Raw genomic sequence first — 47,567 nt, 5'->3', positions numbered from 1 at the left:
GACCATGGCCGCAAGGAAAAGCGCAGTGCGCTCGTGGTGCCCGTCAAGGACATGGCGACGAAACACAACTTTCCAGGCCTCAAAGCCGTCGCGCGGATCAAGAGCAAGCGCGGCAAGGACAAAACTGTCGAACGCTACTTTCTGATGAGCAAGAACTTCAGCCGCACGGAAGTTCTGCGCATCGTTCGCACCCATTGGAGCATCGAAAACGGCCTGCACTGGCCGCTCGATGTCGTTCTCGACGAGGATCTCGCCCGCAACCGCAAGGACAACGGTCCCGCCAACCTTGCCGTGCTCAGGCGCCTGGCCCTCAATGTCGCCAGAGCCCACCCCGACACATCCACCTCGTTGCGTCTCAAGCTCAAGCGCGCCGGTTGGAGCGATGACTTCTTTTTCGAACTCCTCAGTCACGTGCGATAGCCCTGCCCTTGCGGGGAGGGGTTGGGGGTGGGGGTCCGCACTGAAAGTCGTTCGGGGCTGATCGGCTCAAAGAGCATTTGGGCCCATCGAGAAACTACCCGTGGGGAACCCCCACCCCCGACCCCTCCCCGCAAGGGGGAGGGGAGCGCACCGTTCGCGGGGGGAGCGCTCGATTCCGACTGCTGAGCTGGGGTGCTCTTGATGCTACCGACACCTGAAGTGAGACGGCTGCAACGATGGTGGGCAGGCCATCGCAATGACGACTTTGTTGCTGCTGCCCAAGGCGATCACGGCCACTCCGCAATAAAGCCCCTCGCCTTGTAGCTCTCGATCTTGTCCCACTCGCTCAACACGCGGCGACGGAATTCCGGATGCGTGTGCCACAAATGGCGCGGCACGCCGAAACCATCGACCGTCAGCAGCATCTTCTCCACCTCCGGCCAGTGCCGCTGCAATGTCATTGCGTAGCGGCGCGCGGTCCAGCTGTTGCCGAGGCAGATGACGCTGCGGATGTTGGCGAGGCCGAGCACGGCCTCGATCACCGGCAGCGAAAAGACAACGTTCTCGCCGGTGTTCAGAGCCTGGTGCTCCTCCAGGATTCGCTTGGCCGGCACGCCGCGTCTGACCATGGCGGCCTTGATGAGCGTGCATTCGGAAGCATCGGCCCCCGGCGTGATGCCGCCGCTGACGATGGCGTGGCGAAAATAGCCCTACTGCCACAGCCGGCCTGCCGTCTCGGCGCGCAAGTCCTCCTCGATCCTTGTGCCGAACACGAACACCAGATCCGCCGGCCGAAGCGGCGTATCGGCAAAGTGCCGCGCAGTGATCGCAGCGATCTCGGCAGCGTCTGGCATGCGCAGCGCGCGATCCTGCATCATCCATCTCCAACGGCAGTTGCGGATGCTCGCATGACCGGCCGCTGTCGCGCAGTCACATTCGGTCTCCAACGATGTCGCTGCGTGATCAGGGCAGCAGCGCGGCTGGAATCTTCGCGAAGGTGTAGGTCTGCGGCCGGTTGCGCAGGACGAAGCCGCCGACCTGCCAGGCGAACAGCGCGGCGAAGCCGATCAGGAACAGCGCCCCGGACCATTCCGAGATGAGAAGCGCGCGCACCAGCAGCGCGGCCATGGCGACGGTCAGCACGCCCATCACCGCGACGGCAGCGGCATAGACCGTGCGGCCGAGGCCACCGGTCAGCCGCGCCGTGCTATCGGCGGCCGCAAGCCGCGCGTGCAAGGCGATGATGAAGGCCCTGTACATCTCGCTCTGCGGCACCATCAAGGTCACGGTCTGCCAGGTGGTCGAGATGACGTTCAGCTTCCGGCCGTCCCGGTGCGTGATCTCGGCGCGGAAGCGCTTGGCCTGCATCGATACCGGCCGGTACGACAGCCGTATGGACGCGATGTCGGCATAGGGCCACAGGCCGGCGTGGCCGGCGAACCGCCACGACAGGCCCTGCTCGGTCAGCTCGAACTCTTGCGCGGAGCCGATCAGCGACGCCTTGTAGGCGTAGCCGATGGGGGAAACGGATGCTGGTGCGGGCGTGGAAATGGCGCGGTCCTGTTGCGTGTGGAGCGCGCCTTATCCTACAAACCAGGCATGAGCGAAACGATCTATTTTCCCCGCCACCTGATCCTGGCCGGCGCGATGGCCGCAGGTATCCTGCTCGCACTCGCCGTGCACATGCTCGGCGCCCGCTACGGGCTCGATCTCGGCGGCCTGTGGCAGAGCGACGGAGCCTTCATGCCGGCGGGCTCGGCGATCGCCTGGTGGCTGATCGCGACCGTCGGCTTCTCCTCGGGCTATTTCATCGCCAACATCATGCACAGCGCGGTGTCCGGTGAGATCCCGCAGCGCGCGCGCAATTTCCTGGTCGTGGTCGGCGTGCTGATGCTCGCCGGCATCGGCCAGGCCATCTCTGGCCCGAGCCCGGTGCCCTCGGCAGCCGGCGTGCTGGCGGGCCTCGCGGCCCTCTGCCTCGGCGCGCTGATGGCGTTCTGTGGCGCCAACTTCGCTTTGAGGAAGAGCTGACCAGAACGCCGTCGCGAGAACGGCCGGACATGCAAACGCCGCGCGGGACAACCGCGCGGCGTTTTGTCTCACAGTCGACGGATCAGCTCGCAGCGCGCAGGTTGACGCTGGTCTCGGCGAGCTTGGTCAGCTTCATGTCGGTCGCCTTCTCCTCGTCGAGCGTCTTCTGCAGCACGGCGGCGCAGTCGCTGCGGCCGAGCTGCTTGGCCCAGGCGATCAGGCTGCCATAGCGGGTGATCTCGTAGTGCTCGGCGGCCTGGCCGGCATTGATCAGGGCGGCATCGAGCACGGTCTTGTCGGCGACCTCGCCGGCGACCTCCTCGGCCTCCTCGATGATGCCGTCGATGGCCGGGCAGTCGACCGCCTTGGGTGAGAGGCCCTGCATCTCGAACACCTGCTCGAGCCGCTTCACATGCGTCCGCGTTTCCTCCAGATGCGTCAGAAAGCCCTGCTTCAGCTGCTGGTCGGTCGCCTTGTCGGCCATCTTGGGCAGCGCTTTGACGAGCTGGTTTTCGGCGTAATAGATGTCCTGGAGCTGATGAACGAACAGATCGTTCATCGTCTTGATGTCCTTGGTGAAGAGTCCCATTTGCCACCTGTCCTTCGGTTCGGAACATGACGGGTCCCTCCCCGACCGCGTGTGCCATGTTCGCTTTGCGCGTGCGGCTAACCGGCGGAGGGACGCGTTGTTCCGGCATCGCAGCGGACGGCATCCGGAACCTCGCCCGACGGCGGCACGTTTGCGTGAGCTGACGGCGCGTGCCGTCGCAGGTAACCAATTGGACCGAACTGAGGCAGCCCAAGCTATGTGACTGGAGTGTGACAGACCCGCGAAGCCAAGCCGGAGCTGAGCTGAGTCAAGGACTGCACAAGGCGCGTATTTTAGCTTAAGGAACAGGCTGTCACGGATTGCCCGCCCAACATCGTTCTATGGTTTTGCCCTTCTTCAAAGATCTGATGCCGCCCCGCCGGGAGGATGAATGCAGCGCCTGCTGACCACGCTGTCGCGTGGCTTCAAGAAATGGATCGGCTGGAAGCGGCTGGGGATTGCAGCGAGCCTTGCGATCATCGCCTTCGCGATCACCACGCTCGTCCGCACGCTGAAGGGCGTCGACGGCGGCGTCATCCTGACCGCGCTGACCGAAATCCCGCCCGGTCACATTGCACTCGCGGCCTTGTGTGTGGTCGGCGCGTTCTGCACGCTGACCTTCTATGACTATTTTGCGCTGCGAACGATTGGCAAGAAACACGTGCCCTATCGCATCGCGGCGATGAGCGCCTTCACCAGCTATTCGATCGGCCACAATATCGGCGCCACCGTGTTCACGGGCGGCGCGATCCGCTTCCGGATCTATTCGGACTACGGCCTGTCGGCGATCGACGTCGCCAAGATCTGCTTCCTGTCGGGCCTGACCTTCTGGCTCGGCAATCTGTTCGTGCTCGGCATCGGCATGACCCTGCATCCGGCGGCTGCGACCGCCATGGACCAGTTGCCGCCGGCCGTGAACCAGCTGATCGCGATCGGCATCCTCGGCGCGATCTTCGCCTATCTCGGCTGGATCTATGCCGGCAAGAACCGCCGCCAGCTCGGCCAGAACGGCTGGAAGGTGGTGTTGCCGTCGGCGCCATTGACGGTTGTGCAGATCCTGATCGGCGTCGTCGATCTCGGCTTCTGTGCGCTGGCGATGTATCTGCTGGTCCCGGCGAACCCGCCGATCGACTTCCTGTCGCTCTCGGTCGTGTTCATCCTCGCCACCCTGCTCGGCTTCGCCAGCCATGCGCCCGGCAGCATCGGCGTGTTCGACGCCGCGATGCTGGTGGCGCTGCCGCAGTTCGGCCGCGAGCAGCTGCTGGCCACGCTGCTGGTGTTTCGCGTGCTCTATTTCGTGATCCCGTTCGCCACCGCGATCTCGATCATGGGCATCCGGGAACTCTGGCTGAACGTCGTCAAGCCCTGGCAGGAGCGGCGCCGGCTGCAGGCGGCCGTTTCGGACGAGGTTGGCGCCAAGCGCGCCGCCGCCACCGCGACGGCGGCCGTTCCCCAGCGCATCAAGCGCCACTCCCAGGGCTGAGCCGACCATTCCGCCGCGTCCGGCGCGCGCGTTCGACCGGCGACCGGTTGAACTCGCGCGTCCCCCTCTTATTTCCGCCGCATCGCTGACGTGAACCCTTGCGTATGACCCGAATGTCCCATCGCTCAATGCTCGCCGCCTGCATGCTGGCGGGCCTGCTTGCCCCTTTCGCCGCCAGCCCGGCCGCCGCGCAGTTCGGCGGGGCGGCGCCGCAGTTGCAGATCAGCTGGGAGGTCCGCAACCGCTTCCGGCTGTTCCGCGAGGAGCGCGACTTTCTGCTGCATGTCGAGAGCACGCGTGACCGCTCGATCCTGGCCGCCGAGCAGGCGCTGGGCATCCAGAGCGACGGCCGCGGCTGGGCGCGCAACGTCGTCAACCGGCTCTGCATCGATCTCGCCGGCCGCGTCAACGAGCCCTGCACCCGCGACAACGTCAAGGAAAGCTACCTGACCCCGATCGACCATCCGGTGACGGTGCGGCTGACCGGCCCGGTGCCGGTCGGCGCCACCTGCGCCTGGTCGTTCGACGATGGCGATGGACCGCAGACCTCGACCTTCGACTGCGCCGAGCCGGTCAATCTACGCGTCCGCTACGGCCGCCAGACCGTTGCGACCGTCGATGTCACCAGCCCCGAAGGCACACAGCGGGCTCAGACCGGCATCCAGGTACGCGACGTCCTGATCGCCGGCCTCGGCGACAGCATCGCCTCCGGCGAAGGCAATCCGGACCGGCCGATCGCGCTCGCCGACGACGGCTTCTGCTTCCGTTCCTATATGGGCGGTCCGACGGCGCAATATTACCGGCCGAGCCGCGCCGGCTTCAAGGGCGGCCGTGCCTGCGAGGCGCCGGACACGCTGCAGAACTGGCAGAAGCACAGCGCCATCTGGTTCAACGCCGCCTGCCATCGCTCGCTCTACAGCTACCAGACCCGCACGGCGCTGGCGCTCGCGGTGCGCTATCCGCATGTCGCGGTCACCTATCTGCCGCTCGCCTGCACCGGCGCCACCATCGCCGATGGCCTGTTCGGCAGCCAGCGCGCGCGGGAATGCACGCCCGGCCGTTCCGTGGCGACCTGCGCCGGCGGCGTCAACGGCCAGATCGGCGAGTTGCGCGAGGCCCTGACGGCCGCCCAGCGCCGCCAGCCCGACCGCCGGCTCGACCTGATCCTGTTGTCGATCGGCGCCAACGACATCAACTTCTCTGGCCTCGTTGCCGACGTTATCGTCGACACTCCGACGGAGCGCACGCTGTTCAAGCGCTCCGGCGTGATCGGCTCGGTGGACGAGTCACGGAGCGAACTCGCGCGCGACCTGCCGCGCGGCTTTGCGAAGCTGCGTGAGGCGCTCAAGCCGATGGTCGGCGATCTCTCCCGGGTGATCTACACCTCCTACGGCAACCCCGCGCTGAGCGGCGCTGGCACGCCCTGCCCCGGCGGTCCCGCCGGCTTCGAGGTGCATCCCTCCTTCAATGCCAATCCGCAGCGGCTCGCCAATGTCGCGGGCTTCGTCGAGAACGAATTTCTTCCCGCTTTGGCCGGCCTGGCCCAATGCACCGCTGGCGTGCTGTGCCGCGACCCGCGCACCGATCGCATGACCTTCGTCGATGCGCATCAGCCGGCCTTTGCGCAGCACGGCTTCTGCGCGCGCTCGCCGCAGGATCCGCCGTTCGACCGCGAATGCTTCGCCGCCAATGGCGAGAGCTTCGATTCCAACATCGTCTCCGCCGCCAACGAGCCGCTGCTGTGCGGCCGCGGCGCCAGCGAGTATCGCCCCTATCTGCCGCGCGCCCGCTGGATCCGCGACGCCAATGACAGCTACTTCTCGGCGATGACCTACCCGCAGGGCCTGCCGGCGGCGATGCAGCCGTCCGACATCCACGATGCGAGCTGGGGCGTGCTGTCGGCGGTCTATGGCGGCGCCGTGCATCCGACCGCCGAGGGCCACGCCGCGATGGCCGATGCCGCCTTCCCGGCCGCCGCGCAGGTGCTCAGCCTCGATGCCGTCGAGGCGAACGTCACGGTGCAGCCGCTGCCGCCGGCGGGGGTGGTCAGGCAGTAGTTGGCAGAACGACCAGTTCGCGAGCGTCTGCCGAGGAACTGATCGTTCGCACCCGATGTTGAGTCGCCCGTCGGGCGTCTCACGGCACGCGACGAGCCTTCGCGTAGCGCTGAATGGGCCGAAAAGCGCAGGCGTTACTGAACGAAATTCGCCTGCTGCCGCAGCACGATCGGCACTGCCGGTCCCGCCGGGAATCATTTCTTCGTTTCTTTTTTCCAGAATTCATGCTCTGATGTCGCATCCCGTGCTCATGAGAGGGGCGGTTCGCGGTCGTCACGAGCGTGGAGTGCGGGATGCGGTGGGCGCCTTTGGTCGCAGCGTGATCCGATCATGCCGACGAACGGTCGGAGGCGCACGGTGAAGTCGTATGGTCCTGGCATCCCGACGCTGGTGCCAAGCGGGCGGTCATGATGATCCACCCGTGACGGGGGCAAGACAGCCCGGTCCCCGGGGAGAGTACGTATAAGCCGTAAAGCCATCGCGCAGGGAATGCCGGGTTGATCCGGCTGCACCTGTGGTACCTGCCGCCTGCATTTTTTTACGCAGGCGGGCCATGGGTGAGGCCATCACCCGGCATTCCCTGCGCCCTCTCACGTCGAGAGGGTCACGGTTCATCACAGCTCGGACGCAATGCGCCGCGAGATCGCGACATCATGTCACTGCGAGATAGCACAGGACGCTCATCACCCGCGCCTCGGTCGTGCGACGGCGAACTACTTCGCCGGCGCCGGCTTCTTCATCATCGGCGGCGCCTGCTTCGCGCCTGGAGCGGTCGCGGTCGTCGCCTGCGCCGGCAAGTACTTGGCGATGATGGCGGGGTCGATCTGCGCCATGTTGGTATCAGGCAGGCGCGTCCAGGTCTCGTCCTTGCCGAGCAGCGAGAAGCCGAGATAGCCGCGCAAGGTCAGCGACTGGCCGTCCGGGCTAACCTTCATGTTGGCCTTCCAGATGTTGCCGTCGCGCGGATTGAGCACGTTGCCGCCTTCGTATTTCAAGCCTTCGCGCTTCATGTCGCGCACGAAGGAGATGCCGAGGATCGGCGCGTTCTTGCGGTCGTCGGCGCATTTGGAGCAGACCTCGTTCGGATTGTCGCCCGGACGCGGAAACGTCTTGGCGATGACGCCCTCGAACACGCCGTCATGATCGATGAACAGGAACCATCCGACCGGCCGGCCGTCCTCGACCTTCTGCCACAGCCCGGCCGCGGTCGGCTCTGCCGCCAGCGCCGGCCGCGTCAGCAGCGCACCGGCAACGACGAGCGCGCCGAGCGCAAACGTCGCAGCAGGAGACACGAGCCGAAGTCGGGGAAACGCATTGCGCATCATCATCTCACCTTGACCAAGTCAAAAAATGAATGGCCGCACAGTACGACCGTTTCATGCACCGTTCCAGCCCATAACAGGTCTGGCGTGCCGGTGAAACCGGCACGCGCAGGAAACATTTCTTCACATTTGAGTTGGTCCGGCGGCGCCGGGTTCCATCACAGCAGCAAATTAGTTCACACCGAGCTTCTTCTGCAGGCTCGACGACGACGTCGTGTACTGGAACACCAGCCGCTTCTCCGGATACACGTAGCGGTGCGCCTTCTGCGCCATCAGCGCCCCCTCGTGGAATCCGCACAGGATCAGCTTGATCTTCCCCGGATAGGTGTTGATGTCGCCGATCGCGAAGATACCGGGCACGCTGGTCTCGAACGCCGACGTCTCGACCGGGATCAGATTGTTTTCGAGCGCGATGCCCCAGTCGGCGACGGGACCGAGCTTCATCGTGAGCCCGAAGAACGGCAGCATCATCTCACAGGGTATGGTCTCGACCGCATTGTCGTTGCCCTTGATAGTCGCTGCGGACAACTGGCCGTTCGCGCCTTCGAGTGCGGTGACCTGACCGATGCGCAGATCCATCTTGCCGGAGGCGACGAGCGCGCGCATCTGCTCGACACTGTGAGGCGCCGCACGGAAGTCGTCACGGCGATGGATGAGCGTGATGCGCTTGGCGATCGGATGCAGATTGAGCGTCCAGTCGAGCGCGGAGTCGCCGCCGCCGACGATGACGACGTTCTTGTCGCGGAACTGCTCCATCTTGCGCACCGCATAAAACACCGATGTGCCTTCATAGGCCTCGATGCCCGGCACCGGCGGACGCTTCGGCTGGAACGAGCCGCCGCCCGCCGCGATCACAACGACCTTGCACTCGAACACCTTGCCGGCATCGGTGGTGACGCGGAAACCGGGATCGCCGATCTTCTCGACGCTCGACACCATCTCGCCGAGATGGAAGGTCGGGCTGAACGGCTTGATCTGCTCCATCAGCTGATCGGTCAGGCCCTGCCCCGTCACCATCGGCACGCCCGGAATGTCGTAGATCGGCTTCTCCGGATAGAGCTCGGCGCACTGCCCGCCGACCTTGTCGAGGATGTCGATCAGATGCGCCTTGATGTCGAGCAGCCCCAGTTCGAATACGGCGAACAGTCCGCAGGGACCCGCGCCAATGATCAGCACATCGGTCTTGATCGCTTCACTCATGTCGCTCTTCTCGTTGGAGGTGCCGCTCGGAACATGGCGGCAGATGGCGGTTCCGAATTTGTAGCCAACGGCCCGGGTTCAGGGAAGGCACAAAAGCCGGCCCGCTCCGCGCCAAGGGGGGCTTGCAGCGGGCGGCTTGCAGCGAGGAGCCTAGCGAGGTTTGAAGAAGAGACGGAATGATGGAGATCAATCGGTGACAGAGACGGCCCGCCACGACCAGACGCCTGTGCTCGAGGACTTCCCCTACCGCCTCACGGACAATGTCCGTTTCGGCGACCTCGACCCCAACCAGCACGTCAACAATGCGGTCTACGCGACCTATTTCGAGACCGGCCGGGTGACGCTGATGAAGGACCCGCGCCACGGCCTGCTGCAGGACGGGCTCGCCTGGATCATGGTGCGGCTCGACATGCATTTCCGCGCCGAGCTGCGCTGGCCGGGCACAATCGAGCTGGGTCTGGGGGTCGTGAAGCTGGGGCGGACATCCGTGACCTGCGAGCAGGTCGTGTTCTCGGACGGGCGCTGCGTGGCCTCGGCCACGGCGGTCATGGTGCTGATCGACGAGGTGACGCGCAAGCCGGCGCCGCTGACGCCGCGGGTCATCGCGGCGTTGAAGCCGTGGGCGCGCCGCGGCGTGACGATCGCAGCGCCGCCGGCCTAGGCCGGACGGCGCCAGTCGGGAGATGCCGTGAGCAGGGAGGCCGAAAGCGGGAGATCAGGCCTGACGCTCGGGCGTCGCGACGACGAGGCCGTCGAGCTCGTCGGACACCTTGATCTGGCAGGCGAGGCGCGAATTCGGCCGGACGTCGTAGCCGAAATCGAGCATGTCCTCTTCCATCGGGGTCGGCGGGCCGACCTTCTCGCGCCAGGCTTCGTCGACATAGACATGGCAGGTCGCGCAGGCGCAGGCGCCGCCACATTCGGCTTCGATGCCCGGAATGGCGTTGCGGATCGCCGCTTCCATCACGGTCGCGCCGTTCTCGATGTCAACGGTTCGGGATTCGCCGGTGTGGTCGACAAAGGTGATCTTGGCCATGTGTGCTCGTACTGCGCAGGGAATGAGGTCGGGCTGTCCTATAACGGACCGCCCTGCTCCGCGCTAGTGCCGCGGATGGCCGCTCAGGACGCCGCGAGCATGTCCGAAATGGCGGCGCGGGCCTGTGCGACGGCGGTGCCGAGCCAAGCCAGGGCCGACTCGGGATCCCCCTCCCGCAGGGCCGCTTCGAGGCCCTCGGCGGCGTCGGCGACGTCGAGGGCGCCGATGGCGCGGGCGGAGCCCTTGAGCGTGTGGGCGACGGTGGCCGCATCCTCCGGCATGACCTGCAGCCGCTCCAGCAGGCGGACGGCCTGGGTGGAGAACATTTCGAGCACTTCCCGCTCGAGCGCGGTGTCGCCCAGGGTCATCCGCCGCAGCAGGTCGAGGCTGATCGGCCCGTCATCGGGAACCAGCGGTGGCGAGGGCATCCATTCGATCCGTGACAGGTCGGGAGTCATGGCGGCTATTCCGGTCCGGCGGACGCATCCTGTGCGCCCCTGTGGTGAGCCAAGCACGACAATGGTTAATGTATCGTTACCGACCGATTGCCGCGGGTTTGCCGCGATTTGGGCCAGTGTCCGCCCCAATCGCGGCCGAAACGGGAATTCGCAGAACATCAAAGTGTTAACGGCGGCTGCTGTTAACGATGATTAAGAATCTCTTAACCACGACCATTTCTTTCAACAGGCACTGCCAATAGGATGATCCCCGGATGGAGTGGGTCACCCGGCGGAATTTGCCACCCCTGGTGCCTGCAGAGGGATGACGTCCGGTTCGAGCGCTTCGAGGGGGTACTCGTACGCGGCTCGCCGGAACGAAATTAAGACGAGGGCTCGGACTCAACATGGCGAACACCCCGAAAAAGGTCAAAGACCCGACTGAAGTTGCGCTGTCCGCCATTCAGGAGGCTTTGAACATCAGCGATTCGTCCGCGCCCCAGGACTCGCAGGGCCCGGCGCGCGCTGAGGGGGCGATGCCGGCCATGCCGAGCGGCGGGTTCGAGCAGTTCGACGCCCGCCCCGGCGCCGACCGCGGTCCCAGCCTCGACGAAATCGAGCCGCCGCCGATCGCCGCGCGCCGTCCCGCCAATGACGATCGCGAGACCATCGGACAACTGCTGCAGGCGATCCAGAAGGGCCGCCCGTCGCGCGGCGTCTACACGATGGCCACCGTGTTTGCCGGCATCTGGATCGTCGGCTGCGTCCTGCTGACCATCGGATTCCTGCCCGCGCTGCAGGCCCTGATCGGCCAGAGCGGCGGCGTGCTCGTGCTCGCCGGCCTTGCCGCCGTGTTCTTCGCCCCTGTCCTGCTGTTCTATTTCCTCGCGAGCCTCGCCTGGCGCGGCCAGGAGCTGCGCATCATCGCGCAGTCGATGGCCCAGGTCGCGATTCGCTTCTCCGAGCCGGAAGGCGCCGTCAGCGATTCGATCGTGACGGTCGGCCAGGCCATCCGGCGCGAGGTCGCGGCGATGGGCGACGGCGTCGAGCGCGCGATCGCGCGCGCGGGCGAGCTCGAAATGCTGGTCGCCAACGAGGTCGCCGCGCTCGAGCGCGCCTATAGCGACAACGAGGTCCGCATCCGCGCCCTGCTCCAGGACATCGCGCATCAGCGCGACAACCTGGTCGGCCAGGCCGAGCAGGTCCGCAGCGCCATCTCCGGCGTGCAGATCGATCTGCGCCACGACATCGCGCTGATCTCGGACGCGATCGCCTCGCGGGTCGACGAGGTCGCCAAGAGCATCACCGGCGCGCTGGAAGAGCGCGGCGCCCACATCACGTCAGCCCTCAGCAACGCCGGCGACAACATGATCCTCGCGCTCGGCGAGCGCGGCGGCGACCTGCTGGACCGCCTGGAGGAAGCCAGCGCCGAGACCACCCGCGCCGTGCTCGACGCCTCCGAGCGGCTGACGACCAGCCTCAACTTCAAGACCGGCCACGTCCACGACGAGTTCGCCGATTTGTCCGACCGCGTCCACGAGATGCTCAACGAGCGCATCGACCGCATCACCAGCGAGTTCGAGCAGCGCACGGCGGCGATCGTCGACGGCATCTCGGTGCGCACCGAGCAGGTCCATGATTCATTGAAGGCGTCGGGTGAGTCCCTCCTGCTCGAACTCGAGCTGCGCGGCGGCGATCTCGTCACCAAGATCGACGAGGCCAGCCAGCGCCTGTCCGGCCACATCGTCACCTCGGGCGAAAAGGCGAGCGAGTCGCTGGACGCGACCGTGAACTCGCTGGTTGCGAAGGTCGTAAGCCAGACCGAGAGCACCCACGACACGCTGTCGATGCAGATCAGCGCCTTCGACGAGCTGGTGAAGAACCAGGGCACGGAGCTCGCCGAGCGCTTTGCGCGCGACAGCTCCACCCTGGGCGCCCTGATCACGCGGCACATCACCGAATTCGACCGCACCGTGAAGACCTATGGCGGCGAGATCGTCGAGCGCATGGGCCAGCGCACCCAGGAGATCTCCGACAATCTCAAGACATACGTCGACACCTTCGACACAAGGCTGTCGACCAACAGCGGCGAGATCACCGCGACGCTGGACCAGCGGCTGACGCAGTTCGAAACCAACATGCAGGCGCGGATCAGCAGCTTCGATTCCACCTTCGACTCGAAGATCAAGAGCTTCGACGACAGCGTCGATGGCCGGCTGAAGGCGCTCGAGGAGAATTTCGACACCCGCGCGACCTCGGTCACCGCGACGATCGAAGGCCGCCTCGGCACCCTCTCCAACTCCCTGACCGACGGTGCCGCGCAGGTGCTGAGCGCGATCGACACGCGGCTGACCGTGCTGACGACGTCGCTGACCGACGGCTCGGCCCAGGCGATCCAGTCGATCGATTCCCGCCTCAACATCCTGACATCATCACTGACGGACGGCACCGACAAGGCGCTCGAAGCCATCGACGCGCGCATTGTCAGCCTGTCGAACATCATCGACGGCCGCAGCTTCGAGCTGACCGAAGCTGTCACCGCGCGCTTCCAGGACATCCACCAGGGCATCGAGACCCGGGTCGGCTCGATCGCCAGCGAGATCGATCAGCGCGTGTCGCAGTTCGAGGACCTGCTCGGCTCGCGCGTCGAGGCGGTCGCCGGCCGCATCGAGAGCAGCGGCCGCCAGGCCAGCGACGAGCTGATGACCCGCGCCGAGCTGCTGTCCGCCAGCATCAAGTCGCATGTCGAGGACGCCGAACGCGCCCTGACCAACCTCGTGGTCAACACCAGCGAGACCATCCAGACCGGCGCGCGCACCGCGCAGCAGTCGCTGCTCAGCGTCTCCACCGATGTCGGCTCGCAGCTCAAGAATACGTCCGCCGAGGTCGAGCGCGCCCTCTCCAGCGCCGGCAGCGGCGCCGCCGATGCGATCCTCAGCAGCGCCCGCGAGGCTCAGGCGACGCTGGTCACGGCCTCCGGCGAGACCGCCAACCAGATCAAGTCGCTGTCGTCGGACGTCGAGCGCACCCTCACGGCGGCGGGCTCGACCACCGCAGCGTCGATCCTGGCCGGCGCTCGCGAAGCGCAGAACACCCTGGTGTCGGCCTCCTCCGACGCCGCCAACCACGTCCGGTCGCTCGCGGTCGACGTCGAGCAGGCGCTCACGGCGGCGGGCTCCGCCACCGCGGCCTCGATTCTCGCCGGCGCGCGCGAGGTGCAGAACACGCTGGTGTCGGCGTCCTCGAATGCGGCCGAGCACGTCAAGTCGCTCGCGGCCGATGTGCAGCGCTCGCTCACCAGCGCGGGCAACGAGACCGCCGAGACCATCACGGCCGGCGCGCGCGAGGCCCAGCAGGCCCTGCTGTTGGCGTCGAGCGAAGCGGCCGACCAGGTCAAGGCGCTGACCGTCGACGTGCAGCGCTCGCTCTCGATCGCCGGCACCACCACCGCGGAAACGATCACCGGCGGCGCCCGCGAGGCGCAGACCACGCTGATCAACGCCTCCTCGGAAGCGGCCAACCACGTCAAGTCGCTGGCCTCCGACGTCGAGCGCACGCTCGCCGCGGTCGGCACCAGCACCGCCGCCGTGATCGTCGACAGCGCACGCGACGTCCAGACCAAGCTCGTGACCGCCTCGACCGAGGCTGCCGAGCACGTCAAGTCGCTGGCCGTCGATGTCGAGCGGACGCTGTCGTCCGTCGGCGCCGACACCGCCACCTCGATCCTCAACAGTGCCCGCCAGGCGCAGATGTCGCTGACCGCGACCTCGGCCGACACCGCCGCCACGCTTGTCGGCAGCGCGCGTGAAGCGCAGGCGGTGCTGACGACGACCACGACCGAGACGGTCGCGGTGATCGTCGCCGGCGCGCGCGAGGCGCAGACCGTGCTGACGGCGACCTCGACCGATACCGCGGGCCAGCTGAAGGCGATCTCGTCCGAGATCGAGAAGTCGATCAATGCGGTCGCGGCCAACACCACGGACGCGATCCAGAGCAGCGCGCTGAACGCGCAGAGCGCGCTGGTGGCCGCCTCCAACGAGGTCTCCACGCGCGTGAAGTCGACCTCGACCGAGATCGAGCGCTCCGTGCTCGCCGCAGGCAACTCGTTCGGCTCGGCCATGACCGGCAAGACCGACGAGATCGTCACCTATGTCCAGCAGCAGAGCGAGCGGCTGTCGCAGCTGCTCGACGGCAAGCGCGGCACGCTGGTCGAGACGCTGAACTCCAAGACCAACCAGCTCACGATCGAAATCGATCGCGTGACCACCGACGCGTTGAAGGCGATCGAGATCCGCGGCCAGGCCTTCGCGCAGACCGTGAACGGCAACGGCTCGGAGGTCGCCCGCACGATCACCTCGGCGAGCGAGGTTGCGACCACGGCCATCACCAAGTCGCTCAAGGAGCTTGAGCATGCCTCGCGTGCTGCGATCGAGCAGTCGCGCCAGGTGTCGGTCGCGGCGGTCACCGAGATGCAGGAGACCAGCAAGATCCTGCGCACCGACACGGTGGCGCTGTTCGAGCGGCTGCGTGAGGGCAACATCCTGCTGCAGGAGGTCCTGACCGGCGCCCATGACAACCTCAACTCGCTGGAGCGCGCGCTGGTCACCCGCGTCGCCGACTTCGTGACCGCGATGAACGACGTCACCTCGCGCAACGGCACCGCGACGCAGAATCTCGAGGATCAGCTCAGCGTCTTCAACGTCAAGACCACCAAGGCGCTCGAGGATCTCAACTCGCTGTCGAGCCAGTTCGACGCCCATGGCAAGGCCCTCATCGAGGCCGCCGCCATTGTCGAGCAGAGCAACCGCGACGCGACCGTCTCGATCTCGGACCGCAAGACGACGCTGGAATCGCTGGTCACCACCATCGACCTGCGCACGGCCGATCTCGACCAGCGCCTGACGCGCTTCACCACCCTGCTCGACGAGTCCTTGGCGGCCGCCGAGGAGCGGGCGCGCGACATCGCCCGGGTGGTGGCGGAAACGGCGGGAGCGGGTTCGACCGCGCTCAGCCGGCAGTTCGAGGCCATCCGCACCAATGCGGAGGAGGAACGCCGCCTCACGACGCAGCAGATGCAGGAGATCTACCAGCAGAGCACGCAGGAAGCCGATGCGATGTTCAAGCAGTCGGCCGAGAAGTTCGCGTCGCTGGTCTCGAGCATGAAGCAGATGACGGCCGAGATGCAGCGCGAGCTCGACGCCACCCGCAACGAGCTGCGCCGCGGCGTGCTGGAGATGCCGCAGGAGGCGGCCGAGAGCACCGCGCAGATGCGCAAGGTCATCGTCGACCAGATCGAGGCGCTGGCCGAGCTCAACCGCATCGTCGCCCATCACGGCCGTGGACTCGACGTGGTCAGCCCGTCGCGTCCCGCGGCGGTCGCTGCCCCCGCGGCGGTGATGCGCCAGGAAGAGCCGGTTCCGGTCGTCGCCGCTGCCGTTGGCGGCCGGCCCGACATGCGCCTGCGCGAGCCGGCCGCAACCAGCGTCGCCAACCTGCCGCCGCCGGATCTCGGCATGCAGCCCCCGGCTCCGCCGCCCCCGCCGCGCCGGGTCGAGGCGCCGCCGATGGGCCCGGTCGCCGATCAGCGCAGCGACAATTGGCTGTCCGACCTGTTGAGCCGCGCCGACAACAGCACGGCCGGCCAGACCCCGCCGCGCGGCCGTGGACCGGCGCAGCCGCAGCAGCCCGGCAATCCGCTGGAGTCGCTGTCGCTGGACATCGCCCGGCTGATGGACCGCAATCTCGCGGCCGAGATGTGGGATCGCTACCAGCGCGGCGAGACCAAGGCGTTCTCGAAGCGGCTGTACACCCCGGCCGGCCAGAAGGCGTTCGACGAGGTCGCCCGCAAGTACCGCGCCGACCGCACCTTCAAGCAGACGGTCGACCGCTACATCACCGAGTTCGAGCGGCTGCTCGACGAGGTCGCCCGCGACGACCGCAATCCGCAGGCGCTGCGCGCGCAGCTCACCTCGGAGACGGGCCTGGTCTACACCCTCCTTGCCCACGCCGCCGGACGGCTGGCCTGACGGGAGGGGAAAGAGCGAGTAGCGGATGGCGAGGAGCCGACCAGCAACAGACAAGGAACGGAGGCCGAAAGGCCTCCGTTCTGCTTTTGGGTATGCAATGAAGACTTTTCGGCTTCGGCCAAGCCAGCCCGTCGCCCGCGCCAAAGCGATTTGGCGGAAAGGCATCATGCTCCGGTTCATGATCGAGATGAGGTGGTGCGGCCGCTCCGCGCGATCGTCGCCAACCCTGATGATGACGACGGAACGCGCCGCGACCTCCGTGTCACCCTCCCCCCCTGCAGGCGGCGCACGATGCCGATACTGGGAGATGTCAGAGCAGACAAAACACCAGAAAGCCAACGCCAGCGGCGCACAGCGTCAGGGCTCGCTCGCCCTCCTCGCTACGCCGCATTCGCTACTCGCCAATCCCTCAGCGCCGCCCACTTGTCGTCGGCGCGGCGGGCGCGGGTTGAGAGGCCTGGGCATTGCTCGGGCTCGTAGTCGAGCTGCTGGCGCCGAACAGGACGCGGGTCGGGTTGCGATCGAAATTGTTCACGGCGCGGCTGATGTCGGAGAGCGTCCGCCGGCCGTCGGCCATCAGGGCGCCGGAGCGCTTGTCGAAATCCTCGGCGAGCTCACGGATCGACTTCACGGTCAGGAACAGCTCGCCGCCGTCCTTGCCGCCGGCGAGCGTGTTGAGGCCGAGCATCAACGTATCCGCCTTGCCCATGATGCCGTCGACGCGGCTCATCACACCGTCGATGCGCTCGGAGTTGCGCGCCAGCGACTGGGTGAAGACCTCGAGATTCTTGATCGAGTTCTTCACCGCCTCCTGGTTGTCGGCGACGACCTTGTTGATGTTCTGCAAGGTGGCGCGGATCGCCTCGGTGACATCCTGCAGCCGGGTCGGATCGGCGCGGAGCAGCGGGACGCCGTCTTCATCGAGCGGCACCGGCGGCGCGGCTTCCTCGCCGCCTTTCAGCGAAATGGCAGCGACGCCGGTGAGACCCTGGAACTCGAGACCGACGAGCGTGTCCTTGCGGATCGGAGCGTTGTTCTCGACCATTGCCAGCGCCACGACGCGGCGCGGATTGTCGAGCTTGACCGAGATCACCTCGCCGACGCGGATACCGTTGAAATTGACACTGCCGCCGTTGCGCAGGCCCGCGGCCGGCCCCTCGAACACGACGCGCAGCGGGCTGCGCTGCTTGGTGGTGTGCAGGCTCTGGAACCACAGGACGAAGCCGACCGCCGCGGCAAGCACGGCCAGCGTGAACGATCCGATCAGGACGTAATTCGCCCGCGTTTCCATTACCAACTCCGGTACAAGCACGTCTCAGCGGACATCCCAGCCGCCGCCGTGCGATCTCGGATGGCGCCGGACCGCGGCACCCACCCCATCAACTTGGTCGCGGGAGTCCCCACTCCCGCTCACAAAAATTCGTCCGTGGGGCGCTGTACGCTACCCCATCACGGCGCGAGCCCGCTTGCCGTGGAAATACTGCCGCAGCCACGGATGCTCCGAGGCCTGCATGTCGGCCATCGATCCCGCGGCGATGATCTTGCCGTCGCCCAGCACCGCGATGCGGTCGCAGGCCGTATAAAGGCTGTCGAGATCATGGGTTACCATGAAAACCGTCAGTCCCAAAGTGCGCTGCAGGGTGCGCACCAGCTCGTCGAAATCGCCTGCCCCGATCGGGTCGAGCCCGGAGGTCGGTTCGTCCAGGAAGACGAGTTCGGGATCGAGCGCCAGCGCCCGCGCCAGCGCCACGCGCTTGATCATGCCGCCGGACAATTCACTCGGGAAACGATCGGCAACATCGGGCCGCAATCCGACCATCACCAGCTTGGCGACCATGATCTCGTCGAGCAGCCGCTGCGAGACCTTGAGATATTCCCGCACCGGGAACTGGATGTTCTGCCGCACGGTCAGCGAGGAGAACAGCGCGCCCTGCTGGAACAGCACGCCCCAGCGGCGCTCGACGGCGCGGCGGCCGGCGCGATCGGCGGCATCGAGGTCGACGCCGAACACCTCGATCTTTCCCGACAGCTTTGGCACCAAGCCGATGATGGTCCGGGTCAGCACCGATTTCCCGGCGCCGGAGGGACCAACAAAGCCCAGAATCTCGCCGCGCTTGACGTCGAGATCGAGCCCGTCGAGCACGCGCGTCTTGCCGAACTGCACGGTCACGTCGCGCACGCGGATGATCGGATCGGAGACCTCCTGCGTCATGTCAGATCACATCCCGACCGCCGCGAAGAAGATCGCGAATACGCCGTCCATCACGATGACAAAGAAGATGCCCTTCACGACCGACGACGTAGTGTGACGCCCGAGCGACTCCGCGCTGCCCTGCACGGCCAAGCCCTCGACGCAGGCGACGATGCCGATCACGGCGGCCATCACCGGCGCCTTCAGGAGACCCACCGTGAAGTGATCGATCGAGATCGCATCGCGCAGCCGCAGCAGGAAGGCCTCGGGATCGACGCCGCCATAGAACCATGCGACCAGCCCGCCGCCATAGAGCGCGGCGATGTCGCCGAGGAACGACAGGATCGGCAGCGCGATCACCAGCGCCAGCATGCGCGGCAGGATCAACACCTCGATCGGATCGAAGCCCATGGTGCGCAGCGCGTCGATCTCCTCGCGCATCTTCATCGAGCCGAGCTCGGCCGTATAGGCGCTCCCCGAGCGGCCGGCGATCATGATCGCGACCAGCAGCACGCCGATCTCGCGCAGCACCAGCACACCCAGCATGTCGACGACGAAGATGTCGGCGCCGAACCTGCGGAAATGAAAGATGCCCTGCTGGGCGATGATGCAGCCGATCAGGAAGGTGATCAGCACGATGATCGGCACCGCGCGCCAGCACACCTGCTCCAGATGGTGGATGGTCGAGGTCAGGCGGAAGCTGCCGGGATGAATCAACACCCGGCCGCTGGCGACGATCACGGCGCCGAGCATGTCGATCAGCGCGGCCACCGTGCCGACGATACCGGCGACGCTGCGGCCGATCTGCCCGAGCATGCCGGTGATGGTCACCGTGGTCGCATCGCCATCGGGCGCGGCGCTGACACGGCGCACCTCGTCGACCAGGCTGGCGTAGTTCGCGGACAGGCCGTCGATCCTGGCCTCGACGGTTCCCGTGGTGAAGCTGCGGCGCAGCCGCTCGATCAGCCAGGCCCCGAAGGTATCGAGCTTCGAAACCTGCGACACGTCGATGGAGACATCAACCTTCTTGCCGGCAAGCTTCTCGGCATCGGCAACGAGCCGCTCCAGCGACGGCGCGAACGGCGCAGTCCAGGCGCCGGTCGCGCGCAGCGACAGCGCATTGCCTTCACCGCTTCTCTGCAGATCGGGGCCGCCCTTCACAGCAATCCTCGGAACGTCAGATGTCCGCTGCTTGACGAGAAAAATCCCACCGCGTCGCCACCACCTTGCCGGAGACCCCCATCAACAGCCATAGTCGCTCCCCGCACGCAAGTCCCCAAGCGGCTCAATCCGGTTCACAATCGGCCAAACTTGATCATGACCTCGAACGGTTTTCCCACATTGGACGCTCATGTCGGCCGCTGGCCGATCGCCGGCAGCTTCACGATCAGTCGCGGCGCCAAGACAGAGGCCGTCACCGTCATCGCGGAGCTGCGGCTCGGCGCGATCGTCGGCCGTGGCGAATGCGTCCCCTACCCGCGGTATGACGAGACGCCCGAAGCGACGTTGAGCGCGCTGCTCGCGATGCAGGGCGCCCTCGCCTCCGGTCTCGATCGCGACGGTCTGCAGACGGCGATGCCGCCGGGCGCGGCGCGCAATGCGCTCGATTGCGCGCTGCTCGATCTCGAAGCCAAGCGCAGCGGCCGGCGCATCTGGGACCTGCTCGGGCGCCGCGCGCCGGAGCCCTGCGTGACGGCCTACACGATTTCGCTCGGCGCGCCCGAGGTCATGGCCAAGGCAGCCGCAAAGGCGGCGCATCGCCCCCTGCTCAAGATCAAGCTCGGCGGTGACGGCGATCCGGCACGCATCGCGGCCGTGCGCACGGCCGCGCCGCAATCGCAACTGATCGTCGACGCCAACGAATCGTGGACCGAGGCCAATCTGGAAACCAATCTCGCCGCCTGCGCCGAGGCCGGCGTCACCCTGGTCGAGCAGCCATTGCCGGCCGGGCAGGACGACGCCCTCGCGCGCATTTCGCGGCCGCTCGCGGTGTGCGCCGACGAAAGCGTGCACGACCGCAACTCACTCGACGCGCTGCGCGGGCGCTATGACGCCGTCAACATCAAGCTCGACAAGACCGGCGGGCTGACGGAAGGGCTCGCGATGGCGGACGCGGCGCGTGCGCTCGGCTTCGAGATCATGGTGGGCTGCATGGTGGCCACGTCGCTGTCGATGGCGCCGGCCATGCTGCTGACGCCGCTGGCGCGCTTCGTCGATCTCGACGGTCCGCTGCTGCTGGCCGAGGATTGTGCGCACGGACTGCACTACGACGGCAGCCTGGTCTATCCACCCGATCAGGCGTTGTGGGGCTGACGCGCGAGGCTCGGGCGCGCCAACCACATCAGCGCGCCGCCGGCCCCGGCCATGGCCGCCATCACGTAGTAGACGCCGGGCCCGTAGGCCGCGTAGACCGGCCCCGACAGCGCCGATGCGGCCGAACCGACGACGCCGCTGGCCGCAGCGTAGTAGCCCTGCCCTCGCGCCGTCAGTTGCGGCGGGACCTGGCGAACCAGCAGTCCCATGGTTCCGACCAGCGTCAGTCCGAACGTAAAACCGTGGCTGATCTGAACCGCCGCGAGGCCGAGCGCATGCGGCTCTTGCGCCGTCAGGGCCCAGCGCAGCACCGCCGCCACCCCGCCGATCACGACCAAATTTGCAGACGCCAGCGTGAGGCGCGGCGACACCGCAAACACCACGATTTCCGCCAGCACACCCATGGTCCAGAGCCAGGCGATCGTGAGCCCGCTGAGCCCCTGCGCTTTCCATTCGATCGCGGAGAACGTGTAGTAGGCGGCGTGACTGGCCTGGATCAGCGCCGAAGCGCCGATGATGCAGAAGAAGCTCGGCCTGCCCAGCAGGCTGCGACCGTCCTGCGCCGGACCTGAACTGCGCGGCAGCGGCGGCAGCGCCTGCAGCAGCAGGCTGCTCGCCGCACCGCACAGCGCCACCGCAACGATGATCCAGATCAGCTCCGAGGATGCCACGATGTCGGCCAGCGCACCGCACAGCAGCGTGCCGACAATGAAGGCCGCGGATCCCCAGAGCCGCAGGCGGCCGTAGTTCAAACCGAAGCTGAGAACACCACGCAGCGCATACGCGTCCGTCAGCGGCACGACCGGAGTCCACAGGCTGCAGAGGATCACATACGCGACAAAGACGAGCCATGGCTGCTGCTGAAAGCCGAGCACCGCAAAGCCGGTCGCAGTGGCGAAGGTGGTCACCCGCATCGCGCTGCGCAGCGCCTGCCGCCGTTCCGCCAGCGCCGTGATCATGGGCAGGACGGTAAAGCGGGTCACGGCCGGAACGGCGATGATCACGCCGATCCATCCGGCGTCGAGCCCGATCGCCCGTAGCCACACGGGAAAGAACGGCAGATGCGTGCCAGACAGCACGAACACGGCCCCATAGAACAGGCCCAACCTGCCCGCGAATCGGCGCGACAATACCGGCGTTGTGGTGGAGATTTGTCGGGACAGTGGCATCAATTCAATTGCGATTCGATCAATATCATGGTGATCGTTATGCCAACGCGCAGCAATTTGCGCGATGGGTTTGCCATGGTCGATGAAGTGTTCGCCCTTTCGCCGATTTCCGCCCGTGCGGCGCAGCCGAACGAGGCTGATTACGAGGCGATCCGCGATGCCTTCATGGAGACGTCCCGAGGCCGCTGGTTCCTCGGCGAGTATGCCAAGCGCAATCGCAATGCCGACACCAGCATGGTGCTCGACGCGGTGGCCCGCATCGAGCACGCGCTGGCGTCGCAACGCCAGCAGCAGCAGGAGATCGAACAGGCTGACAGCAAGGCTCTGCCGGAAGTGCTGGCCGTCATCCGTGCTGCCGTCGAAGATGCCGCTCTTGCGGCCGCCTCCGCGGTCGACAGTATGGCGCTGGAGCAGAATCTGGCTCCGGTGCGCAAGGGCACCCGGATCATCAAGGAAATCTCCTGGCGCTGGCGCGAGATCGGCGCCGACTCCCGGATCTGCGACCTGATCGACTCGCAGGTCACCTCGATCGAGTTCGCCTGTAACCAGCTTGCCAGCGCAGACCCGAAGGTCGCGCTGCTGGCGGCCTTCGAGATCATCAAGGCGCGGCTGAAGGAACTCGACGAGCGTCCTGTCCAGGCCGCTCCGGCAGCTCACGAGATGGCTGCGACGGCAGCACCGCAAGAAGCCGCGGCGGCTCCGATCGTCGATGCCCTCGTCTTTCCTGAGCCCGAGACAGCGCGACATCCGGAGAGCGCGGCAGAGCAGCCGGCGCCGGCTGCATCTCCACTCGCAGCCACCAGCCCGCTGGTCGCAGCTGTCGCCTCGATCGAGGCGATCGAAACAGCCGCCGCGACCGTGGCAATTGTGTCCGAGGCCGGCGAAGCCGAACCAGTGCAGGCAGCCATCCCCGCTTCCCCGCCTGAGGCCGTGGCCGCGCCGTCGATCGCCGAGGCGCTCGCGGACATCGAGCAGCAGGCTCCGGTAGCGGAGCTGGAGGACGCTGCAGCTGCCGAGGCGCAGGACGAGGCGATTCTGGAGCTGGTCGCAGCCGAAATGGGCGCGCCGGATCCGATCCTGGACGAGGACTTCAACCGGGCTCGCACACTCGGCTTCGATATCGAGGAGCCGACCTCGGTTGACGACGACATCGTGGCAAGCTTCCGCGATCCCGGTCTGGCTGATGTGGCCGCGGACGTCGAACCGACCGACCTCAAGGCGCCGGCTGTTCCTGCCGCGCCTGCACCGCCTCCGGCGCCCGTGGCTCCTCCCGCGCCGGCAGCCGCCGCGCCGGCGCCCGTTGTACCGGCACCCGTTTCACCGGCGCCCGCCGCGCCAGTGGCAACAGCGCCGCCCACGGCCCCAACAGCGGTTCCGGATGCGCCGGCGCCGCTGCCCGAGTCCATCGCTGCCGAGACTCTGGCCGCGGTGGCGGCCGCCATGGCTGCTCCTCCGCCCCCTGCCTTCCCGCAGGCGGACCTGACGCCGGCCGCGCCGGCGAGCTATCCGGCTGCTGCGGCAGTCAGCACCAGCTCCTATGCCATGCCGAAGCCGGCCTATGAGCCGTCGCTGGGCTCGACGCTGCTGTCGAACGGCGTTTTGCAGCGGCCGCAGGCGCCGGCCAACGATGCGCTGGCCCCGATCCGCCGCATGACCCAGCCCGAGAAGGTCGCCTTCTTCTCGTAACTCGAGCCGCTCGCCCCTGCGAGACGTACGGGCGGCTGCGACGATGTCAGCGGCGAACGCTCCGGTCGCTGGGTGACTCGGATCACGTACGTCCGTTCGCTCTCCTCATAGCTTGATCCTCAAGTCATCACGTCGTGGATGCTTGAGGAGAACGCCGTGTCCATCACGCCCGTCCGTCGCCAAGGACTGTCTTGGACATCGCTGTTCGCGACCGCGCTGCTCGGCCTGACGGCCTGGCTCGGTCCGAACGCGACCTGGGCTGCTAACAGCGACCTCGATATCCTTCAGGCCGCGCCCCGCGCCCTTGCTTCGCCCGCGCCGGCAATGGCCGAGAGCACGGCCATCGCGTCCCCCCAGGGCGTCGAGCCGCGCGTGGCGCTCGTCATCGGCAATGGCGAGTACCAGAACGCGCCGCGGCTGGAAAATCCCGACAACGACGCCCATGCCGTCGCCAAGCTGCTGAACTCGGCCGGCTTCGAAGTGATCACCGCCACCGACCTGACGCAGAGCGAGATGGTGCAGGTCGTGCAGGACTTCTCGAGCCGGCTGGCGGCGCACGGGCCCAATGCAGTCGCGATGGTGTACTACGCCGGTCACGGCATCCAGCTCGCCGGCGAGAACTATCTCATTCCCGTCGACGCCCGCATCTCCGCCCCCTCCGATCTGACGACAAGCACGGTCCGTCTCGTCGACCTGATGGCGACGCTCGATGCCATTCCGAGCCGGATGCGGATCGTCGTGCTCGATGCCTGCCGCAACAATCCGTTTCCTGCCGTCAACGATGCCGGACGCGGGTTGGCGATCGTCGATGCGCCCAACGGCTCGATCGTCGGCTATTCGACGTCGCCCGGCGAAGAGGCGCTCGACGGCCGCGGCGAGCACAGTCCCTATACGCAGGCCTTTCTCAATCTCGCGCGCCAGCCGAACCTGCCGATCGAGCAGATGTTCAAGCGCATCCGCCTGCAGGTGAACCAGAGCACCGACGGACGTCAGACGCCGTGGGAGAGTTCATCGCTGACCAGCGACTTCACCTTCTTCGGCGACACGTTGGTTGCAGCCGGCCGCCCTGCCGACAAGGCGCCGGTCGTGCAGATGGCGGCGAACCTGCCCAGCCGGTCGGTGCGGCAGGCCTACGACTACGTCCTGTCCGAGAACCGCCCGCAATACTATCGCGAGTTCATCGAGCTCTATCCGCGCGACCCGCTCGCGGACCGGATCCGTGCTGTGCTCGCTGGCCTGGTTCAGGCGACGGCGTGGCACCAGACCGTGCTGGCCAATTCGCCGGCCGCCTACAAGAGCTTCAGCGAAACCTACGCCGACAGCCCCTACGCTCCCGTCGCGCTGCGCCTGCAGGCCCAGCCTCGGCCCATCCCGGTGTTGCAGCCGAGCCGTCTGATGATGTCGCCGCAGATCATGCCGGCGGCGCGGCCTCTCGCTCCGGCCGAGCAGATGCAGAGCCGGCCCGGCCCGCTGCCGAGATTGCCGCCCCCCAACATCCCGCCGCGTCAGCCGGTCCCCACGACGGTGATCACGGGCAACAAGCCTCTCGGCAACACGGCTCCCAACAAGATGCTCGAGCCGCGGCCTCCTGGCCAGTCCAAGATCGTCGACAAGACCGGACCGGCCGCGAATCCGCCTGGCGCGACAAGGATTCAGCGTGATCCCCTCAAACGGTTTCCGCCGGGACGTCCGTTCGAAAGCCGAGAGGCCCGGCGTCCGGTGCCCGGCAATTCCGGTCCGTTCAAGACCATGAATTCCCAGCGCCCGACGTTCGCGCGAAGTCCGTCAACGATGCGCGGCGCTGGATCACCCCATTTTGTCCAGTCCGGCCCGCGTCCTGCGGGTGGAGGATTTGCACGCGGCGGTCTCGGTTTTCGCTGACGCCGCGCGCTTCAGGCAATCAGCTTCGCATACAGTTCGGCATCGACATTACCGCCGGAGAGAACGATCACCACCGTCTTGCCGGCGACGTCCAGACGACCGGCGAGCACGGCCGCCAGCCCGACCGACCCGCCGGGCTCGACGACGAGCTTCAGCTCCCTGAAGGCAAAACCGACCGCCCGGCCTACCTCCTCGTCCGAGGCTTCAACGGCCGCCGACAGCAGCCGGCTGTTGATGGCGAAGGTGATCTCGCCGGGGATGGCGGCCATCAGGGCATCGCAGATCGTACGGCCCTTCGCGTCATGGGCTTCGCGGTGCCCGGCCCGAAGCGAGCGCGCATGGTCGTCGAAGCCCTTGGGCTCGGCGACGACCATCTGCGTGCTCGGAAAACGGGCCTTCACCGCGGTCGAGACCCCGGCCAGCAATCCACCTCCCGAAGCCGGCACGATCACGAGATCCGGCGACAAGCCGAGCGCCGACAGATCCTCCGCGATCTCGCGGCCGACCGTCCCCTGCCCGGCGATCACGAAGGGATCGTCGTAAGGCGGCACCACCGTCGAACCGCGCTTCGCGGCGATCTCACGCGCGATGGCCTCGCGATCTTCGCGGTCGCGATCATAGAGCACGACATCGGCGCCGAAAGCCTTGGTGCGCTCGCGCTTGGCGGCCGGCGCATCCGAGGGCATGACGATCGTGGCATCCATGCCGAACAGCTGCGCGGCATGGGCGACGCCCTGCGCATGATTGCCCGAGGAGAACGCGACGACGCCCTTGGCGCGATCGGTCTCGGGAATCGAGGCAAGCTTGTTGTAGGCGCCGCGGAACTTGAACGAGCCGGTCCGCTGCAGCACCTCCGGCTTCACGAACACGTTGGCCTTCAGCCGATCGCTGAGGACCGGGGCCGGCAGCAGCGGCGTGCGCACGGCAACATTTGCGAGCGTGGCCGCCGCCGCATCGATATCGGCAACGGTGACGGGCAGGATCGGGGCATGGGCTGTCATGCCCTATTTTACCGCGCCCCATCACCGCGAGGCAAGCCGGGCGCGGCCTTCAGGCGGCGCGGGCCGTGAGCTGCGGAACCGGGGCCGGCTGCCGCTGCGGATCGGTCCAGGTCAGGATCTCGAAACGGCCATCCTCATGCTCCACGAGTGCCGTGCAGCTCTCCACCCAGTCGCCGCAGTTCATGTAGCGGATGCCATCCTGGTCGCGGATCACGGCGCAATGGATGTGGCCGCAGATCACGCCATCGGCGCCATGCCGCCGGGCTTCCGCCGCGAGCGCCGTCTCGAATGCGCCGATGTAGTTCACCGCATTCTTGACCTTCTGCTTGGCCCATTGCGACAGCGACCAATACGGCACGCCGAACATGCGGCGGAAGAAGTTCACCAGGCGATTCATCTGGATCGCGAAGTCATAGGCCTTGTCGCCGAGATGGGCGAGCCAGCGGGCGTTCTGCACGACGAGGTCGAAGATGTCGCCGTGAATGACGAGGTATCGTTTGCCGTCCGTTCCGGTGTGCACGATGTTCTCGACGACGTCGATGCCGCCGAAATGCGTGCCGTAATAGCCGCGCAGGAACTCGTCGTGATTGCCGGGGACGTAGACGACCTTGGCGCCTTTGCGCGCCTTGCGCAGCATCTTCTGGACGAGATCGTTGTGCGATTGGGGCCAGTGCCAGCTCGATTTGAGCGCCCAGCCGTCGATGATGTCGCCGACCAGATAGATCGTATCGGCATCGTGGTGACGCAGGAAATCGACGAGAAGATTGGCCTGCGAGCCGCGGGCCCCGAGATGAACGTCGGAGATGAAGAGCGTACGAAAGCGCCGCGTCGGGCTTTCTTCACCAGCAGTCTCAAGTCCCATGCGCGCCCACCTAACAGTCCCTGATGACACCGCAATGACAAGGTCAGTTCGGCAGAACCCATCCTGCCGCTTCCGACACCATGCGCGACGACTCGCGCTGTCCCCCGCCACTGCCCCGCGATACCAGCGCGGTGCGACAATCAGGCGACAGGAGCGGCGCTCAACGGGACATCGCGCGGCCATGCCGCACAAAGATTGTGCGACGGCGTTGGCCTTTCCTGGGGCCTCCAGAGGAGCGCTGCGCGTTCATACTTTCAGGAATACTTTACGACCCCTGGTTCATGTTGACCGAAATTGCCCGCAAAACCCGTTCCTCCCATGGCCAAGGACCGATGACGACGGAGTTCATTCCGGATCTCGCCAGATGGCCGGCATCGGAAACCGAGCGCGGACAGTCCGACACCGCGCGCGCAGCGGTCGAGACTGTCCTGATCGCGGCCGTCGCATCGATCCTTTCGCTGCTTCACACCGGGTTTGCGTTCGGCGTCGACAACAACGTCTTTCACCTGCCGATCCTCGCGCGCCTGTACGACGAACCCCAGTTTCGCGATGACGCCTTCATCCAGTCGCTCCGCCATTTCGCCTCCGGCGTCTGGATGCTGCCGCTCGGATCCGCCGATGTCGGCAGGCAGGAGTTGATCTTTCTTTCACTGACGTTCCTGTCACGCCTGGTCAATTTCCTGGGCTTCCTGTGCTGCGCGTCGCTGCTGGGCATCCATACTCTGCGGGACAGGATCGTCTTCAGCCTCGTGATCTCCATGACCGCGTTCCTGGTCGGAAGCAGCTTTGCCGGGATGGGCGGGCTGTTTCTGAACACTTTCACGCATTCGGAAATCGCCAACGGCACCACCCTGCTCGCGATCTACTTTGCGGCGAAGCGCCGCTATGTCGGCACGATGACGCTGGTCGGGCTGACGTTCTTCATCAACGCCTTCATGGCCGTGTGGCTGGTGCTGCCGATCGGATGCATGGCGGTGAGCCAACTCGTCCGCGGGCAGATCAGCTTGAAGGTCCTGTGCCGGGACGTGCTGCTCGGCCTCGTGCCCTGCCTGCTGCTGACGCTCCCCGTCCTTGCCAACATCCTCGGCAACCCGGAATTCGGCCGGCCGATCGCGTTCGATTATGCGCACTACCTGCGCCAGTATTTCGGCGAGCACGTCCTGATCGACACCATCGCTCCATCCCAGCTGGTCGCCCTCGGTGGAATCATCCTGCTGGGCCTCGCCTCGCTCTACCGTCTCGGCGCCACGTCGCAGCCGCTGCGGGCGGCCTTCGCCGGCCTTCTGCTACTCTATGCGCTCGGCGCGGCGCTGCCGTTGTTGTCGACCTCGCCGACGCTGCTCAACCTCCATCTGCTGCGATCGAGCGGCATCATCCATCTCGTCGCCGGCCTCGCGACCGCTGCGCTGGCGACACGCTGGTTGCGCGATGACCGGCGCCCCCTATTTCTGCTCGGCGCGGTCGTCGTGCTGGTCCTGACCTCACGCACCAATGCCTTCGTCCTCAGCGTTCCCCTCATTCTGCTCGGACCCGCCGTTGTCGAACGCTGGTCGCCGAGTGCAGGTCCCGTTCGTCTCGCCGGCTACGCGGCCATTGCCGTCGCGGCACTGGTCGTGTTTCCGATGGCGACGCGGGTCAACTACGCGGTCGACCGGCAGCTTGCCGAGAGCCTCGCCGAATGGCGTGCTCTCAGCGATTGGGCGCGCGGCGCGACACCGCCTTCGGCGATCTTCCTGACTCCGGCCCGGGCCACGCCGAAGCCTGGTGAGGATCCCGATCAGGAGCGCCGCGACGCGGCGCTGACGCGGGCCAGCATCTTCGAAACGGAAGCCCATCGCCGCGTCTGGGTCGACTACAAGCGCGGCGCGGGGGCGATGTGGAGTCCGTCTTATTACCCCATCTGGCTCACCCGCTACACCGACGTCGGAGAACTGACCTCGCTCGATCAGCGCCTCGCCTACGCAAATCGCAACGGCATCGCCTATGTGATCGACCGCTGCGCCGCCGTTCCGGCCGATCGCTCCCCTCTGTTCCGCACACCGCGTCTCTGCGTCTTCGCCGCCGAACCGGCGGCCTGATCGATCTCCTATCTCGGCACGGTGACGACGCGCAGATTGTTGGTGGTGCCGGCCTGCGCGAACGGGATGCCGGCGACGACGACCAGCAGGTCGCCCTTGTCGGCGAATTCCTCCTGCACGGCGAAGAACGTCGCGCGCTCGACCATCTCCTCGTAGCTCTGCACGTCCTGCGACAGCACGCTGTGCGCGCCCCACAACAGGCACATGCGGCGCGAGGTGTCCTCGTTCGGCGTGATCGCGAGGATCGGCAGGCTCGGCCGCTTGCGCGCCACGCGCGAGGCCGAGGTGCCGCTCGACGTGTAGGCCACGATCGCCTTGGCATGGATCGCGGAGGCGAGGTCGGCCGCAGCGGTCGCCACCGCATGCGGCGGCGTCTGCTCCTCGTTGGGCTGCGTCGCCTGGATGATCGAGGCGTACATCTTGTGCTTCTCGGTCGCCTTGATGATGCTGTCCATCATCGCCACCGCCTCACGCGGATACTGCCCGCTCGCCGACTCCGCCGACAGCATCACAGCGTCAGCGCCGTCATAGATCGCCGTCGCGACGTCCGAGACCTCGGCCCGCGTCGGCGTGGGCGTCGCCACCATCGAATCCAGCATCTGCGTCGCCACGATCACCGGCTTCACCGCCAGCCGGCAGGCGCGCACCAGCTCCTTCTGCTTGCCCGGCACGTCCTCATTCGGAATTTCCACACCGAGATCGCCGCGCGCCACCATGATCGCATCCGAGAGCTGGATGATGTCGTCGATGCGATCCAGCGCCGCCGGCTTCTCGATCTTGGACATGATGCCGGCGCGGCCGTCGATCAGCCCTCGCGCCTCGATCACGTCGGACGGCTTCTGCACGAAGGACAGCGCCACCCAGTCGACGCCGAGGTCGAGGCCGAAGGCGAGATCGGAGCGGTCCTTCGCCGTCAGCGGCGACAGCTCGAGAATGGTGCCGGGGAGATTGACGCCCTTGTGATTGGAGATCGCGCCGCTGACGATCACCTTGGCCTCGATCCAGTCGTCGCCGAGCCCGGTGACGCGCACGCGCACGCGGCCGTCGTCGATCAGAAGATCGTGACCGGGCGCGACCGCCGCAAAGATTTCCGGGTGCGGCAGCGGAATCGACGTCCTGTCGCCTTCGGTGCCGTTCAGGACAAACCGAATCGTCTCGCCGGCTTCGACCTGGATCTTCTTGTCGCGCAGGGTGCCGACGCGGATCTTCGGTCCCTGCAGATCCATCAGGATGCCGATCGGCCGCTGCACCTCTTTCTCCAGCGCGCGGATCGCGGCGTGGACCTTGGCGTGATCGGCCTGCGTGCCGTGGCTGAAATTGAGGCGGAACGTGTCGACGCCGGCAAGAAACAGCGCTTTCAGCATCTCCGGTGAATTGCTGGCGGGGCCGACGGTCGCGACGATCTTGGCTCGACGGTGACGACGCATGATGTGTCCTTTCTCCCCAACCCGACTATCGCATCTCTATGACGCGCATGCCCTCTGGCACGCGTGGACGCAGTGGAGCGGCTGATATACCGCCCGCGGCGTCCATTGCAAGCGCAACCCCGGACACGCCGAGATTGTACGGACGGATCGCACGTCTCAGACGTTCGAGCCGTGGATCGCGTCGATCACCGCGTCCGTCACCTCCTTCGTGGTCGCCTTGCCGCCCACATCCGGCGTCAGGATGCCGGCCGCACACACCTTTTCGACCGCCGCCATCAGCCTGATCGCAGCCTCCTTCTCGCCGAGATGCTCGAGCATTTGCGCGCCCGTCCAGAACGTCGCGACGGGATTGGCAATGCCCTTGCCGGTGATGTCGAAGGCCGAGCCGTGGATCGGCTCGAACATCGACGGAAAGCGCCGCTCCGGATCGATGTTGCCGGTCGGCGCGACGCCGAGGCTGCCGGCGAGCGCGCCGGCCAGATCTGACAGGATGTCGGCGTGCAGATTGGTCGCGACGATGGTGTCCAAAGTCTTCGGCTGCAGCGTCATGCGCACGGTCATCGCGTCGACCAGCATCTTGTCCCAGGTCACATCAGGGAATTCGCGCGCCACTTCTGCTGCGATCTCGTCCCACATCACCATGCCGTGGCGCTGCGCGTTGGACTTGGTCACAACCGTCAAGAGCTTGCGCGGCCGCGACTGCGCGAGCCTGAAGGCGTAGCGCATGATCCGGGTGACGCCGACGCGGGTGAACACCGCGACCTCGGTGCCGACCTCCTCCGGAAGACCGCGATGCGCGCGGCCGCCCATGCCCGCATATTCGCCCTCCGAGTTCTCGCGCACGATTACCCAGTCGAGATCGCCGACGCCGACATTGCGCAGCGGCGAGGCGACGCCGGGCAGGATCTTGGTCGGCCGCACATTGGCGTATTGATCAAAACCCTGGCAGATCGGCAGACGAAGGCCCCACAGCGTGATGTGGTCGGGAACATCGGGCGCGCCGACCGCGCCGAAATAGATCGCGTCGAATGCCTTCAGTTCAGCGAGGCCGTCGGCGGGCATCATCACGCCGTGCTTCTTGTAGTAGTCCGAGCCCCAGTCGAAGGTCTTGACGTTGAAGCTGATGTCGCCGCTGCGCTTGGCGAGCGCCTCGAGCACGCGGACTCCAGCGGAGATGACCTCGGGACCGATGCCGTCGGCGGGAATGGCGGCGATGGAATGGGTGCGCATTGTCTGTCTTCAACCTCTGTCCGGGCGTTTCACCCGGACAGCTCTCGCATGTCGCCTCGCCAACGACAAGATGGCGAGGCTGTGCGCTGCACTATCCCAGCGGCGACTCCGCGATGTCGAGCAGCGCGCCGAGGCCGTGGCGCAGGCCGCGCATCGGCTGCTGCTCGGACGACAGGCCGAGCGCCAGCAGCGAACGTCCGGTGACCTCGTAGACATGGCCGAACGGCAGCGGCTGCACCTGCGCGTCAGGCTGGTTGGTGTCGATCAGCGCCAGCCAATTGTGCCCCTCGGGCACCGACGGCAAAGTGAAGTTCACGACGTCGAAATGCGCGTTGTAGATCAGCAGCAAGGTCGCATCCGAGCCGCGGCGCTTGACACCGGTCTCCTGGGCGCGCCCGTCGAGCAGCATGCCGAAGCAGCGCGCGTTGCCGTCGGTCCACTGCTCCGTCGTCATCTCCTCGCCCGACGGCGCGAGCCAGGTCACGTCCTTGACGTCGAGCTCCTCGTTGAGCGAGCCGACCAGGAAGCGCGAGCGGTACAGGATCGGAAACGCCTTGCGCATCGCGATCAGCTTGCGCGTGAACTCGCGCAATTGCCGCCCCGGCGCCGTGATACCCATCCAGTCGAGCCAGCTGATCTCGTTGTCCTGGGCGTAGGCGTTGTTGTTGCCGTCCTGGGTGTGCCCGAACTCGTCGCCGGCGAGCAGCATCGGCGTGCCGTGCGACAGCAGCATCGTCGCCAGCATGTTGCGCTTCTGCCGTTCGCGAAGCGCGATGATCTCGGGATCGTCGCTCGGCCCCTCGACGCCGCAATTCCACGAATGGTTGTTGCTGTGGCCGTCGCGATTGTCCTCGCCGTTCGCCTCGTTGTGCTTGTCGTTGTAGGAGACGAGGTCGTTGAGATTGAAGCCGTCATGCGCCGTGATGAAGTTGACGCTTGCCCACGGACGGCGGCCGCGCTTGTTGAACAGATCGCCCGACCCGGAAATGCGCTTGGCGAAATCGGCGATCGTGCCGCCGTCCCCCTTCCAGAACGCGCGCGTGGTGTCACGAAACTTGTCGTTCCACTCCGCCCAGCCCGGCGGAAACTGGCCGACCTGATAGCCGCCCGGCCCGATGTCCCAGGGCTCGGCAATCAGCTTGACGCCCGAGAGCACGGGGTCCTGCCGGCAGGCATCGAGGAAGCCGCCGCCTTCGTCGAAGCCATAGGGCTCGCGCGCGAGGATGGTGGCGAGATCGAAGCGGAAGCCGTCGACCCGCATCTCGGTCGCCCAGTAGCGCAGCGAGTCGGCGACGAGCTGCAGCACGCGCTGATGCGACAGGTTCACCGTGTTGCCGGTGCCGGTGTCGTTGATGTAGTAGCGCTTTTGGTCTGGCAGCAGCCGGTAGTAGCTGGCGTTGTCGATACCCTTGAACGACAGGGTCGGGCCGAGCTCGTTGCCCTCGGCGGTGTGGTTGTAGACCACATCGAGAATGACCTCGATGCCGTTGGCGTGGAACTGGTTGACCATGGTCTTGAATTCGGTCGCGTAGGGCGTCTTGAGGTAGCGCGGCTCCGGCGCGAAGAAGGCGATCGAGTTGTAGCCCCAGTAGTTGCGCAGGCCCTTGTCGACGAGATAGCTGTCGTCGATGAAGGCGTGGATCGGCAGCAGCTCGGCCGAGGTGATGCCCAGGGAGCGCAGATAGGCCGGGATGTCGTGGTGTGCGAGTCCAGCGAAGGTGCCGCGATCGGCCTCCGGCACCAGCGGATGCAGCTTGGTGAATCCCTTGACGTGCATCTCGTAGAAAATCGTCCGCTCCCACGGAATCTCCGGCTTGCGCGAAGTGCCCCAGGTGAAGGCGGGATCGATCACCCGGCACTTCAGCATCAGCGGCGCGCTGTCGCGGTCGTCGAACGAGAGATCCTTGTCGGCATGATCGAGCTGATAGCCGAACAGCTCCGGACCCCAGCGCAGTTGGCCGACGAGCTGCTTGGCATAGGGATCGATAACGAGCTTGTTGGGATTGAAGCGGTGGCCGGCGTCGGGCTCGTAGGGTCCATGGACGCGGTAGCCATAGACGGTGCCGGGGCGCGCGGTCGGCAGATAGCCATGCCAGACCTCGTCGGTGTATTCGGGCAGTTCGATGCGCTCCAGCTCGGTTTCGCCGGTCTCGTCGAACAGGCACAGCTCGACCTTGGTCGCGTGCGCGGAAAAGATCGCGAAGTTGACGCCGAGCCCGTCCCAGGTCGCGCCGAGCGGAAACGGCCGCCCTTCGCTGATCTTCGCTTTGCGCAAACTGAAAGCGGCCTGCGTCAGGGCGTCGGCCCTGTCAGTGAGTTGATCCATGGATGCCCCCTGCCCGGTTTAAGTCGTCTAATGTGTTTCGGATGTCACAACGGCCTCGGCTGCAACGGTCTCGGTTGCGGCCACGGAGGCGATGACCTCGGCGGGTGGCACATCGGCCGGCACGGACGTCTTGGTCCGCTGCAGATGCACTTCCTTGGAGATCGCGGCGATGGAATTGCCGATGCGGCCCACGATCTCGGCCAGTTCGGCCTGGGTGACGCGCAGTCGGCGCGTGACGATACGAACCTGGACCTTGTCGGTGAGATCGAGCTTGTTGCGGATGGGCTGGATTTTGGGACGGCGCATGTGGCTCCTCCTGCATGAGGTCAACCACGGCTCCGGAATTTGGTTCCCTCGCGCGGCCGCACTGCGACAAAGCGGATACGGTCGATAGAGACATGTCGAATCCATAAGATGAGCGAAATCGATCTCGCGGCGGCATCCGCCCGAGTGATGTCGGCGATGTTGCCCTCTGACCAGGCAGAGGGCACGGGGAATGCCGGGAGCTGGCCGCCCCATGGCCCGCCTGCAGAAAAGAAAGCAGGCGGCAGTCACCACAGGTTCAGCCGAGACATCCCGGCATTCCCCGCGCGATGGTTTTCACGCTTATAACGCGATCTCCCCGGTGTCCGGCTTGTAGCCACCGTCATCAGCGGGATCATCGCCCGCGACTTGGCGCCAGCATCGGGGCGCCAGGACCACGCGTCTTCACGTCCGCAAGCCCGCCGTTCGTCCGCGCAGGTCTCCCCACGCTGCAACAGGCCCGCAGCCACCGCATCCCGCGCCCAACGTTCCGTGACGATCGCGAAGCGTCCCTCTCGAGGAGCACGGGATGCGACAGTGAACCATGAATTCTGAAAAATAGCAACATAATTATTTTTATGGGAAGCGCCCGCACCGTATTTCTCTGCCGTCATTCCGGGGCGCGCGTCAGCGCGAGCCCGGAATCCATGCTCACGATATCCATGAGACCCGAAATGCTTGTAGCGGGCGGCTCGCGCTCCATCACCGTTCGTGGTTATGGATTCAGGGCTCATCGCTTCGCGATGCCCCGGAATGACGTGGGGAAAAAGGTCGGCTGCCCTAAAAAGCGAAACATCCGCGCCAGTCCAATGCATTGAGACAACTTTGTCCTGCACCAGATCGTTCCAGCGTGAGCACAGGCCGGTCTTGTGTTATGAACGGCCATTCGGCGTGCGACGCAGTGCGCAACGGCTTCTTGGACGTGCGGACATTCGGGAGTGTGAACATGACAAGTCCGACGTGCGCGAAATGCGAAGGGCACACGTTTCAGCGAGGTCATATCGTGCCACTCGGAGAGCAGCGAGGCATATCCGTATTGCATTGCGCCAGCTGTGGTACGGTCGCTGCGGTCTTGGACTCGCAAGCATCGATCGAAAACCTGCAGAAGCAGGTCGCAAGCATCGATGCCGGTCTCATCCGCATCGTCAAGGCCATGCAAGAGCTCTGACGGGATCGGGAAAGTGAAAGTCTGGCGCTTATCGAGCCGGCAGACGACGGCGTCGCTCAGCCGGACTTTGCTCCGACGGGCGCTGCACATAAGGGTTCAGCAGGCACATGGCAGACAGGCTGGTCGCCCGCACCTTGCAAGCCTCCCACGATCTGTACTCGCACGAAATCGTGCTCGACCCGCCCCACTCCCAGAGCTGGAGGCACACCGGATCATTGCCGTTGAACTGTTGGGCCGCGGCTGGAACGGTTGCCAGCACGGTGATCGAAGCCATGACGAAGAGCGCGCGCATCATGGCACATCTTGGCACGAGGATGCCCCGTTCGAAAAGGGCTGAGGAGCGGCTTGGTCCGCGCGAAGTTCTGCAGCCCCTCATCAAGCGCGGCGACCTGCCAATGATCTGCCGCCAGCCGATAGCACGAACGTGCCATGGCGATCTTCAGCCGCGCGGACGAAGATGAGACCGAGAGCGGCGCAGGCCACCCGCCACGGGCTGCCTCGAACATTCGGGATATTGCCGGGCGAGGATGGGAGATGACGGATAAAGCCCTCTGGTCGACGCTGCGCCGCAGATTGGTGCCCGCTATAGCGGTGCTCGGGGCGGTCGCCAACCTGCTTTGCATCATGCTCACATTTCATCGGGATTCCCTGAGATCCCATGATCTCGATCATGGGATCTATGCGGGCGTTTGGTTAGTTCTTCTCTTCGGCATCCCACTCCTGGCCCCCAGCTTCGCTCTGTACGTGTTCCGCCGCTCCGCGCCGGTCGCGATCCTGCTGACCACGCTGCTGCTCCTGATCCTGAAGATGAACATCGACGGGCTCATTCTGTACCGGGAGATCGGCATCTTCGAGCGCTTCCCGAAGTGGGACTCGCCGGGTGTGGCCCTGATCTTTCTCAGCATGTTGTCGCTCGCGATGATCGTGGTGCGGGCCATCATCCGGCTGGTCGACCGGCTTCAGGGCTACGATCCCGACGCGTCCGCTTCCTGATCCCACGGGGACAGCGCACATCATGCCGGGATCGCGACACGTCACCGCAAGCCCGGCACCATGCGCCTCAGGGTGCGGTCGTGCAGCCAGTAGTGATGCAGCAGCGCGGCGGCGACATGGGCGCCGATCAGGATCATCAGGCCGTTGGCGAGCGCCTCGTGCATCTCCTTCATGTCGTGGGCGAAGCCGCGGTCGCCGGCCCAGGGCGAGGCGATGTGGAACAGGCCGAGCACCGGCAGCGCCTCGCCGCGGGCGAACTGGGTGAGGACGCCGAGGACCGGAATGGCGAACATGATGCCGTAGATCAGCAGATGCGCGATCTCGCCGGCGTGAACGGTCCAGGATCCGAACTTGGTCGCCACCGGCGCCGGCGGCGGATCGGCGAGGCGCCAGGCGAAGCGCGCCAGCGCGAAGCCGAGCATCGACAGTCCGAGGGTGGCGTGCGTGAACAGCCCGATCTCGTGAGACGCGCGCGGCAGCATGTCGCCGAGATGACCTGAGATCCAGGCCGCGGGCACCAGCACCGCGACGATCCAGTGCAGCCCGATGGCGACGGAGCCATAGGCCTTGGCGGAGTTTCGAAGACGCATGATCAGCTTCCTTCAGCAGGGGGGCACCGCGCGTCCGGAACAGCCGGAGCGCGGATGGCATGACCTGAGGAATAGCCGGGCAAGGGGGTCGCGGGGCTGACGCGCGATGTCAGCCCGCTGTCAGGATGGATTGACCCGCGTGAGGCGCCGGCGCACGCGGCGGCGACACGGCTGGCGCCGACACGACCGCGGGCGCGATCGTGATCCGGGCGCCGCCGAGCTCGGAGCGGCCGATCTGCAGCCGCCAGCCATAGGCCTCCAGCACGTCCTGCACGATCGCAAGGCCGAGGCCGCTGCCCGGCCCCTGCTCGTCCAGCCGGCCGCCGCGCTCCAGCACGCGGCCGATCTGCGCGTCCGGGATGCCCGGCCCGTCGTCCTCGACCGCCACGATCAGCGGACTTGCGCTGGCGACGATGCGCACCGTGCTCGTCGCGTGGCGCGCGGCGTTCTCCAGGAGATTGCCGAGCACCTCCGCCAGATCGGTGCGATCCATCGCCACGCGCATGGACTCGGGCACCTCGCCGTCGAAACTGACATGCGCGGCCGCCGGCGTGCGCGCCAGCGTGCCGAGCAGCGCGTCGACCAGCGGCCGCAATTCGGTTGCCGCCTCCGGCTCGCCGCGCGCCTTGCCGCGCAGCCGCGCCAGCGCCAGCTCGCGATCGACCTGGCGGCTCATCGCTTCCGCGACATCCTCGACGTTGCGCGCGAGCTCCGACTGGCCGAGCTCCTTCAGCCGCGCGGCATCAGCGGCGAGCGCCGCCAGCGGCGTCTTGAAGCCATGCGCGAGATCGGCGGCGCGGCTGCGCGAGCGCATGATCTCGCGGCTCTGTGCATCGAGCAGCGCATTGACCTCCTCGACCAGGGGCGCCACCTCGCTGGGCACCGCGACCGGAAGATAACGACGGCGGCCGCTGCGGATTTCAGCGACACCCTCGCGCAGCACCATCAGCGGCCGCAGGCCGAGGCTGACCTGGACGGAAGTGCCGACCGCGAGGATCGCAGCGAGCACGGCGAGCGCGATCGACAGGTCCTTCGCAAACGCGCGCACGGCGCTGGTGGCGCCGTCGAGATCATAGGCGACCGCTGCCCGGACGCGGGTCTGCTTGTCCGGATTCATCACGATGCCACGCTCGGCGACCAGCACGCGCGCGCCGACGGGACCGATCAGCTCGTGCTGATGCACGTCGCTCGGCCCGGGCTCATCGATCGGCAGCGGCATGATCGTGTCCCACAGCGAACGCGAGCGCAGCAACTGGCCGTGATCGTCGGAAATCTGCCAGTACAGGCCGGACAACGGCACCGTGAAACGCGGATCGGCCGGCGGCCGCGCCACCATGATGCGCCCGTCGCCGTCGACCTCGAGACCGTTGAGCAATTGGCGCAGGTGAATGTCGAGATCGGAGGCGAGCGTGCGCGCGACGTGGCGCTTGAACAGCACGACCATGCCGAAGCCGGCGACTCCGAGCGCGACCAGAATGGCGATGGTGCCCGCCGCCACCAGCCGCAGCCGCAGCGAACCCAGCCTCATCAGACGGTTTCCGGGATCATGTAGCCGAAGCCGCGCCGGGTCTCGATGATGTCGGCCCCTAACTTCTTGCGGACGCGCCTGATCAGCACTTCGAGCGCGTTGGAGTCGTGGTCATGGCCGAGGCCGTAGACATTCTCCTCGAGCTCGTGCTGCGGCACGACGCGGCCGCTGTGCCGCAGCAGATAGGCGATCAGCCGATATTCGAGCTGCGACAGCGCCACCGGCACACCGGAGAGGCTGACCTTCATCTGGCGTTCGTCGAGCGTGAGATCGCCTGACGACAGCACCGGGGCCGCGTGGCCGGCGGAGCGGCGCACGATCGCGCGCAGCCGCGCCAGCAGCTCCTCGTTGCGAAACGGCTTGGGCAGATAGTCGTCGGCGCCGGCATCGATGCCGTCGACCCGCTCCGCCCAGCTCGCCCGCGCGGTCAGGATCAGCACCGGCATGTGGCGGCCCGCGCCGCGCCAGCGCTTCAAAACCGACAGGCCGTCCATGCCCGGCAGACCGAGATCGAGCACGACGGCGCCATAGTCCTCGGTGTCGCCGAGAAACCAGGCCTGCTCGCCATCCCCCGTGGTCTCCACCACATAGCCGGCCGCCTGCAGCGTCCGCGACAGGTCGGACGACAGCCGCGGATCATCCTCGACCAGCAGCACACGCATCTACTTTTCCTCGACCCGCTCGATCTCCCCGCTGCGCGCATCGACATAGACCTCGCGCACGCGCCCGTCGCGGCCGATCACCCGAAATTCGTAGCGCCAGCGGCCGCGCTGGCGCTCGATGTCGATCCCCGTCACGTCACCCGCGATCCGGCCGCGCACCCGCGGCAGGATCTGCGACAGCGGCAGGACGTCCCCCGCTTCCACCGCGTGCCGCACCGCATCGCGGCGCTCGCGATCGTCCTCTCGCGCATCGGTTGCCGCCGACGCCGCGGTCGAGATCAGCATCGCCAGTATCGTGATGCGCATGAACCGTCCAATTTGAGGCAAATGCATGATGGTCCCGGAGCAGGCCGCGATGCCTGGCATTCGCAGATGCTAGGGAGGTCGCATGGCTTTTAGTGTGAAGTTCCGGTGTCGGAATTACGCCCCAGACCGGTGCGAGGGTGGAGACTCGCACCCCGTGCGCCACCCTGCCCGAGGCGAGCTGACAATTCGCTGACGTCCCGCGACAGGTTGCCGTCAGCGCGGCTGCGACACGCTCCCCTTCAGCCCGGCGAATGCCGGGCGCGGTGAAGTGCGGAGAGTGAGCATGCGTATCACGTTGGCGTCGGCAATCGTGCTGGCGGCGTTCGGTGGCCTCGTTGCGGTGGCGCAGGCCCGTCAGGAGACGGCGCCGGAGCTGGTGCCGGTGGTGCGCGCCGATGGTAGCGCGTTGGCGCAGCTTGCCGGGCGCGAGGCCGGGCACGACGACCGCACGCTGAGCTACGAGCCCGCCCGCCGGGAGCGCGAAGGCGACGACGACGATCAGGACGAGCCGCGCCGCTGACGGCCCTAAGCCGTCAGCCCGGCTTCGTACCAGTCCCGGCTCGCCTTGACGATGCGCACGACCGACAGCATCACCGGGACTTCGACGAGAACGCCCACGACAGTCGCCAGCGCCGCGCCCGAGTCGAGCCCGAACAGGCTGATCGCCGCGGCCACCGCGAGCTCGAAGAAGTTGCTCGCGCCGATCAGCGCGGCGGGTGCGGCCACGCACCAGGCGACGCCGAGCCGGCGGCTCAGCCAATAGGCGATGCCGGCGTTCAGATAAACCTGGATCAGGATCGGCACGGCAAGGATCGCGATCACCCCCGGCTGTTTCAGGATCTGTTCGCCCTGGAAGCCGAACAGCAGCACCAGCGTGGCCAGCAGCGCCAGCAGCGAGACCGGCTGCAGCAGCCCCAGGGTGCGCTCGAACGCGCCGTCCTTGCTGCGCAGCAACGCGCGCCGCCACAGCTGCGAGACGATCACCGGCACCACGATGTAGAGCAGCACCGACAGGAGCAGCGTCGTCCACGGCACCGAGATCGAGGCGACGCCGAGCAGGAGGCCGACGAGCGGCGCGAACAGGAACACCATGATGACGTCGTTGAGCGCGACCTGGCTCAGCGTGTAATGCGGCTCGCCCTCGCAGAGATTGGACCACACGAACACCATCGCCGTGCACGGCGCCGCCGCGAGCAGGATCAGGCCGGCGATGTAGGACGAGACCTGTCCCGCCGGCAGCATCGGCGCGAAGACGTGGCCGATGAAGATGCTGCCGAGCAGCGCCATCGAGAACGGCTTGATCGCCCAGTTCACCAGCAGCGTGACGCCGATGCCGCGCCAATGCTCTCTGACGCCGCCGAGCGCGGCGAAGTCGATCTTCAGCAGCATCGGGATGATCATCAGCCAGATCAGGACGGCGACCGGCAGATTGACCCGCGCGATCTCGGCCGCGGCCACCGCCGCGAACACGCCCGGCAGCAGATGGCCGAGCGCAATGCCGACGCCGATGCACAGCAGCACCCAGATCGAGAGATAGCGTTCGAATGTCGTCATCGGATCAGGCCACGTCGGAGCGGGACGAGGTGGCGCCCTCGCCGGCCCCGATCTCGCGCAGCCGCGTCGCGAGCGAGAGCTGGTCGATGCGATCGAGCGGCAGGTTGATGAAGGCACCGATGCGGTTCTTCAGATAGCGGAAGGCGGTCGTGAACGCCGCGAGCTTCTCCAGCTCCGAGCCTTCGACCGCCGCGGGATCCTCGATGCCCCAATGCGCGGTCATCGGCTGCCCCGGCCACAGCGGGCAGGCCTCGCCGGCGGCGTTGTCGCAGACGGTGAAGACGAAATCCATCGCCGGCGCGCCGGCGGCGGCGAACTCGCTCCAGCTCTTCGAGCGCATACCCTCGGTCGGATAATCCATGCGCGCGAGCAGTTCGAGCGCCAGCGGATGCACCGCGCCCTTCGGCGTGCTGCCGGCCGAGAACGACCGGAAGCGGCCGGCGCCGTCCTTGCGCAGGATCGATTCGGCGAGCACCGAGCGCGCGGAGTTTCCGGTGCAGAGAAACAGAACATTGTAGATGCGATCAGGCACGGCTCTTCTCCTTCCGCTTCGGCGGACAGCACGGCGTGAGGCTCTCGATCACGGGTGCGCAGATATCGGGGCGGCCGCCGCAGCAATCCTTGAGCAGGAACAGCGCGACCTGCTGAAACGCCGCGAGGTCGGCGCGGTAGACGATCGAGCGGCTGTGCCGGGTCGAGCCGACGAGGCCGGCCCGCGCCAGCACCGAAAGGTGCGACGACAGCGTATTCTGCGGCACCTCGAGCAGGCGCGCGAGCTCGCCCGCCGGCAGCCCCTCGGGCTCGTGCTGCACCAGGGTGCGGAAGGCCTGCAGCCGCGTCGGTTGCGCCAGCGCGGCCAGCGCCAGAACGGCTTGTTCATTTTCCATATATCCAGAATTATCGATATATTGGATCGGCGTCAAGCCGGCAGGCGCGGCGATGCCGGACCCGGCAACCGGTCATAGCTTATTTCCAATATTCTAGAAATATCGTTTGACTCCCGGCGCTGCTCTGCCGCATCCTGCGATCATGAAGCTCGATGACGCCGCCGCCCGCCTGGAAGCCCTCGGCAACACCACGCGCCTGAAGATCTACCGCGCCCTGGTGCGCGCCGGACATGCCGGCATGCCCGTGGGCAAGCTGCAGGAGCGGCTGAAGATCCCGGCGTCCACCCTGTCGCATCACGTCAAGACGCTGGTCGCGGTCGGGCTGATCTCGCAGCTTCGCGAGGGCACCACCCTGGTCTGTCATGCGGAATACGACGTGATGCGCTCGCTGCTCGGCTTTCTCGTCTCGGAATGCTGCGTCGAGGAGCGCGGCTGCGGCGCCGCGAGCACGGCCGCCTGACGATTTGTCGTATAATTCGATCATTCTAGAAATACAGGAGGTCAATCATGTCGGAAGCCAAGACGGTCGCCATCATCGGCGCGGGCCCGGTCGGGCTCGCCGCGGCGGCCCATGCGCTGCAGCGCGGATTGCGGCCGGTCGTGCTGGAAGCCGGTCCCGAGGCCGCGCACGCCGTGCGGCAGTGGCAGCATGTCCAGCTGTTCTCGCCGTGGAAGTACAATGTCGATACGGCGGCGGCGCGGCTGCTCGCGGGGACGGGGTGGAATTCGCCGGACCCCGAGGTCTACCCGACCGGCCGCGAGCTGATCGAGAGCTATCTGGCGCCGCTGGCGACCCGCAGCGCGCTGCGCGATGTGATCAGGACCTCGCACCGCGTCACCGCGATCAGCCGTGTCGGCTTCGACAAGGCCAAGTCGAAGGGCCGCAGCACCGCGCCGTTCGAGCTGCGGTATCGCAACGGCAAAGGCTGTGCGGCGATGCAGGCCGATGCGGTGATCGACGTCTCCGGCACCTGGTTCTCGCCCAATCCCGCCGGCGGCAATGGTCTGCCCGCGCTCGGCGAGACCGAGCATGCATCGCGCATCGCCTATGGCATGCCCGACGTCAGTGGCGCTCAGCGCCACCGCTATGCCGGCAAGACCACGGCCGTGCTCGGCGCCGGGCATTCCGCGATCGGCACCCTGATCGACCTCGCAGCCATGGCCGAGGAGGCGCCGGGCACGCAGGCGATCTGGCTGCTGCGGGCAGATGATCCCGCCAAATCGTTCGGCGGCGGCAGCGCCGACCAGCTCGCGGCGCGGGGTGAGCTCGGCATGGCCTTCGCCGCGCTGGTGCGCTCGGAGCGCATCCGCGTCGAGGCCGGATTTCACGTCAGCCGTATCGCCGGCGACGATGGACGGCTGCAGATCATCGCGAGTGGCGATCGCAGCGTCCGGGCCGACGAGTTGATCGTGGCCACCGGCTTCCGCCCGGATCTCTCGCTGCTGTCGGAGCTGCGGCTGCGGCTCGATCCTGCCATCGAGGCGCCGGTCGCGCTGGCGCCGCTGATCGATCCGAACGAGCATTCCTGCGGCACGGTGCGGCCGCACGGCGCCCGCGAGCTGGCGCAGGCCGACGAGCCCGGCCTCTATCTCGCCGGCATGAAGAGCTATGGCCGCGCGCCGACCTTCCTGATGATGACGGGCTACGAGCAGGTGCGCTCGATCACCGCGGATATCGCCGGCGACAAGGCCGCGGCCGCGCGCGTCGAGCTGCAACTGCCCGAGACCGGCGTCTGCACGCGCGGCGGACTGGAGAGCATTGCAGCCCTGTCCGGCTGCTGTGGCGGACCGGCGCCGGCGGAGGTAGACAGTTGCTGCGCTGATGACGCCAAGGCCAAGGCGGCGGGCCGCAGCGGCTGCGGCTGCTCCTGACGAAAGCGCGAACGAGAGGTTGTAGAGAATGCAGGCACGACGGCTGGGCGTGGTCATCGCTCTCGGCACCGCCCAGACCTTGGCCTGGGGATCGAGCTACTATCTGCCGGCGATCCTCGCCGACCCGATCGCGCGCGATCTCGGCATCTCCGACAACTGGTTCTTCGCCGCCTTCTCGGCCTCGCTGATCATCTCCGGTCTGCTCGGCCCGCGCATCGGCCGGCAGATCGATCGCGTCGGCGGCCGGCAGGTGCTGTGCGCCTCCAATATCGTGCTGGCGATCGGGCTCACGCTGCTCGGCCTGTCGCATTCCCTCTGGGTGATGGCGATCGCCTGGCTGTGGCTCGGCGTCGGCATGGGCCTCGGCCTCTACGACGCCGCGTTCGGCGCGCTCGGGCGCATCTATGGCAAGGACGCGCGCGGCGCGATCACCGGCATCACGCTGATCGCAGGCTTTGCCTCCACTGTGGGCTGGCCGCTCAGCACCTGGGGACTCGCCACGATCGGCTGGCGCGAGACCTGCTTCGCCTGGGCGATCGCGCATCTCGTCATCGGCCTGCCGCTCAATCTGTCGCTGCCGCGCGCCACCGCGATCGCTCCCGGCGACCTGCCCACGGGCAAGCCGAACATCCCGCTCGACCGTCCGATGGTGCTGATCGCGTTTGCGATGGCCGCGGCCTGGACCGTGACCGCGGCGATGGCCGTGCATCTGCCGCGGCTGATGGAATCGTTCGGCGCGACGCCGGCGCAGGCGCTGTTCGCCGGCATGATGATCGGTCCCGCGCAGGTCGCCGCGCGGGTGTTCGAGGCCGGCTTTCTCAGCCGCTTCCATCCGCTGGCCTCGGCGCGGCTCGCCTGCGTCACCCACCCGCTCGGCGCGCTGACCATCGGCCTGTTCGGCGGCGGCGCCGCGGCGGCCTTCGCGCTGCTGCACGGCTCCGGCAACGGCATTCTCACGATCGCGCGCGGCACGCTGCCGCTCGCGATCTTCGGCCCCGCCAACTACGCCTACCGGCTCGGCCTGATCGGCGCGCCGTCGCGGATCTGCCAGGCGTTCGCGCCGCTGCTGTTCGGCCTGCTGATCGACGCGCTCGGCCGCGGCGTGCTGATCGTCTCGGCAAGCCTCAGCCTGTCGGCGCTGACAGCCCTGATGCTGCTCGCGGCCGAGCGCGCCGAAACGGCGGTCCCAGGCAGCGCGCCGGACGAGGCGGCGTGAGCCGGTCCTTCAGACTTTCTTAACCAGCTTTTGGGGCTTCCGCACCGGTCGGACGCCGCGGCCCGGCAGGACGGCGCGCATATACGGAAAGTTGAAACTTCGACGAAACGATAACCCGTGATCATACGGGGGACGTTCACGACACGATGGCGTTGCAACGCAAACACATGCTTCGTGTCGGTGCCGTGGCCGCCTGTGTCGGGATCTTCCTGGCCGGCGCCGATCTCGCCGTGACCGCACTGATCGGCGGCCAGACGACACGGCAGCTCAGCGAACTCAGCAAGGTGGCGCTGCGCCGTTCCGAGGCCGCGATCGATTCCGCCGGCGCGATCCTCAACCGCCTGATCGCCAAGGGGCCGATGGATTGCAGCGCCCTCGCGCTGCAGGCGTTGCGCCTGAGCGTCTATCAAGGAACGATCGTCAAGGACATTCGCACCGTCGATCGGCACGGCTCGGTGCTGTGCGCGGCCTATCCCGAGACGCTCGAATTCGACAATGGCTGGGCGCGGCAGGAGGAGATGTTCAAGTCGACCGACGGCGAGCTGCGGCTGTTCCGGGTCGAGCAGTTCACGGGCGCCGCGTTCGCGGTGATGCGCGACATCGACGCCTCGACATCGCTGGCGGCGATCCTGCGCATCGACGGCAATCTGCTCGACGTGATGCCGGTCGGTCTGCGCGGCGAGAGCGACGTCACGCTCACTTTGCCGGACGGCGAGCAGGTCGCCGGCTATCATCCAGGCGCAGCGGCGAGGCCGTCAGCGCAATCCGTGGCCTTCACCACCGTGTCCGACCGCTATCCGCTGCAGGCCACGATCCATGTCCGGCCGCACGGCCTGAGCGCGCGGCAGGAGACAGCCTATCTCCTGACCATGCTCGCCGCCGGCATGCTCGGAGGCCTGTTCGGCCTGCTGCTCGCGAGCTACCTCAACCGGCCGGTCGATCCGGTCGCCGAACTCGACCGCGGGCTCGCGGCCCATGAGTTCAAGCCCTATCTGCAGCCGACCTTCCGGTTGAAGACCGGCGATATCGTCGGCTGCGAGATTCTGGCGCGCTGGGAGCGAGCCGACGGCCGGGTGATCCAGCCGATGAGCTTCATCCCGCTCGCCGAAAACACCGGCCGCATCGAGAAGCTGACCTGGCAGATCCTGAAGGCCGCGCTGCGCGAACTGCAGCCGGAGATGAAGCAGGACAAGCTGTTCAAGATGTCGGTCAACATCACGCCGCGCCATCTGCTCGGCGACGGCTTCATCGAGGAGCTGCGCAAGGTTGTCGCCTCCTCCTCGGTCTCGACCCGCCAGGTCGTGCTCGAGGTCACCGAGCGCGAGGAACTCGCCGACCTCACCAAGGCGACGACGGTGGTGAAGGAGCTCAGCGAGCTCGGCTTCCGCATCGCGCTCGACGACGTCGGCATCGGCCACAGCGGGCTCTCCACCATCCAGCGGCTCGGCGCGCGCATCCTGAAGATCGACAAGTTCTTCGTCGATGCGATCACGCGCGACCAGTCGGCGGTCGTGGTGGTGCAGATGCTGGTGGCGCTGGCGCGCGAGCTCGACATGTCCGTCGTGGCCGAGGGCATCGAGCATCAGGAGCAGGTCGACGCACTGATCGCCTGCGGCGTCGAGGAAGGCCAGGGTTATCTGGTCGCCCCGCCGCTGTCGCTCGACCGCTTCAAGCAGTTCCTCGAGATGCGGCGCATCGCGGCTCCGGCCGGCCGCGTGACCAA

Annotated in this window: 41 protein-coding genes and 1 pseudogene (1 of these 42 only partly in view); 16 read left to right on the top strand and 26 right to left on the bottom strand. The window is 66.8% G+C overall.

Features of this window, described 5'->3' with window-relative positions; all coding sequences use genetic code 11:
* Positions 1-420, top strand: a 420-nt coding sequence (locus ACQR1L_RS19800; RefSeq protein WP_434859587.1) for an ISAs1 family transposase, incomplete at its 5' end; no start/stop codon positions are given.
* 287 nt (positions 421-707) lie between these two features.
* Here the strand turns inward: ACQR1L_RS19800 and ACQR1L_RS19795 are convergent.
* Positions 708-1,295 (bottom strand): annotated as a pseudogene (locus ACQR1L_RS19795) (YdcF family protein).
* Between the two features lie 88 nt (positions 1,296-1,383).
* Positions 1,384-1,971, bottom strand: coding sequence for a hypothetical protein (locus ACQR1L_RS19790; RefSeq protein ID WP_434859604.1), 588 nt, complete (start codon positions 1,969-1,971; stop codon positions 1,384-1,386).
* 48 nt (positions 1,972-2,019) lie between these two features.
* Here ACQR1L_RS19790 and ACQR1L_RS19785 point away from each other — a divergent pair, with 48 nt between their 5' ends.
* A complete protein-coding gene (locus ACQR1L_RS19785; protein ID WP_434859586.1) occupies positions 2,020-2,451 on the top strand; it encodes a hypothetical protein in 432 nt (143 codons plus the stop codon).
* 82 nt (positions 2,452-2,533) lie between these two features.
* Here the strand turns inward: ACQR1L_RS19785 and ACQR1L_RS19780 are convergent, their stop codons facing one another.
* Entirely contained in the window at positions 2,534-3,040 is a 507-nt protein-coding gene (locus ACQR1L_RS19780; protein ID WP_434859585.1) for a ferritin-like domain-containing protein, read from the bottom strand.
* A 391-nt stretch (positions 3,041-3,431) separates the two neighbouring features.
* On the opposite strand from ACQR1L_RS19780, the gene ACQR1L_RS19775 reads away from it, so the two are divergent.
* Both ACQR1L_RS19775 and ACQR1L_RS19770 read left to right on the top strand, forming a co-directional pair.
* Positions 3,432-4,523, top strand: a complete 1,092-nt coding sequence (locus ACQR1L_RS19775; RefSeq protein WP_434859584.1) for a lysylphosphatidylglycerol synthase transmembrane domain-containing protein — start codon at positions 3,432-3,434, stop codon at positions 4,521-4,523.
* 104 nt (positions 4,524-4,627) lie between these two features.
* The gene (locus tag ACQR1L_RS19770; protein WP_434859583.1) at positions 4,628-6,580 is read left to right on the top strand and encodes a hypothetical protein; all 1,953 of its coding nucleotides are present in this window, start codon (positions 4,628-4,630) and stop codon (positions 6,578-6,580) included.
* Positions 6,581-7,293: 713 nt separating this feature from the next.
* On the opposite strand, the gene ACQR1L_RS19765 is transcribed toward ACQR1L_RS19770, so the two are convergent.
* Both ACQR1L_RS19765 and ACQR1L_RS19760 read right to left on the bottom strand, forming a co-directional pair.
* Entirely contained in the window at positions 7,294-7,902 is a 609-nt protein-coding gene (locus ACQR1L_RS19765) for a DUF2147 domain-containing protein (RefSeq protein WP_434859582.1), read from the bottom strand.
* A gap of 171 nt (positions 7,903-8,073) precedes the next feature.
* Positions 8,074-9,102: an NAD(P)/FAD-dependent oxidoreductase gene (locus tag ACQR1L_RS19760; protein ID WP_434859581.1), complete on the bottom strand. Its 1,029-nt coding sequence runs from the start codon at positions 9,100-9,102 to the stop codon at positions 8,074-8,076.
* Between the two features lie 193 nt (positions 9,103-9,295).
* On the opposite strand from ACQR1L_RS19760, the gene ACQR1L_RS19755 reads away from it, so the two are divergent.
* The gene (locus ACQR1L_RS19755; RefSeq protein WP_434859580.1) at positions 9,296-9,763 is read left to right on the top strand and encodes an acyl-CoA thioesterase; all 468 of its coding nucleotides are present in this window, start codon (positions 9,296-9,298) and stop codon (positions 9,761-9,763) included.
* 54 nt (positions 9,764-9,817) lie between these two features.
* Here the strand turns inward: ACQR1L_RS19755 and ACQR1L_RS19750 are convergent, their stop codons facing one another.
* Positions 9,818-10,138: a 2Fe-2S iron-sulfur cluster-binding protein gene (locus ACQR1L_RS19750; protein WP_012028715.1), complete on the bottom strand. Its 321-nt coding sequence runs from the start codon at positions 10,136-10,138 to the stop codon at positions 9,818-9,820.
* An 83-nt stretch (positions 10,139-10,221) separates the two neighbouring features.
* A complete protein-coding gene (locus ACQR1L_RS19745; protein ID WP_434859579.1) occupies positions 10,222-10,596 on the bottom strand; it encodes an Hpt domain-containing protein in 375 nt (124 codons plus the stop codon).
* 386 nt (positions 10,597-10,982) lie between these two features.
* On the opposite strand from ACQR1L_RS19745, the gene ACQR1L_RS19740 reads away from it, so the two are divergent.
* A complete protein-coding gene (locus tag ACQR1L_RS19740; RefSeq protein ID WP_434859578.1) occupies positions 10,983-16,601 on the top strand; it encodes a methyl-accepting chemotaxis protein in 5,619 nt (1,872 codons plus the stop codon).
* Positions 16,602-17,010: 409 nt separating this feature from the next.
* Here the strand turns inward: ACQR1L_RS19740 and ACQR1L_RS19735 are convergent, their stop codons facing one another.
* The 3 genes from ACQR1L_RS19735 to ACQR1L_RS19725 form a co-directional block, all read right to left on the bottom strand.
* Positions 17,011-17,892 (bottom strand): MlaD family protein, encoded by an 882-nt coding sequence (locus ACQR1L_RS19735; RefSeq protein ID WP_434859577.1) that lies wholly within the window; start codon positions 17,890-17,892, stop codon positions 17,011-17,013.
* A 150-nt stretch (positions 17,893-18,042) separates the two neighbouring features.
* Complete coding sequence (locus tag ACQR1L_RS19730; protein ID WP_434859576.1) at positions 18,043-18,813, bottom strand: ABC transporter ATP-binding protein; 771 nt, start codon at positions 18,811-18,813, stop codon at positions 18,043-18,045.
* 6 nt (positions 18,814-18,819) lie between these two features.
* A complete protein-coding gene (locus ACQR1L_RS19725; RefSeq protein WP_434859575.1) occupies positions 18,820-19,953 on the bottom strand; it encodes an MlaE family ABC transporter permease in 1,134 nt (377 codons plus the stop codon).
* A 156-nt stretch (positions 19,954-20,109) separates the two neighbouring features.
* On the opposite strand from ACQR1L_RS19725, the gene dgcA reads away from it, so the two are divergent.
* Positions 20,110-21,105 (top strand): N-acetyl-D-Glu racemase DgcA, encoded by a 996-nt coding sequence (dgcA, locus tag ACQR1L_RS19720; RefSeq protein WP_434859574.1) that lies wholly within the window; start codon positions 20,110-20,112, stop codon positions 21,103-21,105.
* On the opposite strand, the gene ACQR1L_RS19715 is transcribed toward dgcA, so the two are convergent.
* Positions 21,087-22,274, bottom strand: coding sequence for an MFS transporter (locus ACQR1L_RS19715; RefSeq protein ID WP_434859573.1), 1,188 nt, complete (start codon positions 22,272-22,274; stop codon positions 21,087-21,089). The genes dgcA and ACQR1L_RS19715 overlap by 19 nt on opposite strands.
* A 75-nt stretch (positions 22,275-22,349) precedes the next feature.
* Here ACQR1L_RS19715 and ACQR1L_RS19710 point away from each other — a divergent pair, with 75 nt between their 5' ends.
* Together ACQR1L_RS19710 and ACQR1L_RS19705 are read left to right on the top strand one after the other, a co-directional pair.
* Positions 22,350-23,960 (top strand): hypothetical protein, encoded by a 1,611-nt coding sequence (locus tag ACQR1L_RS19710; protein WP_434859603.1) that lies wholly within the window; start codon positions 22,350-22,352, stop codon positions 23,958-23,960.
* 156 nt (positions 23,961-24,116) lie between these two features.
* A complete protein-coding gene (locus ACQR1L_RS19705; RefSeq protein WP_434859572.1) occupies positions 24,117-25,841 on the top strand; it encodes a caspase family protein in 1,725 nt (574 codons plus the stop codon).
* A gap of 11 nt (positions 25,842-25,852) precedes the next feature.
* Here ACQR1L_RS19705 and ACQR1L_RS19700 read toward each other — a convergent pair whose 3' ends face one another.
* Positions 25,853-26,842, bottom strand: a complete 990-nt coding sequence (locus ACQR1L_RS19700; RefSeq protein WP_434859571.1) for a threonine ammonia-lyase — start codon at positions 26,840-26,842, stop codon at positions 25,853-25,855.
* Between the two features lie 49 nt (positions 26,843-26,891).
* Positions 26,892-27,704 carry a UDP-2,3-diacylglucosamine diphosphatase gene (locus ACQR1L_RS19695; protein WP_434859570.1) on the bottom strand — a complete coding sequence of 271 codons (813 nt, stop codon included), beginning with the start codon at positions 27,702-27,704 and terminating at the stop codon, positions 26,892-26,894.
* Positions 27,705-28,036: 332 nt separating this feature from the next.
* Between ACQR1L_RS19695 and ACQR1L_RS19690 the strand changes: the two genes are divergently transcribed.
* The gene (locus ACQR1L_RS19690) at positions 28,037-29,782 is read left to right on the top strand and encodes a hypothetical protein (RefSeq protein WP_434859569.1); all 1,746 of its coding nucleotides are present in this window, start codon (positions 28,037-28,039) and stop codon (positions 29,780-29,782) included.
* Positions 29,783-29,790: 8 nt separating this feature from the next.
* On the opposite strand, the gene pyk is transcribed toward ACQR1L_RS19690, so the two are convergent.
* From pyk to ACQR1L_RS19660, 6 genes are all read right to left on the bottom strand, one after another.
* Positions 29,791-31,209, bottom strand: a complete 1,419-nt coding sequence (pyk, locus tag ACQR1L_RS19685; RefSeq protein WP_434859568.1) for a pyruvate kinase — start codon at positions 31,207-31,209, stop codon at positions 29,791-29,793.
* Between the two features lie 156 nt (positions 31,210-31,365).
* Positions 31,366-32,439, bottom strand: a complete 1,074-nt coding sequence (locus ACQR1L_RS19680; protein ID WP_434859567.1) for a tartrate dehydrogenase — start codon at positions 32,437-32,439, stop codon at positions 31,366-31,368.
* A 91-nt stretch (positions 32,440-32,530) separates the two neighbouring features.
* Positions 32,531-34,765 carry a glycogen debranching protein GlgX gene (gene glgX / locus ACQR1L_RS19675; protein ID WP_434859566.1) on the bottom strand — a complete coding sequence of 745 codons (2,235 nt, stop codon included), beginning with the start codon at positions 34,763-34,765 and terminating at the stop codon, positions 32,531-32,533.
* A 27-nt stretch (positions 34,766-34,792) separates the two neighbouring features.
* Positions 34,793-35,071, bottom strand: a complete 279-nt coding sequence (locus ACQR1L_RS19670; protein ID WP_434859565.1) for a DUF3606 domain-containing protein — start codon at positions 35,069-35,071, stop codon at positions 34,793-34,795.
* Positions 35,072-35,316: 245 nt separating this feature from the next.
* Entirely contained in the window at positions 35,317-35,904 is a 588-nt protein-coding gene (locus ACQR1L_RS19665; protein WP_434859564.1) for a hypothetical protein, read from the bottom strand.
* Between the two features lie 360 nt (positions 35,905-36,264).
* Positions 36,265-36,528 (bottom strand): DUF3551 domain-containing protein, encoded by a 264-nt coding sequence (locus tag ACQR1L_RS19660; RefSeq protein ID WP_434859602.1) that lies wholly within the window; start codon positions 36,526-36,528, stop codon positions 36,265-36,267.
* Positions 36,529-36,665: 137 nt separating this feature from the next.
* Between ACQR1L_RS19660 and ACQR1L_RS19655 the strand changes: the two genes are divergently transcribed.
* Positions 36,666-37,229 carry a hypothetical protein gene (locus tag ACQR1L_RS19655; RefSeq protein WP_434859563.1) on the top strand — a complete coding sequence of 188 codons (564 nt, stop codon included), beginning with the start codon at positions 36,666-36,668 and terminating at the stop codon, positions 37,227-37,229.
* 41 nt (positions 37,230-37,270) lie between these two features.
* Here the strand turns inward: ACQR1L_RS19655 and ACQR1L_RS19650 are convergent, their stop codons facing one another.
* The 4 genes from ACQR1L_RS19650 to ACQR1L_RS19635 all read right to left on the bottom strand — a co-directional run bounded on the left by ACQR1L_RS19650 (position 37,271) and on the right by ACQR1L_RS19635 (position 40,315).
* Positions 37,271-37,819, bottom strand: a complete 549-nt coding sequence (locus ACQR1L_RS19650; RefSeq protein ID WP_434859562.1) for a cytochrome b — start codon at positions 37,817-37,819, stop codon at positions 37,271-37,273.
* A gap of 109 nt (positions 37,820-37,928) precedes the next feature.
* Positions 37,929-39,347, bottom strand: a complete 1,419-nt coding sequence (locus ACQR1L_RS19645; protein ID WP_434859561.1) for a sensor histidine kinase — start codon at positions 39,345-39,347, stop codon at positions 37,929-37,931.
* Positions 39,347-40,009, bottom strand: a complete 663-nt coding sequence (locus ACQR1L_RS19640) for a response regulator transcription factor (protein WP_434859560.1) — start codon at positions 40,007-40,009, stop codon at positions 39,347-39,349. Before ACQR1L_RS19640 ends, ACQR1L_RS19645 begins: the two co-directional genes overlap by 1 nt.
* The gene (locus tag ACQR1L_RS19635; protein WP_434859559.1) at positions 40,010-40,315 is read right to left on the bottom strand and encodes a PepSY domain-containing protein; all 306 of its coding nucleotides are present in this window, start codon (positions 40,313-40,315) and stop codon (positions 40,010-40,012) included. It abuts the gene before it with no gap.
* A 283-nt stretch (positions 40,316-40,598) separates the two neighbouring features.
* Here ACQR1L_RS19635 and ACQR1L_RS19630 point away from each other — a divergent pair, with 283 nt between their 5' ends.
* Positions 40,599-40,835, top strand: a complete 237-nt coding sequence (locus ACQR1L_RS19630; protein WP_434859558.1) for a hypothetical protein — start codon at positions 40,599-40,601, stop codon at positions 40,833-40,835.
* A 5-nt stretch (positions 40,836-40,840) separates the two neighbouring features.
* Here the strand turns inward: ACQR1L_RS19630 and arsB are convergent, their stop codons facing one another.
* Genes arsB through ACQR1L_RS19615 form a run of 3 tightly spaced genes read right to left on the bottom strand, consistent with a single transcriptional unit; the run spans position 40,841 to position 42,756 of the window.
* A complete protein-coding gene (arsB, locus tag ACQR1L_RS19625; protein ID WP_434859557.1) occupies positions 40,841-41,869 on the bottom strand; it encodes an ACR3 family arsenite efflux transporter in 1,029 nt (342 codons plus the stop codon).
* A gap of 4 nt (positions 41,870-41,873) precedes the next feature.
* A complete protein-coding gene (locus tag ACQR1L_RS19620; RefSeq protein ID WP_434859556.1) occupies positions 41,874-42,401 on the bottom strand; it encodes an arsenate reductase ArsC in 528 nt (175 codons plus the stop codon).
* Positions 42,394-42,756, bottom strand: coding sequence for an ArsR/SmtB family transcription factor (locus ACQR1L_RS19615; protein WP_434859555.1), 363 nt, complete (start codon positions 42,754-42,756; stop codon positions 42,394-42,396). Before ACQR1L_RS19615 ends, ACQR1L_RS19620 begins: the two co-directional genes overlap by 8 nt.
* Before the next feature lie 142 nt (positions 42,757-42,898).
* Here ACQR1L_RS19615 and ACQR1L_RS19610 point away from each other — a divergent pair, with 142 nt between their 5' ends.
* The 4 genes from ACQR1L_RS19610 to ACQR1L_RS19595 all read left to right on the top strand — a co-directional run.
* Positions 42,899-43,216 (top strand): ArsR/SmtB family transcription factor, encoded by a 318-nt coding sequence (locus tag ACQR1L_RS19610; RefSeq protein WP_434859554.1) that lies wholly within the window; start codon positions 42,899-42,901, stop codon positions 43,214-43,216.
* Between the two features lie 47 nt (positions 43,217-43,263).
* Positions 43,264-44,628 carry an NAD(P)-binding domain-containing protein gene (locus ACQR1L_RS19605; protein ID WP_434859553.1) on the top strand — a complete coding sequence of 455 codons (1,365 nt, stop codon included), beginning with the start codon at positions 43,264-43,266 and terminating at the stop codon, positions 44,626-44,628.
* Positions 44,629-44,656: 28 nt separating this feature from the next.
* Positions 44,657-45,844, top strand: a complete 1,188-nt coding sequence (locus tag ACQR1L_RS19600; protein WP_434859552.1) for an MFS transporter — start codon at positions 44,657-44,659, stop codon at positions 45,842-45,844.
* A 167-nt stretch (positions 45,845-46,011) separates the two neighbouring features.
* Positions 46,012-47,567: the 5' portion of an EAL domain-containing protein gene (locus tag ACQR1L_RS19595; RefSeq protein ID WP_434859551.1), read on the top strand. The gene runs 19 nt beyond the window's last position; 1,556 of the gene's 1,575 nt are visible here — the first part of the coding sequence; its start codon is at positions 46,012-46,014; its stop codon lies off the right edge, out of view.

The sequence above is a fragment of the Bradyrhizobium sp. HKCCYLR20261 genome, from assembly GCF_051168435.1.
Classification (GTDB): Bacteria; Pseudomonadota; Alphaproteobacteria; order Rhizobiales; family Xanthobacteraceae; genus Bradyrhizobium.
The sequence above is the reverse complement of the archived record's forward strand: the minus strand, read 5'-3'. Positions and strand labels throughout refer to the sequence as shown.

Excerpts from the sequence above, each read along its gene's own strand:
- ACQR1L_RS19745 (WP_434859579.1), bottom strand. The coding sequence starts at position 10,596 with ATGACTCCCGACCTGTCACGGATCGAATGGATGCCCTCGCCACCGCTG.
- ACQR1L_RS19695 (WP_434859570.1), bottom strand. The coding sequence starts at position 27,704 with ATGGGACTTGAGACTGCTGGTGAAGAAAGCCCGACGCGGCGCTTTCGT.
- ACQR1L_RS19700 (WP_434859571.1), bottom strand. The coding sequence starts at position 26,842 with ATGACAGCCCATGCCCCGATCCTGCCCGTCACCGTTGCCGATATCGAT.
- ACQR1L_RS19750 (WP_012028715.1), bottom strand. The coding sequence starts at position 10,138 with ATGGCCAAGATCACCTTTGTCGACCACACCGGCGAATCCCGAACCGTT.
- ACQR1L_RS19600 (WP_434859552.1), top strand. The coding sequence starts at position 44,657 with ATGCAGGCACGACGGCTGGGCGTGGTCATCGCTCTCGGCACCGCCCAG.
- ACQR1L_RS19660 (WP_434859602.1), bottom strand. The coding sequence starts at position 36,528 with ATGCGCGCGCTCTTCGTCATGGCTTCGATCACCGTGCTGGCAACCGTT.
- ACQR1L_RS19650 (WP_434859562.1), bottom strand. The coding sequence starts at position 37,819 with ATGCGTCTTCGAAACTCCGCCAAGGCCTATGGCTCCGTCGCCATCGGG.
- ACQR1L_RS19740 (WP_434859578.1), top strand. The coding sequence starts at position 10,983 with ATGGCGAACACCCCGAAAAAGGTCAAAGACCCGACTGAAGTTGCGCTG.
- ACQR1L_RS19765 (WP_434859582.1), bottom strand. The coding sequence starts at position 7,902 with ATGCGCAATGCGTTTCCCCGACTTCGGCTCGTGTCTCCTGCTGCGACG.
- ACQR1L_RS19780 (WP_434859585.1), bottom strand. The coding sequence starts at position 3,040 with ATGGGACTCTTCACCAAGGACATCAAGACGATGAACGATCTGTTCGTT.
- ACQR1L_RS19710 (WP_434859603.1), top strand. The coding sequence starts at position 22,350 with ATGGTCGATGAAGTGTTCGCCCTTTCGCCGATTTCCGCCCGTGCGGCG.
- ACQR1L_RS19610 (WP_434859554.1), top strand. The coding sequence starts at position 42,899 with ATGAAGCTCGATGACGCCGCCGCCCGCCTGGAAGCCCTCGGCAACACC.
- ACQR1L_RS19635 (WP_434859559.1), bottom strand. The coding sequence starts at position 40,315 with ATGCGCATCACGATACTGGCGATGCTGATCTCGACCGCGGCGTCGGCG.
- ACQR1L_RS19715 (WP_434859573.1), bottom strand. The coding sequence starts at position 22,274 with ATGCCACTGTCCCGACAAATCTCCACCACAACGCCGGTATTGTCGCGC.
- ACQR1L_RS19785 (WP_434859586.1), top strand. The coding sequence starts at position 2,020 with ATGAGCGAAACGATCTATTTTCCCCGCCACCTGATCCTGGCCGGCGCG.
- ACQR1L_RS19645 (WP_434859561.1), bottom strand. The coding sequence starts at position 39,347 with ATGAGGCTGGGTTCGCTGCGGCTGCGGCTGGTGGCGGCGGGCACCATC.
- ACQR1L_RS19615 (WP_434859555.1), bottom strand. The coding sequence starts at position 42,756 with ATGGAAAATGAACAAGCCGTTCTGGCGCTGGCCGCGCTGGCGCAACCG.
- ACQR1L_RS19775 (WP_434859584.1), top strand. The coding sequence starts at position 3,432 with ATGCAGCGCCTGCTGACCACGCTGTCGCGTGGCTTCAAGAAATGGATC.
- dgcA (WP_434859574.1), top strand. The coding sequence starts at position 20,110 with ATGACCTCGAACGGTTTTCCCACATTGGACGCTCATGTCGGCCGCTGG.
- ACQR1L_RS19680 (WP_434859567.1), bottom strand. The coding sequence starts at position 32,439 with ATGCGCACCCATTCCATCGCCGCCATTCCCGCCGACGGCATCGGTCCC.
- ACQR1L_RS19670 (WP_434859565.1), bottom strand. The coding sequence starts at position 35,071 with ATGCGCCGTCCCAAAATCCAGCCCATCCGCAACAAGCTCGATCTCACC.
- ACQR1L_RS19640 (WP_434859560.1), bottom strand. The coding sequence starts at position 40,009 with ATGCGTGTGCTGCTGGTCGAGGATGATCCGCGGCTGTCGTCCGACCTG.
- ACQR1L_RS19630 (WP_434859558.1), top strand. The coding sequence starts at position 40,599 with ATGCGTATCACGTTGGCGTCGGCAATCGTGCTGGCGGCGTTCGGTGGC.
- ACQR1L_RS19735 (WP_434859577.1), bottom strand. The coding sequence starts at position 17,892 with ATGGAAACGCGGGCGAATTACGTCCTGATCGGATCGTTCACGCTGGCC.
- pyk (WP_434859568.1), bottom strand. The coding sequence starts at position 31,209 with ATGCGTCGTCACCGTCGAGCCAAGATCGTCGCGACCGTCGGCCCCGCC.
- ACQR1L_RS19690 (WP_434859569.1), top strand. The coding sequence starts at position 28,037 with ATGACGACGGAGTTCATTCCGGATCTCGCCAGATGGCCGGCATCGGAA.
- glgX (WP_434859566.1), bottom strand. The coding sequence starts at position 34,765 with ATGGATCAACTCACTGACAGGGCCGACGCCCTGACGCAGGCCGCTTTC.
- arsB (WP_434859557.1), bottom strand. The coding sequence starts at position 41,869 with ATGACGACATTCGAACGCTATCTCTCGATCTGGGTGCTGCTGTGCATC.
- ACQR1L_RS19730 (WP_434859576.1), bottom strand. The coding sequence starts at position 18,813 with ATGACGCAGGAGGTCTCCGATCCGATCATCCGCGTGCGCGACGTGACC.
- ACQR1L_RS19760 (WP_434859581.1), bottom strand. The coding sequence starts at position 9,102 with ATGAGTGAAGCGATCAAGACCGATGTGCTGATCATTGGCGCGGGTCCC.
- ACQR1L_RS19605 (WP_434859553.1), top strand. The coding sequence starts at position 43,264 with ATGTCGGAAGCCAAGACGGTCGCCATCATCGGCGCGGGCCCGGTCGGG.
- ACQR1L_RS19770 (WP_434859583.1), top strand. The coding sequence starts at position 4,628 with ATGACCCGAATGTCCCATCGCTCAATGCTCGCCGCCTGCATGCTGGCG.
- ACQR1L_RS19655 (WP_434859563.1), top strand. The coding sequence starts at position 36,666 with ATGGCGATCTTCAGCCGCGCGGACGAAGATGAGACCGAGAGCGGCGCA.